This is a genomic window from Luteibacter sp. UNCMF331Sha3.1, from assembly GCF_900109915.1.
GTDB lineage: Bacteria > Pseudomonadota > Gammaproteobacteria > Xanthomonadales > Rhodanobacteraceae > Luteibacter.
On record NZ_FOBU01000005.1, the window covers coordinates 57,672 to 112,542 of the forward strand.

At 67.4% G+C, this 54,871-nt stretch carries 55 protein-coding genes (2 of these 55 only partly in view); 27 read left to right on the forward strand and 28 right to left on the reverse strand.

All coding sequences use genetic code 11. The annotated features are described in order from the left end of the window. The 3 genes from BMX32_RS17670 to secB form a co-directional block, all read right to left on the reverse strand. Window positions 1-2,087 carry the 5' portion of a DEAD/DEAH box helicase gene (locus tag BMX32_RS17670; protein WP_089981361.1) on the reverse strand. The gene continues 925 nt to the left of window position 1, outside the view, so the window shows 2,087 of its 3,012 coding nt (coding positions 1-2,087); the start codon lies at window positions 2,085-2,087; its stop codon lies off the left edge, out of view. A gap of 126 nt (window positions 2,088-2,213) precedes the next feature. Then, complete coding sequence (locus BMX32_RS17675) at window positions 2,214-3,248, reverse strand: NAD(P)H-dependent glycerol-3-phosphate dehydrogenase (RefSeq protein WP_089981363.1); 1,035 nt, start codon at window positions 3,246-3,248, stop codon at window positions 2,214-2,216. A gap of 3 nt (window positions 3,249-3,251) precedes the next feature. After that, window positions 3,252-3,743 carry a protein-export chaperone SecB gene (secB, locus tag BMX32_RS17680; protein WP_089981366.1) on the reverse strand — a complete coding sequence of 164 codons (492 nt, stop codon included), beginning with the start codon at window positions 3,741-3,743 and terminating at the stop codon, window positions 3,252-3,254. A 299-nt stretch (window positions 3,744-4,042) separates the two neighbouring features. Here secB and rpmB point away from each other — a divergent pair, with 299 nt between their 5' ends. Continuing rightward, window positions 4,043-4,279 (forward strand): 50S ribosomal protein L28, encoded by a 237-nt coding sequence (rpmB, locus tag BMX32_RS17685; protein ID WP_089981369.1) that lies wholly within the window; start codon window positions 4,043-4,045, stop codon window positions 4,277-4,279. Between the two features lie 11 nt (window positions 4,280-4,290). Next, window positions 4,291-4,455 (forward strand): 50S ribosomal protein L33, encoded by a 165-nt coding sequence (rpmG, locus tag BMX32_RS17690; RefSeq protein WP_036109728.1) that lies wholly within the window; start codon window positions 4,291-4,293, stop codon window positions 4,453-4,455. 198 nt (window positions 4,456-4,653) lie between these two features. Here the strand turns inward: rpmG and BMX32_RS17695 are convergent, their stop codons facing one another. Next, on the reverse strand, window positions 4,654-5,847 hold the full coding sequence (locus BMX32_RS17695; RefSeq protein WP_089981374.1) for a DesA family fatty acid desaturase: 1,194 nt from the start codon (window positions 5,845-5,847) through the stop codon (window positions 4,654-4,656). Between the two features lie 234 nt (window positions 5,848-6,081). Here BMX32_RS17695 and BMX32_RS17700 point away from each other — a divergent pair, with 234 nt between their 5' ends. From BMX32_RS17700 to BMX32_RS17725, 6 genes are all read left to right on the forward strand, one after another. Next, window positions 6,082-6,813 (forward strand): ABC transporter ATP-binding protein, encoded by a 732-nt coding sequence (locus tag BMX32_RS17700; RefSeq protein WP_089981378.1) that lies wholly within the window; start codon window positions 6,082-6,084, stop codon window positions 6,811-6,813. Next, window positions 6,810-7,565 carry an ABC transporter permease gene (locus BMX32_RS17705; RefSeq protein ID WP_089981381.1) on the forward strand — a complete coding sequence of 252 codons (756 nt, stop codon included), beginning with the start codon at window positions 6,810-6,812 and terminating at the stop codon, window positions 7,563-7,565. Before BMX32_RS17700 ends, BMX32_RS17705 begins: the two co-directional genes overlap by 4 nt. Next, on the forward strand, window positions 7,565-8,911 hold the full coding sequence (locus BMX32_RS17710) for a GldG family protein (RefSeq protein ID WP_089981384.1): 1,347 nt from the start codon (window positions 7,565-7,567) through the stop codon (window positions 8,909-8,911). Before BMX32_RS17705 ends, BMX32_RS17710 begins: the two co-directional genes overlap by 1 nt. After that, on the forward strand, window positions 8,912-9,400 hold the full coding sequence (locus tag BMX32_RS17715; RefSeq protein ID WP_211664254.1) for a hypothetical protein: 489 nt from the start codon (window positions 8,912-8,914) through the stop codon (window positions 9,398-9,400). A gap of 49 nt (window positions 9,401-9,449) precedes the next feature. After that, on the forward strand, window positions 9,450-10,262 hold the full coding sequence (mutM, locus tag BMX32_RS17720; protein WP_089981389.1) for a bifunctional DNA-formamidopyrimidine glycosylase/DNA-(apurinic or apyrimidinic site) lyase: 813 nt from the start codon (window positions 9,450-9,452) through the stop codon (window positions 10,260-10,262). 130 nt (window positions 10,263-10,392) lie between these two features. Next, on the forward strand, window positions 10,393-11,316 hold the full coding sequence (locus BMX32_RS17725) for a PI-PLC domain-containing protein (RefSeq protein ID WP_089981395.1): 924 nt from the start codon (window positions 10,393-10,395) through the stop codon (window positions 11,314-11,316). Window positions 11,317-11,323: 7 nt separating this feature from the next. On the opposite strand, the gene BMX32_RS17730 is transcribed toward BMX32_RS17725, so the two are convergent. Both BMX32_RS17730 and BMX32_RS17735 read right to left on the reverse strand, forming a co-directional pair. Then, entirely contained in the window at window positions 11,324-12,097 is a 774-nt protein-coding gene (locus BMX32_RS17730) for a hypothetical protein (RefSeq protein WP_089981397.1), read from the reverse strand. After that, on the reverse strand, window positions 12,094-12,747 hold the full coding sequence (locus tag BMX32_RS17735; protein ID WP_029213273.1) for a thymidine kinase: 654 nt from the start codon (window positions 12,745-12,747) through the stop codon (window positions 12,094-12,096). The genes BMX32_RS17730 and BMX32_RS17735 overlap by 4 nt, the downstream gene beginning before the upstream one ends. Before the next feature lie 144 nt (window positions 12,748-12,891). On the opposite strand from BMX32_RS17735, the gene BMX32_RS17740 reads away from it, so the two are divergent. After that, window positions 12,892-14,886 (forward strand): UvrD-helicase domain-containing protein, encoded by a 1,995-nt coding sequence (locus BMX32_RS17740; protein ID WP_029213280.1) that lies wholly within the window; start codon window positions 12,892-12,894, stop codon window positions 14,884-14,886. 10 nt (window positions 14,887-14,896) lie between these two features. On the opposite strand, the gene BMX32_RS17745 is transcribed toward BMX32_RS17740, so the two are convergent. Both BMX32_RS17745 and BMX32_RS17750 read right to left on the reverse strand, forming a co-directional pair. Further along, entirely contained in the window at window positions 14,897-15,916 is a 1,020-nt protein-coding gene (locus BMX32_RS17745; protein WP_089981399.1) for an AI-2E family transporter, read from the reverse strand. 68 nt (window positions 15,917-15,984) lie between these two features. Then, window positions 15,985-17,004 (reverse strand): AI-2E family transporter, encoded by a 1,020-nt coding sequence (locus tag BMX32_RS17750; protein ID WP_029213282.1) that lies wholly within the window; start codon window positions 17,002-17,004, stop codon window positions 15,985-15,987. A 144-nt stretch (window positions 17,005-17,148) separates the two neighbouring features. Here BMX32_RS17750 and BMX32_RS17755 point away from each other — a divergent pair, with 144 nt between their 5' ends. From BMX32_RS17755 to BMX32_RS17785, 7 genes are all read left to right on the forward strand, one after another. Further along, the gene (locus BMX32_RS17755) at window positions 17,149-18,054 is read left to right on the forward strand and encodes a 5'-nucleotidase, lipoprotein e(P4) family (RefSeq protein ID WP_029213283.1); all 906 of its coding nucleotides are present in this window, start codon (window positions 17,149-17,151) and stop codon (window positions 18,052-18,054) included. 209 nt (window positions 18,055-18,263) lie between these two features. Further along, the gene (locus tag BMX32_RS17760) at window positions 18,264-19,220 is read left to right on the forward strand and encodes a hypothetical protein (RefSeq protein ID WP_089981401.1); all 957 of its coding nucleotides are present in this window, start codon (window positions 18,264-18,266) and stop codon (window positions 19,218-19,220) included. A gap of 32 nt (window positions 19,221-19,252) precedes the next feature. Then, entirely contained in the window at window positions 19,253-21,850 is a 2,598-nt protein-coding gene (gene plsB, locus BMX32_RS17765; protein WP_089981403.1) for a glycerol-3-phosphate 1-O-acyltransferase PlsB, read from the forward strand. Window positions 21,851-21,988: 138 nt separating this feature from the next. After that, complete coding sequence (locus BMX32_RS17770; protein ID WP_089981406.1) at window positions 21,989-25,213, forward strand: dermonecrotic toxin domain-containing protein; 3,225 nt, start codon at window positions 21,989-21,991, stop codon at window positions 25,211-25,213. Window positions 25,214-25,267: 54 nt separating this feature from the next. Continuing rightward, window positions 25,268-26,017, forward strand: coding sequence for a bifunctional demethylmenaquinone methyltransferase/2-methoxy-6-polyprenyl-1,4-benzoquinol methylase UbiE (gene ubiE, locus BMX32_RS17775; protein ID WP_029213286.1), 750 nt, complete (start codon window positions 25,268-25,270; stop codon window positions 26,015-26,017). 57 nt (window positions 26,018-26,074) lie between these two features. Beyond that, window positions 26,075-27,925, forward strand: a complete 1,851-nt coding sequence (locus tag BMX32_RS17780; protein WP_089981409.1) for a M1 family metallopeptidase — start codon at window positions 26,075-26,077, stop codon at window positions 27,923-27,925. A gap of 82 nt (window positions 27,926-28,007) precedes the next feature. Continuing rightward, window positions 28,008-29,006 carry an alpha/beta fold hydrolase gene (locus BMX32_RS17785; RefSeq protein WP_244511602.1) on the forward strand — a complete coding sequence of 333 codons (999 nt, stop codon included), beginning with the start codon at window positions 28,008-28,010 and terminating at the stop codon, window positions 29,004-29,006. Window positions 29,007-29,052: 46 nt separating this feature from the next. On the opposite strand, the gene BMX32_RS17790 is transcribed toward BMX32_RS17785, so the two are convergent. The 4 genes from BMX32_RS17790 to ttcA form a co-directional block, all read right to left on the reverse strand. Then, window positions 29,053-29,820, reverse strand: a complete 768-nt coding sequence (locus BMX32_RS17790) for a M48 family metallopeptidase (RefSeq protein ID WP_089981412.1) — start codon at window positions 29,818-29,820, stop codon at window positions 29,053-29,055. Between the two features lie 72 nt (window positions 29,821-29,892). Further along, window positions 29,893-30,801: a recombination-associated protein RdgC gene (locus BMX32_RS17795; protein ID WP_029213290.1), complete on the reverse strand. Its 909-nt coding sequence runs from the start codon at window positions 30,799-30,801 to the stop codon at window positions 29,893-29,895. Between the two features lie 76 nt (window positions 30,802-30,877). Further along, window positions 30,878-32,065, reverse strand: coding sequence for an amino acid aminotransferase (locus tag BMX32_RS17800; protein WP_029213291.1), 1,188 nt, complete (start codon window positions 32,063-32,065; stop codon window positions 30,878-30,880). Window positions 32,066-32,099: 34 nt separating this feature from the next. Further along, window positions 32,100-32,972 (reverse strand): tRNA 2-thiocytidine(32) synthetase TtcA, encoded by an 873-nt coding sequence (gene ttcA / locus BMX32_RS17805; RefSeq protein WP_089981415.1) that lies wholly within the window; start codon window positions 32,970-32,972, stop codon window positions 32,100-32,102. A 101-nt stretch (window positions 32,973-33,073) separates the two neighbouring features. On the opposite strand from ttcA, the gene BMX32_RS17810 reads away from it, so the two are divergent. Together BMX32_RS17810 and BMX32_RS17815 are read left to right on the forward strand one after the other, a co-directional pair. Then, window positions 33,074-33,280 carry a YdcH family protein gene (locus BMX32_RS17810; RefSeq protein ID WP_029213293.1) on the forward strand — a complete coding sequence of 69 codons (207 nt, stop codon included), beginning with the start codon at window positions 33,074-33,076 and terminating at the stop codon, window positions 33,278-33,280. Window positions 33,281-33,287: 7 nt separating this feature from the next. Further along, window positions 33,288-33,884: a GNAT family N-acetyltransferase gene (locus BMX32_RS17815; RefSeq protein ID WP_049808595.1), complete on the forward strand. Its 597-nt coding sequence runs from the start codon at window positions 33,288-33,290 to the stop codon at window positions 33,882-33,884. 20 nt (window positions 33,885-33,904) lie between these two features. Here the strand turns inward: BMX32_RS17815 and BMX32_RS17820 are convergent, their stop codons facing one another. The 10 genes from BMX32_RS17820 to BMX32_RS17865 all read right to left on the reverse strand — a co-directional run bounded on the left by BMX32_RS17820 (window position 33,905) and on the right by BMX32_RS17865 (window position 42,366). Beyond that, window positions 33,905-34,924: an HlyD family secretion protein gene (locus BMX32_RS17820; RefSeq protein ID WP_029213295.1), complete on the reverse strand. Its 1,020-nt coding sequence runs from the start codon at window positions 34,922-34,924 to the stop codon at window positions 33,905-33,907. Window positions 34,925-34,935: 11 nt separating this feature from the next. Then, window positions 34,936-35,133 carry a DUF1656 domain-containing protein gene (locus BMX32_RS17825; protein ID WP_029213296.1) on the reverse strand — a complete coding sequence of 66 codons (198 nt, stop codon included), beginning with the start codon at window positions 35,131-35,133 and terminating at the stop codon, window positions 34,936-34,938. Next, entirely contained in the window at window positions 35,123-37,249 is a 2,127-nt protein-coding gene (locus tag BMX32_RS17830; RefSeq protein ID WP_089981419.1) for an FUSC family protein, read from the reverse strand. Before BMX32_RS17830 ends, BMX32_RS17825 begins: the two co-directional genes overlap by 11 nt. Before the next feature lie 11 nt (window positions 37,250-37,260). Further along, window positions 37,261-37,752, reverse strand: a complete 492-nt coding sequence (locus BMX32_RS17835; RefSeq protein ID WP_089981421.1) for a MarR family winged helix-turn-helix transcriptional regulator — start codon at window positions 37,750-37,752, stop codon at window positions 37,261-37,263. 91 nt (window positions 37,753-37,843) lie between these two features. Further along, window positions 37,844-38,611 (reverse strand): alpha/beta hydrolase, encoded by a 768-nt coding sequence (locus BMX32_RS17840; protein WP_170843731.1) that lies wholly within the window; start codon window positions 38,609-38,611, stop codon window positions 37,844-37,846. A 105-nt stretch (window positions 38,612-38,716) separates the two neighbouring features. Further along, on the reverse strand, window positions 38,717-39,247 hold the full coding sequence (locus BMX32_RS17845; protein WP_029213299.1) for a VOC family protein: 531 nt from the start codon (window positions 39,245-39,247) through the stop codon (window positions 38,717-38,719). A gap of 54 nt (window positions 39,248-39,301) precedes the next feature. Further along, window positions 39,302-40,150, reverse strand: a complete 849-nt coding sequence (locus BMX32_RS17850; RefSeq protein WP_089981424.1) for an alpha/beta fold hydrolase — start codon at window positions 40,148-40,150, stop codon at window positions 39,302-39,304. 48 nt (window positions 40,151-40,198) lie between these two features. Then, window positions 40,199-41,023 (reverse strand): oxidoreductase, encoded by an 825-nt coding sequence (locus tag BMX32_RS17855; RefSeq protein ID WP_089981426.1) that lies wholly within the window; start codon window positions 41,021-41,023, stop codon window positions 40,199-40,201. Beyond that, the gene (locus BMX32_RS17860) at window positions 41,020-41,907 is read right to left on the reverse strand and encodes an NAD(P)-dependent oxidoreductase (protein ID WP_089981428.1); all 888 of its coding nucleotides are present in this window, start codon (window positions 41,905-41,907) and stop codon (window positions 41,020-41,022) included. The genes BMX32_RS17855 and BMX32_RS17860 overlap by 4 nt, the downstream gene beginning before the upstream one ends. Before the next feature lie 141 nt (window positions 41,908-42,048). Next, on the reverse strand, window positions 42,049-42,366 hold the full coding sequence (locus tag BMX32_RS17865; RefSeq protein ID WP_089981430.1) for an EthD family reductase: 318 nt from the start codon (window positions 42,364-42,366) through the stop codon (window positions 42,049-42,051). Between the two features lie 243 nt (window positions 42,367-42,609). Here BMX32_RS17865 and BMX32_RS17870 point away from each other — a divergent pair, with 243 nt between their 5' ends. Next, the gene (locus BMX32_RS17870; protein ID WP_089981432.1) at window positions 42,610-43,467 is read left to right on the forward strand and encodes a LysR family transcriptional regulator; all 858 of its coding nucleotides are present in this window, start codon (window positions 42,610-42,612) and stop codon (window positions 43,465-43,467) included. 25 nt (window positions 43,468-43,492) lie between these two features. Here the strand turns inward: BMX32_RS17870 and BMX32_RS17875 are convergent, their stop codons facing one another. Together BMX32_RS17875 and BMX32_RS17880 are read right to left on the reverse strand one after the other, a co-directional pair. Beyond that, window positions 43,493-43,714, reverse strand: coding sequence for a helix-turn-helix domain-containing protein (locus BMX32_RS17875; protein WP_029213305.1), 222 nt, complete (start codon window positions 43,712-43,714; stop codon window positions 43,493-43,495). 8 nt (window positions 43,715-43,722) lie between these two features. After that, window positions 43,723-44,169 carry a DUF2975 domain-containing protein gene (locus BMX32_RS17880; RefSeq protein ID WP_089981435.1) on the reverse strand — a complete coding sequence of 149 codons (447 nt, stop codon included), beginning with the start codon at window positions 44,167-44,169 and terminating at the stop codon, window positions 43,723-43,725. A gap of 226 nt (window positions 44,170-44,395) precedes the next feature. On the opposite strand from BMX32_RS17880, the gene BMX32_RS17885 reads away from it, so the two are divergent. Beyond that, a complete protein-coding gene (locus BMX32_RS17885) occupies window positions 44,396-45,688 on the forward strand; it encodes a retropepsin-like aspartic protease family protein (protein WP_139206786.1) in 1,293 nt (430 codons plus the stop codon). 69 nt (window positions 45,689-45,757) lie between these two features. Here the strand turns inward: BMX32_RS17885 and BMX32_RS17890 are convergent, their stop codons facing one another. Together BMX32_RS17890 and BMX32_RS17895 are read right to left on the reverse strand one after the other, a co-directional pair. Further along, window positions 45,758-46,072: an EthD family reductase gene (locus BMX32_RS17890; protein WP_211664255.1), complete on the reverse strand. Its 315-nt coding sequence runs from the start codon at window positions 46,070-46,072 to the stop codon at window positions 45,758-45,760. Continuing rightward, a complete protein-coding gene (locus BMX32_RS17895) occupies window positions 46,069-46,821 on the reverse strand; it encodes an SDR family oxidoreductase (RefSeq protein WP_029213309.1) in 753 nt (250 codons plus the stop codon). Before BMX32_RS17895 ends, BMX32_RS17890 begins: the two co-directional genes overlap by 4 nt. A gap of 109 nt (window positions 46,822-46,930) precedes the next feature. Here BMX32_RS17895 and BMX32_RS17900 point away from each other — a divergent pair, with 109 nt between their 5' ends. Continuing rightward, window positions 46,931-47,572: a TetR/AcrR family transcriptional regulator gene (locus tag BMX32_RS17900; RefSeq protein ID WP_089981439.1), complete on the forward strand. Its 642-nt coding sequence runs from the start codon at window positions 46,931-46,933 to the stop codon at window positions 47,570-47,572. 33 nt (window positions 47,573-47,605) lie between these two features. On the opposite strand, the gene BMX32_RS17905 is transcribed toward BMX32_RS17900, so the two are convergent. Then, window positions 47,606-48,022 (reverse strand): DUF4156 domain-containing protein, encoded by a 417-nt coding sequence (locus tag BMX32_RS17905; protein ID WP_029213311.1) that lies wholly within the window; start codon window positions 48,020-48,022, stop codon window positions 47,606-47,608. Between the two features lie 87 nt (window positions 48,023-48,109). Then, window positions 48,110-50,989, reverse strand: coding sequence for a M16 family metallopeptidase (locus BMX32_RS17910; protein ID WP_089981441.1), 2,880 nt, complete (start codon window positions 50,987-50,989; stop codon window positions 48,110-48,112). Window positions 50,990-51,165: 176 nt separating this feature from the next. Here BMX32_RS17910 and BMX32_RS18770 point away from each other — a divergent pair, with 176 nt between their 5' ends. The 6 genes in view from BMX32_RS18770 to BMX32_RS17935 are tightly spaced (at most 41 nt apart) and all read left to right on the forward strand, a layout consistent with a single transcriptional unit that may run on beyond the window. Beyond that, window positions 51,166-51,339 carry a hypothetical protein gene (locus BMX32_RS18770; RefSeq protein ID WP_170843732.1) on the forward strand — a complete coding sequence of 58 codons (174 nt, stop codon included), beginning with the start codon at window positions 51,166-51,168 and terminating at the stop codon, window positions 51,337-51,339. A gap of 34 nt (window positions 51,340-51,373) precedes the next feature. Then, window positions 51,374-51,568: a hypothetical protein gene (locus tag BMX32_RS17915; RefSeq protein WP_029213313.1), complete on the forward strand. Its 195-nt coding sequence runs from the start codon at window positions 51,374-51,376 to the stop codon at window positions 51,566-51,568. 7 nt (window positions 51,569-51,575) lie between these two features. Continuing rightward, a complete protein-coding gene (locus tag BMX32_RS17920; protein WP_029213314.1) occupies window positions 51,576-52,043 on the forward strand; it encodes a tRNA (cytidine(34)-2'-O)-methyltransferase in 468 nt (155 codons plus the stop codon). Between the two features lie 41 nt (window positions 52,044-52,084). Then, complete coding sequence (locus BMX32_RS17925; RefSeq protein WP_049808598.1) at window positions 52,085-52,753, forward strand: ubiquinone biosynthesis accessory factor UbiJ; 669 nt, start codon at window positions 52,085-52,087, stop codon at window positions 52,751-52,753. Beyond that, on the forward strand, window positions 52,750-54,393 hold the full coding sequence (gene ubiB / locus BMX32_RS17930) for a ubiquinone biosynthesis regulatory protein kinase UbiB (RefSeq protein ID WP_089981443.1): 1,644 nt from the start codon (window positions 52,750-52,752) through the stop codon (window positions 54,391-54,393). Before BMX32_RS17925 ends, ubiB begins: the two co-directional genes overlap by 4 nt. A 3-nt stretch (window positions 54,394-54,396) precedes the next feature. Then, window positions 54,397-54,871, forward strand: the 5' portion of a protein-coding gene (locus tag BMX32_RS17935; RefSeq protein ID WP_049808599.1) for a pseudouridine synthase. The gene runs 260 nt beyond the window's last position; the window shows 475 of its 735 coding nt (coding positions 1-475); its start codon is at window positions 54,397-54,399; its stop codon lies off the right edge, out of view.

A 54,871-nucleotide genomic window follows, 5' to 3' on the forward strand; every position in this document is an offset into this window, starting at 1 on the left:
TGGTTTTCGAGCGGCGTGCCGGTAAGACAGAGGCAGCGCTGCACCTTCAGCGCGAGCAGCGCACGACGCGCCTGCGTGCGCGGATTCTTCACCTGTTGCGCTTCGTCGAGCACGACCAGCGAGAACGCGTTCTTCTTCAGTGTCTCGACGTCGCGCGGCAGCAGCGCGTAGGTCGTGAGGATCACGTCGTGCTCGGCGATGCGCGCGAACGTCTCGGCGCGCTGCGGCCCGTGCAACGCGAGCAACGTCAGCTCCGGCGCGAACTTCGCCACCTCGGAGATCCAGTTCGGCACGAGGCTGGTCGGCACCACGACGAGCGCCGGCGACGTGAGATTGCCGCTTTCCTTCAGTGCGAGCAGGTGCGTGATCAGCTGCAGCGTCTTGCCGAGACCCATGTCGTCGGCGAGCACGCCACCGGTGCCGGCTTCGGCGAGCGCGTTCATCCAGCGCAGGCCATCGCGCTGGTAACCGCGGAGCTCCGCACGGATGCCTGCGGGCACGGCATCGCTGGCGCGCTCCGCCGCTTCGCGCAGGCGCTTGGTGAAGCCACGCAGACGTTCGGGTGCCTCGAACGAACCGCCGCTGGGCAGCGCCTGCACGAGTTCCTCGAGACGACCGGCCTGCACCCGGGGCAGGTGCAACTGCTGCCGCGGCTTTTCGAGGTATTCGGCCAGCGGCGCGAGCAGACCGCGCAACTCTTTCAGACGCACGGGCACGCGGCGACGATCGTCGACCGGCGCATACCAGACGGAGTCCTCGGCCTCGCCCGGCTGCGGACTGAGGCTGAGCTGATGCTCCGCGAGCGCCTGTGCCACGGCGGGCAGAAGATTCACGCGCTTGCCTTCGACCTCGATACCGATCTCGAGATCGAATGCCCGGTCGGCATCGTCCTCATGCGCTTGCCCGTACCAGCGAACGGGGCCTTCCAGCACTTCGAACGGAAAGCTCGGCGCGTATTCCAGCAGGAACCCATCGGCTTCGAGCCGGGGCCGCAGCGCGAGCCAGCGCGCCGGCGTGTTCACCTCCAGCGCGCCGGCGTAACCCTTGCCGGGAAAGAGCCAGGCGTCCTCGGGAAGGGTGTCGGCCATGTCCCACGGCAGGCCTTCGGTGTCGACAGCGGGGTTGAGGCCCACCGACTCCAGGCTCTCCATCGTCGCCAGTTCTTCGGCACGCCGACGGCAGATCTCCAGCAACGTACCGTTGCGGACGCGACGAACGAGCGGTTCGCCACCGCGACCCGGCAGGCGTTCGCCCGCGTAGTCGAAAGCGAGGCGACCATAAGCGAGCGGCGGCGTACCGGCGGCAAGGCGCGCGTGGCGCGTCAGCGCGTGCAGGACGAGCACCGGGCGCGGCGATACCTCGGCGCGACGCATCGCGCCGAATACCTGGGGATCCGGAAGACGCGGCCCCATGCGCGTCGCATCGCGACCGGCGATGAAGGCCGGCGTGCTTTCGGGCGGCAGCGCCGGCAGATCGAGCCAGGTGGCTTCCTGCGGATCACCCTCGAGGGGGCCGACCTCGGCATGCTCGGCGTCGAGGTACCAGAGCGAGCCGACGCGGAAGAGACGCTGACTCGCGGGCACGTCGGGCAGCAGCTTCTGGCCACCGTCCTTTTCCAGGTTCCAGCGCCAGCTCAGCGGATGCGGCTTGCCTCGCGACAGCTGCAGTCCCGCGACGCCACCGAAGAAGCAAGGTGCGCTGTCGAGCACGTCGGCCAGCAGCTGATCGCCCAGGGCCCCGGAGAAACGCGCGTAGCTGCGGCTCTTGCGCAGCGTCTGCGGCAGGCCGAGAAGGGTCGCGGCCAGGCGCTTCTCGGTCACGGTGAGCGCGGCCTCGGGCAGATGGCGGCTGTCTAGCGGCAGGGGCCGGGAATAGCGCCCGTCCGCACCGAGCGTGAGCAGTACCGGCGCGACGTCCAGGCGGGCGGCCGGTTCGTGGTCGTCGTTGACGCCTTCGACGAAAAACCCGAGAACGACGCGGTCGACGGGGGCCGCGGGGGCCACGCCGTCGAGCGCCCGCTGCCACGCCTGCGGCAGCGAACCCCCCGTATCTTCAGCCCTGCTGCGCTTGTCGTCCGGTTGATGCATCCGTAGCGATCCTGCCCGCGCGACCAAAACAGGAAGCTTAGCAAAGGCCGGATGAGGAACCCGTAGGACTTTTTACCCAGTGGACCGGCCCGGTTCAGCGAACCGGGCGTCGGCCGGACAGCCGCCTCAGCGTCGGTTCGCGAAGAGGTCGACGGGGTACTCGGCTTTCTGCTCGCGCCCCATGAGCGTGCGCAGGCCTTCGGCCGGGGTGACTTCGCCGTGGAGCACGGCGCGGACGGCCGCCGAAATCGGCAGGTCCAGCCCGTGGAAGCCGGCCAGGCGCGCCACTTCGTCGGCGGTGACCACGCTCTCGACCACCTGCCCGATCTGGCGCACGGCCTCGTCGAGAGGGATGCCTTTCCCGAGCGCGAGGCCGAGACGGCGATTGCGGGAGAGATCGCCCGTGCACGTCAGCACGAGATCGCCGAGCCCGGCGAGTCCCATCAGCGTCTCCGCGCGCGCGCCGAGCGCCACGCCAAGGCGAAGCATCTCGTTCATGCCGCGGGTGATGAGGCCGGCGCGGGCGTTGAGACCCAGCTCCATGCCGTCGGCCACACCGGTGGCGACGGCGAGGACGTTCTTCATCGCACCGCCGAGCTCGGCGCCGAGGATGTCGTTGCCGGTATAGGCACGAAAATTCGGCGCATGCAGGAGGACGGCGAGCTCCTTGCCGAACGCCTCGTCGGTCGCGTGCACCGTGACGGCGCTGGGCAGGCCGGCGGTCACCTCCCGCGCGAACGACGGGCCCGTGACGACCGCGGCCGGGCGCCCCGGCAGCTTCTCGTTGACCAGCTCGTGCAGGAACCGACCGGTACCCGTCTCGAAGCCCTTGGTGGCCCAGGAGATCTTCGCCCCGGGCTCGAGGAGCGGAACCACCTGGTCGAGCATGGCCGCGAACGCGTGGCTCGGCACGACCATCAGCACGATATCGGCGCCGCGAAGCACGGCGGCCAGATCGGACTCGTAGGCGAGCTCCGGCGGCAGGTCGAGGTCCGGCAGATAACGAAGGTTGCGACGCGCCGCGGCCATGGCCGCCAGCGCATCGGCATCGCGCCCCCACAGGCGCGTGGGAACGTCGTTACGCGCCAGCAACGCGGCCAGCGCGGTACCCCAGGACCCGGCGCCGAGAACGGCGACGGTGGGTCGGGAAGCGGCGCTCATCGCTCAGCTGTTGAGCGTATGGGCACCTGCGCCTTCGAGCTGCTGGCGCTGCTGCTCGGCGTAGAGGGCGTCGAAGTTGATCGGCTGGAGCAGGAACGGCGGGAAACCACCCTCCTGGACCATCGACGAGACCATCTGGCGGCCGTACGGGAAGAGCAGATTCGGGCAGTAGGAGCCGAGGATGCCGTCGCGGTCCTCGTCGGAGAAACCGGCGATGCCGAAGATGCCCGCCTGGTGCACTTCAGCGAGGTAGGCCGTGCGCTCGCCCAGGTTGCAGGTGAGCGTGAGGCTCAGGACGACTTCGAACAGGTCGTTGCCGAGGTCCACCGCCTTGTGACCCAGGTTCAGCTGGACCTGCGGCTGGGCCTCGGTCTCGCCCATTTCCTGGAACACCGCGGGGGCGTTCGGGGCTTCGAAGGAGGCATCCTTCACGTAGATCTTCTGCAGCACGAGCTGCGGCTGGCCGGCCTGGCCGTTGGCGTTGAACTCTGCCATTGCTTGGTCCTCGAAAAGGCGTCTGTGGATCGGCTGCGTGCCGGGGCACGAAAGCCGGGATTGTTTCATACAACACGGCGCGGCGCACAGTCCGGGTTGCGCCGGCACGGCGGATTCTGAGAGAATGCCCGGCTTCCCTATGCCAGCCCGATACGTCGGGTACGTCCGTTATGCGATGCGGGCCTCACGGCGGAAGCGCTCCACCCTCCAGCCATCGCGTGGCGCCCGTCCAACGGCGCGTTGCTGGGCCGTCGCCGTCCTGGCCAAAGGATGGTCCAACGAATCTAGAGGAGGCCACCATGGCCCGTAGATGCCAAGTCACCAATAAGGGTGTGCAGACCGGTAACAACGTCTCGCACGCGAACAACAAGACCCGTCGCCGCTGGTTGCCGAACCTGCACGAGCGTCGCTTCTGGGTCGCCAGCGAGAATCGCTGGGTGAAGCTGCGCGTTTCCAACCACGCGCTGCGCACCATCGACAAGAACGGCATCGAAGCCGTGCTGGCCGACCTCCGTTCCCGCGGCGAAAAGATCTAAGGAGATCGAACATGGCAAGCAAGCGCGATAAGCACCGCCTGATTTCCACCGCGGGCACCGGTCATTTCTACACGACCACGAAGAACAAGAAGAACACCCCGGAAAAGATGGTCTTCATGAAGTACGACCCCGTCGTCCGGAAGCACGTCGAATACAAGGAAGGCAAGATCAAGTGATCTTGCGAAAAAAGCCGCCGAAAGGCGGCTTTTTTTTGTGCGTAAGCCACGCGTAGGAGCGCACCTGTGCGCGAACCCTCTGCATCGCCAGGAGCGAGGGAGGCCATGCGCGAGTACGAACCTGCTGTCCGTTCTACGAAGCAAAAAAAAAGGCCCGCCATAGGCGGGCCTTTTGCTTGTCGCCAGCAGAACGGAAGGTTACGCGCCCACCGCCGAGTAACCCTTCAGGCGCTGAGCGAACTGCTGGAGCGAGCGGATGCCGCTCTGCTCGGCTTCCACGATCCACTGCTGAAGCGCCTTGAGCGACTTCTCGGCACCACGCTCTTCCATCAGTGCCACCAGGCGGGCGCGGAACTCGCACACCGTCTGCAGGGCGGGACGGTTCGCCAGTGCCGCATGCATGCGCTCGCGGGCATCGTTGTCGAGCCAGCGACCACCGTCGGCCAGCGCCCGGCGCATACGACGCGGAATGGCCTTGATGCTGTCGCCGGCCTGGCCGACTTCTTCGCGCATCGTCGGCAGGATGACGTTGCGGTAGTAGTCGGTGGTGGCCTGGAAGCGCAGCGCCAGCACGCCCTTGAGCGTCTCGGCGTCCGGCAGGTGCACGTTCGGACGGATGTTCAGGGTGGGCGCGACGCGCAGCACCTTGGCAAGGCCCAGGAAACGCAGGCTGCAGATCGCCGCCCAGCCGATGTCGAACTCCCACTTGCGCAGGGCGAACTTGGCCGAGCTCGGGAAGGCGTGGTGATTGTTGTGGAGTTCTTCGCCACCGATCCAGAAGCCCCAGGGCGAGATGTTCGTCGCCGTGTCCGAGCTTTCGAAGTTGCGATAGCCCCACCAGTGGCCGATGCCGTTGACGAAGCCCGCGGCCCAGAACGGAATCCACACCATCTGCACCGCCCACAGCGCCATGCCAACGACGCCGAACAGCGCGACATCGATCAGGGCCATCAGGGTCGGGCCCCAGTAGGGGTGGGCGCCGAACAGATGGCGCTCGAACCAGTCGTCGGGCGTGCCGCGGCCGTACTTCTCCATGTCGGCCTTATTCTCGCTCGCGTCGCGGTAGAGCGACACGCCGTCGAGGAAGACCTTCTTGATGCCGAAGATCTGCGGGCTATGCGGATCTTCCTCGGTCTCGACCTTGGCGTGGTGCTTGCGATGGATCGCAACCCACTCCTTGACGACCATGCCGGTGGTCAGCCAGCCCCAGAAACGGAAGAAACCGTTGAGGGTCCAGTGGAAGTCCACGCCACGATGGGTCGCGCTGCGGTGGTAGTACAGGGTCACCGTGAAAATGGTGAGCTGCGTGACCACGAGCATGAAGATGACGATCTCGCCCCAGCTTGCGCGGGTGAGCCCATTGGCCAGGAAATCGAGCAGGGTGTCGAGCATTCAGTCGGTACCGCGCGGGAAGTGAAGGGGACGTGCCTTGCCAGTCTAACCACCCCGTTCCATACCCACCAGCACGGTTTCCTGCAAATTGTGAAGAGAGCGGTTGTCGGATCGCGAGCCCATTCCGCACAATCGCGGGATGACGCCCTCCCTGCCCGTTCAGCCGACCCCGCCCCCATCGACACGATGGGCGCAAGATTCTGCAAGAAGCGCGGCGATGGGCGACGTACGGGCATGACAATCGGTCCATTGCTGAACGTCGAGGCCATTTCCCGACGCCGCGCGGGACGCGCCGCCGTCTCGGACGTGTCGTTTTCCCTGAACCGCGGCGAAGTCCTCGGCCTTCTGGGGGTCAATGGCGCCGGCAAGTCGACGACCCTCGCCATGCTCGCCGGGGCGCTGCGGCCCGATCGTGGCGGCATACGGCTGGCGGGACACGATTTCGTCGCGGAGCCATACGTCGCGCGGACGCTGATCGGCTGGCTGCCCGAAAGCGCGCCGCTCTGGCCCGAACTGTCCGTGGACGAGCATCTGCTGGCCTTTTGCCGCCTGCGGGGGGCGTCACGAGACGCCGCCCGACGCGCGGCGGACGCGATGACCGAGGGCCTGCAGCTGGGCCCGCTACGGCGCCGCCTCGCCGGCGTGCTCTCCCAGGGACAGCGGCAGCGGCTCGGGCTGGCCTGCGCGCTCGTGCACGACCCGGCACTGGTGATCCTCGACGAGCCCGCCAATGCGCTGGATCCCGTCCAGGTCGGCGAGCTGCGCAAGGTCATTCGCGAACGCGCGGCGGCAGGCGCCGCGGTCATCCTCTCGACCCACGTGCTCGCCGAGGTGGTCGCCGTCTGCGACCGGGTGGCCATCCTGCACGAGGGGACGCTGCGCCACGACGCGCCACTGCACGGCGACGAGGGCAGCAAGGCGCTCGAAGCGACGTTCTTCGGCATCGCCACGGGAGCGGGCGCATGACCGTCTTCGCCGTGGCCCGGCTCGAACTTCGCCGCCTCGCGGTCCGGCCGCTGGCCTGGGCGCTGGCCGCCCTGACCATCGCATGGCTCGCGTGGACGTTCATCCTCGGACTCGGACAGTTCGTCGGGGCCCAGGTGAAACTCGCCGCGGTTGCCGACGCACCCGGTTTCACCGATCTGGTCGCGATTCCGCTGCTCGCAGAGCTTGCCAAGCTGGCGTTCCTCGTCGTGCCGCTGATGACGATGACCCAGCTTGCCGGCGAGCGCCGGGGGGGAACGCTCGCTTTGCTCGCTTCGACGGGGCTGTCGCCGTCGCGCATCGTGCTGGGCAAATACCTGGCGGTGCTCGTCTGGCTCGGCCTGTGGCTACTCGCCACGCTGGCCATGCCGCTCGTCGTCGGGATCGGATCGACCGCGGACTGGGGCAAGCTCGCCGCCGCCACGCTGGGCACCGCCCTTCTGCTCGCCACGCTCGCCGCGATCGGCATCGCGTGCTCGGCGGCGACCGGTTTCGCCGCAATCGCCGCCGCGATGGCACTCATCGTGACGCTCGCGCTGTGGACGATCGACCGCGGCGCCCAGGCGGCCGGCGTCAGTGGCGGATTCCTGGAATGGCTGACCATGGCCACCCATCTGCAGAACCTGCTTCGCGGCCTGGTCTCCACGGCCGACCTGATGTGGTTCGCGCTGGCCATCGCGCTGTCGCTGGTACTCGCCATCCGCCGGCTCGGCGCCGACAGGGAGCGCCAGTGATGCGCCGTCTCGATCGCTGGCTCGTCCTCCTCGCCCTGATCGTCGCCACCGGATGCCTCGGCTTCCTCAGTGCGCGCCACAGCTGGACGTTCGACTGGACGCGCGGCGCGCGCGCCAGCCTCGCGCCGGAAAGTGCCGCGGTGCTGACGAAGCTGCCGGGGAGGGTCGATGTGGTGGGCTATCTCTCGCCGAGCGGCACGCTTCGCGAGCAGATCGCCGCCGTGATGGAACGCTACACGCGCGAGAAGCGCGACATCGTGCTTTCGTTCGTCGACCCCGACCTCGACCCCGCCGCCTCGCGTCAACTGGGCATCGCCGGCGACGGCGCCCTGCTGATCCGCTACCAGGGTCGCGAAGAACGCGTCGAAAGCCCGATCAACGAACGCAACCTGTCGAACGCCTTCGAGCGACTGGCGCGCGGAGGGCAGCGCATCGTGGCCTTCGTGACCGGCGACGGCGAACGCCAGGCCGACGGCCATGCGAACGCCGACCTCGGCACGTTCATGCGGCAGGTGGAACGTCGCGGCATACGCGCCGTGCCGCTCAACTTCAGCCAGACGCGCGGCGTGCCCGAGCACACCGATCTCGTCGTGCTCGCAAGCCCCACGGCCGCCCTGCCCGCCGACAGCGTCGCCGCGCTGGTCGACTACGTGCGCGGTGGCGGCAATCTGCTATGGCTGACCGAGCCTGCGAACGACGACCTCGACACGGGCGCGCTCGCCGACGTGCTCGGCATTCGCGTGCTTCCCGGTGTCCTCGTGGATGCCGCGGGAAGCACGCTGAACATCCACGACCCTCGTCTCGTCGTGCTTGCCGACTATCCGTTCCATGCCATCACGCGCGGCTTTCGCGACACGACGCTGCTGCCGCAGGCATCGGCTCTCGCGCAGGTGTCCGACCACGACTGGGCCGTCGTTCCCTTCCTCCGCTCGGGCGAACGCAGCTGGACGGCGTTCGGCGGTATCGACAACGACAAGGCGTCGACCGTCGCCTTCCATCCCGAGGCCGGCGAACTGAAAGGCCCGCTGGATGTCGGCTTCGCGCTGAATCGCCTGTCGCCGAATCCGCTGAAGAGCGAGCAGCGCGCGGTAGTGATCGGCGACGGCGATTTCCTTTCCAACACCTACGTCGGCAACGGCGGTAACCGGGCTCTCGGCGAACGCGTGCTCGACTGGCTGCTCGGCGACGACGTGCTCGTCGACCTGCCCTCGCGCGGCGCGCCGGATCGGGTGATCTCCCTCTCGCAGGACGGCCTCAACGCCGTGACCTTCGGTTTCCTCGTGCTCCTGCCGCTCGCGTTGCTCGGCCTCGGCATCGGTATCGCCTGGCGCCGGAGGAGGCGCTGAGTGCGGTCGCGCGTCCTTGGCCTCGCCGCGCTTATCGTGCTGATCGGCGCCGTGGTGTGGCAGTGGCACGCCGACGACGCCGATGCCAGGGCCCATCTGCTGACGTCGCTCGACCCTGACGCCGTGTCGCACATCGATGTCGCACTCAAGGGCCTGCCCGCGCAGCGATTCGACCGACGCGACGGACACTGGAGCGATGGCGAGGCCACGGTCGACGAGGGTCGTGCCGGTGAACTCGTCATGCTGGCGGCGACGCCCGTGTCGGCCTGGCGGCCCGTCTCGGACTTCGACCTCGCGAAGATCGGCCTGAGCCCGCCCGTCGCCGTGCTGGTGCTGGACGGCACGCGCATCGAATTCGGCGAGATGGCCGCGCTGCGCAAGCAGCGCTACGCCCGCGTGGGCGACCGCGTCGCGATCGTCCCCGCGCAGGCGCTGCCCCGCGCCCCGCGCACGGCGTCGCTGCCCGCGTCGTCGTCCACCGTGCACTGAGCCAGCGCGCCAGCTTGCCTGCGGGGCCGAAACGCCCCATCTTTCCGGTATGCCTGAACTACCCGAAGTCGAAACCACGCGCCGGGGTATCGCGCCGCACATCGAGGGGCGACGAATCACCGGTGTCGTGCTGCGCCGGCCCGATCTGCGCTGGCCGATCCCGCCCGAGATCGCCTCCCTGCTCCCGGGCCAGGTCGTCGACTCCGTCGAACGACGCGCGAAATACCTGCTGCTGCATACCGCGGCGGGTACGGCGCTGCTGCATCTGGGCATGTCGGGCATGCTCCGCGTGCTCCCCGGCGACACGCCGATCGGCAAGCACGACCATGTGGACTTCGTGCTCGATTCCGATCGCGCGCTGCGCTTCACGGATCCTCGCCGGTTCGGCGCGCTGCTCTGGCAGATGCCCGGCGAAACGCACGAGTTGCTGACGGGCATCGGCCCCGAACCGCTGACCGACGCGTTCGACGGCGACGTCCTGTGGCACCTGTCGCGCGGCCGCTCCGCGTCGGTGAAGACCTTCCTGATGGACAACGCGGTCGTCGTCGGCGTCGGCAACATCTACGCCAGCGAGGCGCTCTTCGCCGCCGGTATCGATCCGCGTCGCGCCGCCGGCAAGGTATCGCGCGAGCGCTACGCGAGGCTCGCCACGGAAGTGAAGCGCATCCTCGCCTATGCGATCGAGCGCGGCGGAACGACGCTACGCGATTTCCTCGCGCCCGACGGCGCGCCCGGGTATTTCTTCCAGGAACTCAACGCGTACGGCCGCGCCGGCGAGGCCTGCAAGGCCTGCGGCACGCCGATACGCGTCGTGACACTCGGACAACGCGCGTCGTTCTATTGCCCGACCTGCCAGCGCTGACCCCCGACTTCCGGGCGCTGTGCCGACGTTCGCGGACGTACCCTTCCGACGCGCACGACAGGAGCAGGACGACAGCGGCGTTCTCGACACGAAACCTAGACTTCTCCGGCACCCATCGGAGAAATCACGCATGTCACGTCGTCGTTCACTACATCTGCCGTGCGTCGTTGCCTTCTGCTGCGCGACGCTCGCTGCCCCCGTCACGCGTGCGGACACGCCGGACGACACGTCGCGAACATTCGATCGCTACAGCTGGGTCACGACGCACAACGCGTTCACCAGCAACGGCGCGTTCCCCAACCAGGACCAGACGATCGACCAGCAGCTGGCCCACGGCGTACGCGCGTTCATGCTCGATCTGCATGCCTACGGCGACCGGGTCGCGCTTTGCCACAACACGTGCACCAGGACACCGGCGCTCTTCGCCGACCTGATCAACCACACCCTGCTGCCGTTCCTGCAGCGCGAACCGGACGCGGTGATCAGTCTGCACCTCGAGGATTTCACCACCGCCAGCGCGCTGACGGCGGAGCTCGACATGGCGCCCGGCCTGGCCGGCGCGACGTTCGATCCCGAGGCGTGGCACACGCCTGGGTGGCCGACGTACCGGGCCATCGTCGAAAGCGGTCAGCGCATCCTGACCTTCACGCTGAACGACGCGAACAGCGGCGCGATCGCGACGAAGGCCGGGCCGGTGCATCTCATGCGCAGCGACGCCTTCACGGTGGAGAACTACTGGAGTCTCGGCCTTCCGGTCGTCGAGCACGACTACAGCTGCGTGAGCCGCTGGGAGGACATCCCGCTCGATACCCGCGACGTCGATGGCAAGCCCGGCTGGCCGCGGCTGTTCACGATGAACCACTTCCACGACGCATCCACACCGGTGACCCGCTGGCACGTGCCGGTGGACAACGCCTTCGACCGCCTGCATTCGCGTTATCTGGAACATTGCGAGCCGGCGGCGAAGCGCAAACCCAATTTCGTCGCCGTGGATTTCCACCAGGACGGCGATACCGCGAAGTTCGTCGAGTGGCTGAACGCCGCGGAGGACTGACGCGAGCTCAGTCCGGCCAGCGCATCGCCGCGTGCGTATTGTTGAACTGCGGGTCTTCCTCGTCGCCCGACAGGGCGACGCCGAGACCGCCCGCGACACCGTCGACCTCGATCACCTGTCCGTCCTCGAACCGCGAGCCGAGGGCGCCGAGTTCGACGAGGCGTTCGGAGAGCGCGCCGGCGCGATCGATCTCGCGGTCGGGCACGTTGGTGAGGCTGATGTCGGGGCGACCGAACTTGCGCATGCCACGCGTACGGATCCACGAGCGACCCTTCGTCTCCTCGGGGCTGCAGAGGATCAGCACGTGGTTGCGCGGCGGTGCGCCGCCTTCGACGAGGTAATGCTCGCGCCATGCCTTGGCGTCGAACAGCGTGAGGATCTGAGGATCGACCACCGCCTTGCCGCCCACGTCGAGCAACGCGGCTACGACGCCCAGTGTGTCGCGCAGGTAGTCGAGGCCTTCGCGGTCGGGGAAGCGCCCGCGAATGGCGACGACGTGCGGTGCCGCCTTCGCGGCGGCGAAAGCGGCGGCATTGTCCTCGCGCAGCAGGTCGCCGAGCGCTCCGGACAGCGGATAGCCTTCCCAGCGCGCCAGCACGGCGTTCTGGAAGCGCTGCAGTTCGACCCCCTCGGGCAGGCCCGGGCTACCGTATTTCGCCGCCGGGATCGCGAGGTCTTCCGGGAAGGCGCCGAACACGAAGAACAGCAAGACGGCCTGCTCGTCGCTCTGCTGCCAGTAGGGGCGCGGCCATTGGGCGGCGTGGGTCGTCGTCTCGGTCACGCGTTCTGTCCTTCTTCGGGGTCGGTTTCGCCGAGCGGCAGCACGGGCTGCTGCAATTCGATACGGCCATCGCCGCCGGTGATGCTCTTGAACTCGGCGCGACTGACGGAGACATAGCGGTCGTTCCCGCCGATCTCAACCTGCGGGCCCTGGGTGACCGCGCGACCGTGCTCGTCCACGCGCACGACCATCGTGGCCTTCCGGCCCGAATGGCAGATCGTCTTGATCTCTTCGAGGTTGTCGGCCCACGCCAGCAGGTAGCGACTGCCTTCGAAGAGCTCGCCGCGGAAATCGGTACGCAGGCCATAGGCCAGCACCGGGATGCCGAGGCGATCCACCACGTCGGACAGCTGCCAGACCTGGGCCTTGCTCATGAACTGGGCCTCGTCGACCAGCACGCAATGAAGCGGCCCGCGGGTCGCGATGTCGCGTTCGACGGTGGCGAGGATGTCGTCGTGCGCGGCGAAGCGCATGGCACGGGCCTGTAGGCCGATCCGCGACGCCACGATGCCCTCGCCGTAACGGTCGTCCAGCGCGGGCGTGAGAATGAGCGTGCGCATGCCGCGCTCGTGGTAGTTGTGCGCGCTCTGCAGCAGCGTGGTGGTCTTGCCGGCATTCATTGCCGAGTAATAGAAGTAGAGCTTGGCCATGGACGTTCCGGTGCAGGACCGGGGAGTTTACCGCCGATGGCCCGGCCGGCGCGCGGGTACGGGCCCGGCGCCAGCGGGGCGGTCCGGGGGGCGGCACCTGCTACCATCGTGACCCTCGTCCGCTCTGCCTCGTGGCCGATCCCGATGCTCAATCCGCAACAACACGCGGCCGTCGAATACTGCGACGGCCCCCTCCTCGTGCTGGCCGGCGCCGGCTCCGGCAAGACCCGTGTCATCACGGAAAAGATTTCGCACCTGATCTCGCGGCGGCACCTGGCGGCGGAGAAGATCGCCGCGATCACGTTCACCAACAAGGCCGCGAAGGAGATGCGCGAGCGTGTCTCGAAGCTGATCTCGGACGACGCCGCGAAAGCGCTCACCGTGTGCACCTTCCACGCTCTCGGCCTGAAATTCCTGCAGATCGAGCACGATCGGGCGCGCCTGCGCCGCGGCTTCTCGGTGCTCGACGCCGACGACAGCGCGAACATGATCAAGGAGCTCTCGCCCAAGGGCGTGAAGCCCGAAGTCATCCAGGGCATCCGCAATCTCGTCGGACGCGCCAAGAACGCCGGACTCACGCCCGAAGAAGCCATGGCCTCGGCGCGCAGCCCGCGCGAGATCGAAGCCGCCACCATCTACGACCTCTATCAGCAGCGCCTGTCGGCCTTCAACGCCGTCGATTTCGACGATCTGATCCGCCTGCCGCTGCGCATCCTGGAAACCGACGACGAGGCACGCGCCATCTGGCAGGAACGCCTGCGCTACCTGCTCGTCGACGAATACCAGGACACCAACGACGCCCAGTACCGCCTGCTCAAGGCCATCGCGGGGCCGAAGGCGCGCTTCACCTGCGTGGGCGACGACGACCAGAGCATCTACGCGTGGCGCGGCGCCAACCCCGAGAACATCGACCAGCTCGGGCGCGACTTCACGAATCTCCGCGTGATCAAGCTGGAGCAGAACTACCGTTGCGCGAAACGCATCCTTCGCGCGGCGAACCAGCTCATCGCCAACAATCCGCACGTGCACGAGAAGAAGCTCTGGAGCGACCACATCGAAGGGCCGCCGATCCGCGTGCTCGAGTGCAAGGACAACGAGCACGAAGCCGAGCGTATCGCCGCCATCGCGTCGAACCTGCACGAAAAGTACAAGGACAAGGGCGTCCGCTGGGACGATTTCTGCATCCTGTACCGCGGCAACTTCCAGGCCCGCGTCATCGAGAAGGCGCTGCGCCTCGCGCGCGTGCCGTATCACCTCAGCGGCGCGCTGTCGTTCCTGGATCGGGCGGAGGTGAAGGACATCCTCTGCTACCTGCGCCTGATCACCAATCCGACCGACGACGCCGCGTTCCTGCGCGTCGTCAACGTCCCCAAGCGCGAGATCGGCGCCACGTCGCTCGAGAAGCTCGGCCAGGTCGCGCAGTCGCGCAACGCGTCGCTGCTCGACGCGGCGCGCAGCGACATGGCGCTGAAATCGATCGCCGCGCGTCCTGCCGGCGCGCTCGCCGGGTTCGCGCGGCTGATGGACGAACTGCGCAGCCACGCGGTGCACGAAAGCGCCGCCGACCTCGTCACCACCGTGATCGAGAAGACCGGCTACGGCGCGCAGATCGCCGCGTCCACGCCGGACGAGGCGCTGCGCGAGCGCCGCCTCGGCAACCTGCGCGAACTGGCCGACTGGTTCCGCGCGATGGGCAAGGACGGCGGCCGCACCGGCGATATCGCCGCGCAGCTCGCCCTGCTCAGTCACGCCGACCGCGACGACCCGGGCAACGCGCTGCGCATGATGACGCTGCATTCCGCGAAAGGCCTCGAATTCCGTTTCGTCTTCATCGTCGGCTGCGAGGACGGGACGCTGCCGCACGAAGGCGCGATCGACGAAGGCCGCCTCGACGAAGAGCGGCGCCTGATGTACGTGGGCATCACCCGGGCGAAGGAACTGCTGACGCTGTCGTTCGCGGCACGCTCGCGCAAGTACGGCGAAGTGCTCACCAACGATCCCAGCCGCTTCCTCGACGAACTGCCGCAGGACGACCTGCACTGGGACGGCAAGGATCCGGAAGCGGATGCCGAGGTGAAGAAGGACACCGCGGAGACGCACATGGCGCGCATCCGGGCGATGCTGGCCGGCGGCGCCTGAGTCGCACGGGTCAGACGAGGCCTTCGGTTTCCAGCTCGCTCTTCAGGTACGCGTAGTAGATTGGCGCGGCCACGAGGCCCGCGAGACCGAAGGCGGCCTCGAACGCCAGCATCGCCACGAGCAGTTCCCATGTGCGCGCGCGGATCTGTCCGCCGACGATGCGCGCGTTGAGGAAATACTCCAGCTTGTGCACGACGATCAGGAATCCCAACGCCGCCACGCCGACCCACAGCCCCACCGACAGCGCGGCGACGGTCACCAGCGTGTTCGAGATCAGGTTACCCACCACGGGCAGCAGGCCCGTGACGAACGTGAGGATCACGAGCGTCTTCGCCAGCGGCACGTGGATCCCGAACAGAGGCAGTGCGATCAGCAGGAAACCAGCCGCCAGCGCGGTATTGATCGCGGAAATCTTCAGCTGCGCGAAGATGATGTTGTGGAAAGCGCGAGCCAGCGTCGCCGCACGTGTCGCGAGTTCGGACGACAGCGGCCGCGATGGCCGGGCGCCGGCACCGTGCGACACCGCGACGATCGCGCCGAGCACCAGCCCGATCAGCACATGGGCGAAGACGCGTGCCGCCGTGGTGCCGACCAGGCGCAGGTCGCCGGAGTGGTCGTGCGCCCAGGCCATGCCCTGCTCACGGAAATCGATGAAGCTGTCCGGCAGGTTCGACGTCAGCCAGGCGGGGAGTTGCTCGTGCGCCTTGGTCAGCAGCGGCAGGAGCTTGGTGTCCCACAGCGCCTGCGGATCGCCGAGATCGCGACGGTAGAAGGTGAGTGCGCCGACCACGATCAGGATGATCGCGCCAACCACGACGACGGTCACCACGCCGACGGCCAGGAGGCGCGCGCGCTCGCCCGGAATCACACGGCGGATCAGCGGCGTGAGCGTCTCCACCACCTCGTACACGAGCAGCCCGGCGAGCAGCGCGGAAATGAGGTGAAGCATGAGGATGCCCCACAACGCCAGCGCCGCCAGCACATAACTGGCGATGCGGATCGTGCGTTGGTCGAATGGCGTGGCCGGCATCTGGGGGTCCTTCGGAAGTGGCGCGATTGGAGCAGTCCCGCGATGAACGCGGGATCAAACCCGGGGCGTCAGATGAGGTGCGACGCCTCCAGCTCGGCCTTGAGGTAGGCGTAGAAGATCGGTGCGGCCACCACGCCGGGCAGGCCGAACGCCGCCTCGAACAGGAGCATCGCGACGAGCAGCTCCCACGCGCGGGCGCGGATCTGGCTGCCGACGATGCGCGCATTGAGGAAGTACTCGAACTTGTGGATCACGATCAGGAAGGCGAGCGCACCGAGGCCCACGTACAGCGACACGGACAAGCCCACGACCGTGATGGCCGTGTTCGAGAGCAGGTTGCCGATCACCGGCAGCAGGCCGACGACGAAGGTGATGACGATCAGCGTCTTGGTCAGCGGCAGGTGCACGCCGAACATCGGCAGCACGGCGAGCAGGTAGATGGCCGTGAACAGCGTGTTGAACAGCGAGATCTTGATCTGGGCGAACACGATGTTGTGGAAGGCGTCGGCGAGGCGCGCGGAACGCAGGCTCAGCTCGGCCGCGAACGGCCCCACCTGATGCGTCGGACGTGTACGGCTCAGCGCGACGATCGCGCCGAGCACGAGGCCGATGAGGATGTGCACGACCACCCTCGCCGCTTCCTTGCCGGCGAGCTGCAGCGTCACGGCGTGCGAGCGTGCCCAGTCCATGGCGGTGATGCGCAGGGCCTCGACGCTGTCGGGAAGGCGATCCACGATCGCCGGGGGCAACTGCTGCCGCGCACGCTCCACCAGCGGCATGAGCCGGTTCTGCCAGAGGTCTTCGGGATTGCCGATCTCACTCCGGAAGAAGCTGATGCCGCCGAAGACGAGCAGTGTCAGCAGCCCCACCACCAGGATGCCGACGAGCGCCACGACGAGCACGCGCGCGCGATCCCCCGAGAGACGCCGGCCCATCAGGGGCGCCGTGGAAACCACCACCTCGTAGACCAGCAGGCCGGCGAGCAGGGCCGGCAGCAGGCGAAGGTAGAGCACGAGGAAAAGGCCCAGTCCGGCGGCGATGTAGCTGGCGATGCGCACGGCGTGCGCTCGCGAGGTGGCAACTTCCATGGACGATTCCGTCGTGGATGGAGGCGCAGTCTGTCAGGACGCGGGGCCATAGCGCCAGAGCCGTGCCTTACGTCGTCACCCTGTCGTAAACTGCGCCGACAATCGCCGCCCCACGGGCGCGGTGCCCGATCAACAGGGGTTGTCATGATGAAGTTCGCTCCGGTCGCGATGGCGGCCGTTCTGTCGCTGGCGGGGTGCGCCCACGCGCCGCAGGCTGTCCGTCCGACGCCGGCACCGGTCGCGGCGCCGGCACCGACCGCTCCCGCCGGCCCCGCCGCGGACGACAACCTCAACGCCGTCGCCTGGGCGCAGGACGCCAGCGAGCACGACTTCATCTACGTGCAGACCTATCGCGACGCCACCGACCGCTTGCTGCGCGCGAAGAACGACGCCGGCTGGGACGCGCTGCCGAAGGCCGACCGCGCGACGCATCCGTCGCTGAAGGGCCTCAAGCCCGCCGTGATCCTCGACATCGACGAGACGGTGCTCGACAACTCGCCTTACCAGGCTCGCCTGATCCGCTCGGGCGGCGAGTTCAACGAGGCCGAGTGGGCCGCATGGTGCAAGGAAGCCATCGCGCGTCCGATGCCCGGCGCGCTCGCCTTCACGAAGTTCGCGGCCGACCACGGTATCGCCGTGTTCTACATCTCCAACCGCGCGAAGGACCTGCAGGACGCGACGCTCGCCAACCTGCGCTCGGCAGGGTTCCCCGTCGCGGGCACGTCGTCGTTCCTCGGCCTGGGCACTTTCGTCGAGGGCTGCGAACAGGTCGGCAGCGAGAAGAGCTGCCGTCGTCAGCGGGTGGCGAAGGATTATCGCGTCCTCATGCAGTTCGGCGACCAGATCAGCGATTTCACCGACGTGCCCGGCAACACGGCCGAAGGCCGCGCGAAGGCCATGGCGCCTTACACCGACTGGATCGGCACGCGCTGGTTCGTCCTGCCGAACCCGACCTACGGCGCATGGGAGAGCGCGCTTTTCGACAACGACTTCAGCCTCCCTCGCGCCGAACGTCGCCAGAAAAAGATCGACGCGCTCAAAGTTAATTAAATCATAGGGTTAATGATGTTAAGCTGACATATTGCTTTAGCAATGTCGGCCAACTATCATTCCTCTCGCCGAAACCTGCGGTGCCCAAAGCAAAGCAGGCGAGGCCATTTCCCTTTCCGGCTTCGGGCTGGATAACCCCGTGAGGCCTCGCGTCTCCGGGGTTTTTTCTTGTTACGCTTCGCGCCCTGCCGTCTCCGAAGCCACGTGCCATGTTCCGCAACCTGTCGAAGCCCTTGGTGCTGGTGCTCGCGATGCTCCTCGTCGCCGCCTGCAACCGGCAGAAGGACGCGCCCGGTACCCCCGGCGGCGGCTCGCCGGAAGATGCCACGCGCGAATCGCTGGCCCTGCTCCGCGACGGCAAGTTCGATCTCTTCTGGCGCCACGCGCTGCCGCCGGCGGATTTCGCGACGCTGCGCGCCGACTGGCCGCGTCGCAACGCCAGCGAAGGTCCGCTGACCGGCGACGATCGCGCGAAGTTCGAAGCGGGCGTGAAACGGCTGACCGAACCCGACGCGGAGAAGAAACTCTTCGCCGACCTGCGTCCCACGCTGGTGCGCTTCGATCGCGACTACAAGGACCAGATGCCGCTGATCTCGGGCATCGGCCAGTCGATGGCGCTCACCGCGATCGAACAGGCGAAAGATCTCACCCTGTCGCAGAAACGGCAGCTTCGCGAAGCCGTCAACATCGTCGGGCCATGGACGCAGACGGTCGCGTGGGGCGACCAGGCGAAGGCGAAAACGGCGATCGCCACGGTGGTCGATACCGCGCGCAAGGCCAACCTTTCCACGGCCGATGCCCTGCATGGGATGACGTTCGAGCAGTCGATGGCGACGTGGTCCACCGCATGGCTGGGGCTGAAGCGACTGCTCGATGTCTACGGCCTGTCCGTCGACCAGACCTTCGATTCCATCAGCATCGACACGCTGGAGAAAAGCGGCGGGTCGGCGCATGTGAAGATCACCTACACCCTGCTGGGCAAGCCGATCCAGACCGACGCGACGCTCGTGATGCTGGACGGCCGATGGTATGACAGCGACCTGCTGCAGCGCGTGCGCGACGAGCACGCCCGCATGAACCCCCCGGCCGCCCCCGGCACCGCGCCGGCGCGCGCGTCCACGGTCGTCGCCCCCGCTGGACCCGTGGCCGACGCCCGGACGCGCTGAGGCCGTACAATCCCACGATGCCAGATATCCCGATGAGTGCGGATCCGCACGTCCATGTCGCCCGTTCGCCCTGGTGGTTCAAACTGCTGGGGCGCCTGCTCGAACCCTGGGTGCGCATCAAGCGCGACCCCGCGGAGCCCGCCGCGCTGCTCAACGGGGGCGCGGCGGTCTGCTATGCCATCGAGCGCGACGGCACGTCCGATGCGCTGATCCTCGAGCGCGCCTGCCGCGAGGCCGGGCTGCCCAGCCCGATGCAGCTGCTCGACCTGCCGGGCCGTCGCCGTCGCTCCGTGTTCTCGCTGAGCCGTCGCCACGGCTGGCTGTTCGGGCGCACCGACGCGCGCGGTCCGAAGGAGCCCATCGGCCAGCTCATCCGCGCGCTCGAGGACGATCCGACGCGCGACATCCAGATCGTGCCCGTGTCGATCTACGTCGGCCGCGCGCCCAATCGCGAAAGCGGCTGGTTCAGCGTGCTCTTCGCGGAGAACTGGCTCGTCGTCGGTCGCTTCCGCCGCATGCTCGCGCTGCTGCTCAACGGTCGCGACACCGTGGTGCATTTTTCGGCGCCCGTGTCGCTGCGCAACGTGCTCGGCGAATCCGGCGGCATCACGCCGGAACGGCTCACGCGCAAGATCGCCCGCGTGTTGCGCACGCACTTCCGTCGCATCCGCGCCGCGGTCATCGGTCCCGACCTCTCGCATCGCCGGACGGTAGTCGACGCGGTGCTGAACACCGAGCCGGTGCGCGACGCGATCGCCGCCACCGCGAGCAAGGAGAACATCCCGCTCGCGAAGGCGGAGCGACGAGCACGCGACTTCGCGCTCGAGATCTCGGCCGACTACTCGCATCCCGTGGTTCGCTCGTCGTCGTTCCTGCTGTCCAATTTCTGGAACAAGCTCTACGACGGCATCGCGATGCATCACTTCGACAAGGCGCGCGCCGCCGCGCCCGGCCACGAAGTGGTCTACGTGCCGTGCCATCGCAGCCATACCGATTACCTCCTGCTCTCGTATCAGCTGCACCACTCGGGCGTGGTGCCGCCGCACATCGCGGCGGGCGTGAACCTCAACCTCCCGGTGGTCGGACCCATCCTGCGCCGCGGCGGCGCGTTCTTCCTGCGCCGCAGCTTCAAGGGCAACGCGCTGTATTCGGTGGTGTTCAACGAGTACCTCGCGCAGCTGGTCGATCGCGGCGTGCCGCTGGAATACTTCATCGAAGGCGGCCGTTCGCGCACGGGGCGCCTGCTCGCCCCGCGCGCGGGCATGCTGGTGATGACGTTGCGCGCGTTCCTGCGCGCCCCGCGGCGTCCGGTGCTCTTCCAGCCCGTTTATATCGGCTACGAGAAGCTCATGGAGGGCAAGTCGTACATCGGTGAGCTGTCCGGCAAGCCGAAGGAGAAGGAATCGCTGCTGGGCCTGATCCGCGGCCTCAAGGTGCTGCGCCAGCGTTATGGCCACGTCACGCTCAACTTCGGCGAGCCGATCCTGCTGACGCCGATGCTCGACGCCGCCGCGCCCGACTGGCGCGACGCGGCCGCCGATCCCGACGTGAAGCCCGACTGGATGAATCGCGTGGTCGACGACCTCGCCGAGCGGATCCAGGTGAACATCAACCGCGCGGCGGACGTCAACCCGATCAACCTGCTGGCGCTCGCCCTGCTGGCGACGCCCAAACACGCGATGGCCGAGAACGACCTGCTCGCGCAGATCGAACTGACCAAGGCCATGCTGCAGGAACTGCCCTACTCCGATCGCGTCACGATCACGCCGATGAATCCGCAGGGCGTCATCGCGTACGGGGAGCAGATGGGCTGGATACGTCGCGTGCGCCATCCGCTGGGCGACGTGCTCGTGACCGAAGGCGAGCAGGCCGTGCTGCTCTCGTACTTCCGCAACAACGTGCTGCATCTCAACGCGGCGGCGGCCTGGGTCGCGGCCTGCTTCCTCAACAACCGCCGCATGTCGCGTTCCTCGGTCATCCGTCTCGGTCGCATCATCTACCCCTTCATCCAGGGCGAGCTGTTCCTGCCATGGGACGAGGACGGATTCGCCGCACAGGTGCAGGACACCATCGAATTCTTCGTGCGTCGCGGCATCCTCGAGGCCAGCGCGGAGGGTCGCGTACTCGAGCGCGGGCCGGGCCAGGACGATGGCGCATACCAGCTGCGCGTGATCGCGCGCAGCATGCTGCAGGCGTTCGAGCGCTACTACATCGCCATCGCGGCACTGGTGAAGAACGGTCCGCACACCATGACGGCGGGCGAACTCGAAACGGCGTGCACGCTCACCGCGCAACGTCTCAGCCTGCTCAATGAGCTTTCGGCGCCGGAGTTCTTCGACAAGGCCCTTTTCCGCGGCTTCATCCAGAAGCTGCGCGAGGCGAAGGTGGTCTGGACCGACGACGCCGGCAAGCTCGATTTCAGCGAGGCACTGGAAGACATGGTGCGCGACGCACGCGTGATCCTGGCGCGCGAAGTCCGCCACTCGATCCTGAAGATCACGCCCGGGGGCGAGAACGATCGCGACCTCGATGCGCGACCGCCGGTGGATCCCGACGATGGATCGGCCGGGCCGTCGCTGCACGAGCGCCACGTCGCCAACGAGCGCGAGCGCCATCACGGCCCGGGATGACGCCGCCGACGCCAGGCGAAACCTGACACGGGGGCGCGGACAATGCAGGCCATAGCAGCGGCATGATCCTAGGGGACGGCGTGAGCGCCGTCCCTAAACTTTGCGGCGAATCAATCACGCAAAGGATCGCTCTTGGACATGCTCCCCCCGCAGGCGCCGCCTGCACACACCCAGGCCATCTACCAGCAAGCCGAACAGGCCTTCGACCGCGTCGTCGCCCTACAGGGCTGGCTCGCCACCGAGCACGCCGCGCTGCCGGGCATGCCCGCCGACGCCTCGCTCACCACGTTCCTCGGCGCACTGGACGGCTACTGGAACGCCGCGCCATCGCAGGTGTCGACCGATCCGTCGCGGCGCCAGGCGGTCGCGACGCGCGTTGCCGCGGCGGCGCGCGATCTCGCGACACTCGCGCATGAGGACGGCACGATGGACACCTCGCTGCGCGACCTCGCGCGTGCGGTGACGGCCCCCGGTGGCACCCTTCCTGCGAGCCTCCGCGTGCACGAAGCGCTGTTCGCCGGCGTTCCCTACGCGGGCGTGCTGCTCGTGCAAGACGCGACGCAGGGCGAGCGCGTGCTCGCTTTCTTCACCGATCACGGCTGGGAGACATTCGACGACCTCGCCGCCGCGCGGCAGGCCCTCGAATCGCGTGCGCGTGCCGCGCTCGTGACGTCGGCCGATCTCCCCGGCATCGCGCGCCAGCACCTGACGAATCTCGACGCGACGCCGTTCGTCGGCACGCGCCCCGTCGACGGCGACGCGTTCGCGACGCTCGTGGATCGCCTCGTGGCGATGCAGAAGGACAAGCTCGCGCAGGCATGGTTCGAAGCCGGCCTCGATAGCGACGCCCGACGCGCCACCGACCGGGCGGACGCGGTCGCCGACATCCTGGCGAGCGACCGCATTTTCGATGCGGCCGCCGCGCTGGCCGCGCGCCAGGAACGGCTGGCGGAGGCGATCAGCGAACAGCGCCTTGCACGGGTGCCGGCGAATGTCGCAGACGACTGGCGTCAGGCGAAGGACGACTACGTGACGTTGCAACAATCCATCGCGCGACGCGCGACGCAAGGCTATGCCGCACCCGTCATGGGTCTCGCGGCGTTCACGCGGCACGTGCTGGACGAACGCCTGCGCGCGCTCGGCGTCACGCAGTCGGCCGCCGACATCGCCATCGACATCGAGAATTACCACCGCTTCCTGCCGCAGGCCGTCGTCGACCTCTTCGCGGACGCGAAGCCACCGTCGATGACCCTCGTCGACCTGGCGTATCGCAACATCGGTACCGACGACCCGGTGCGCCTGACGGCGACCGACACGCAAGGCGGCGTCATCGCCGCGCTCGACGACGCGACATTGCGGCGACTCGTGCGGGAGGCGAACGTGCACGTGCGCTATCCCGCGTACGTCGACCTCGAACTGCGCACCGGATCCAACGCCCCGGACCGTCGCGATCCCGTGTCCGTGCTGCAGCGGGCCCGGATGCGTCTGCTCGCGAACGAGGCACGGCTGTCGTACTACCTCGACGGCGAACCGCGCTCGTTCCGCCGCGAGCGCACGGAGCGCGGCTTCCGCTGGGTCGAGGCCGTGCTGGACGCGCCGACCCTCGCCGCGCGCGCCCGCGTCGAGGGCCACGCCATTCACGTGAGCCAGCTTACCTACCGGGGCGCGCCGCTGCGCGATGTACTACTGATCGGCGCGCGCGATCCGCGAAGCGTGCCGTCCGTCGTGCTCTACACGCCGGACGCGCCCGACGGCATCACGTTCCGCGAATTCAACGACCGGCAGGAGGCCGGCCGGAAGTTTCTCTACGATCCGGCGTTCTCCGACTACCTGCTCGACCGCCTGCCGATGGATCACGCCGTCGTCCGATCCAACGGAACGCGCGCCTTCGCGGGCGATCGCCTCGCGAACTGGGTGCTCGGCTCGGGAGACACCGGCAACTACACCTTTACCGCCGAGCCGTTCGCCGAACGTCATGTGGAGGGCGACGTCTTCGCGACCCTGTATGAGACCGACACCCAACTGGGCCTGTACAACGCCCGCGCCCTCACCACCGGCACGGACGATGCGCAGTCGCGCTGGATCGACGAATACCAGCGCAAGATGGTGGCGAACGTGGCCCGCGTGGTCGTCGACGTCGTGACCGCCCCGATCCACTCGGCGGCAGCGGGCTGGCGCCTTTACGACAGCGTCAAGGCGGGCGATACGACCCAGAGCTTCGTCGACTTCACGCAGTTCTACGTGGCGTCGCTCTGGGCCGCGCCGGGCGTGCACCACTTCGCACGCACCGGCATGGGCCGTGGCCTGGTCGCCGGTCGGTTCCGCGCCGCGGGCACGCTCGTCGACGCACGCGCCGCCGCGCCGCAGAAGGTGGTCTTCGAATCGAAATACGCCGCGCAGGGCGTGCGCAAGGCGGGTCGCGCGAGCGACGAGGGCATCTACACGATCGGCGACGCACGCTACATCGAGCACGACGGAAAGCTCTACGGCGTCCGCTTCGACACCGACTACGGCACGTGGCGCCTGGCACGCCCGCAGAGCGGGCCGGGCGGCTGGGGCCCCGCCATCGAGCGCACGGCGATGGGCCACTGGGCGTTTCACCGCGTCGGCCTGCGCGGCGGTTCGGGGCGCGGCGCGGCGGGTGGCCGCAGCCGCCAGGTCGATACCTTCGACGAATTCGTGGACGAGGCGGAACGTGCGTTCCCGGACCCGGTCGAGCGCGAGCGCGTGATGGGCCAGATGCGCAGGGAGCTCACGGAAAACATCCCGGCGACGATCACCGGCGAGCAGCGCGCCCGCTGGGCCGCGGCCTGCGAGCGTGCGCGGATGCGCGCACCGAATCGCCTTCCGCTGATGGATAGCGTGCCCCGCTCGGTCGGTCAGGACCTCACCACGGCTCCGCTCCCGCCAGGGATCCGGCGCGTTCCGGACGCGGAAGTACCCTCGACGCTGTACTTCTACGACCGCCTGCCGTTCAAGAACAGCCGCCTGATAAGGAGCATCTACCGCCCCAACGAAGGCTACTCCAACAACTCCGGCAGTATCCGGGTCCAGATGATCGCCGATGGCATGCCCGGCGTGCGGGCCACCACGGTGGCGCCCGACGCGCCGGTCGCCCAGATCGAGACCGCCATGGGCTTCGCCCCCCGGTCCGTGGCGCGAAAGCAGAGCTTCTCGGTCGAGTTCCGGACCCGTGAACTCACGCAGACGATGCCCGACCAGACTGCGCCGAAGGTGCACGTCTACGCGCCCACGAACGGGCCGGCCGGCACCTATTACCTGGTGCCGGTGGACGGGAGCGACGAGATCCGTATCAACTTCTTCGACGTGCAGAAGTACCTCCCCGGCGGTGGCGCCCACTGACGGACCGACGTGAGGAAGCTGCGGGCGGGTGGGTTTTGGAGATACCATCCGGGAATGGATTCCCAGAAAACCACCCATTTCGGCTTCCGCGACGTTCCCCTCGCCGACAAGCAGAAGCTCGTCGGCGAGGTCTTCACCTCCGTCGCGCGCAACTACGACCTGATGAACGACCTGATGTCGTTCGGCATCCACCGGCTGTGGAAGCGCCATTTCGTGGCCGTCAGCGGTGTCCGCCGCGGCGACCGCGTCCTCGATCTGGCGGGCGGCACCGGCGATATCGCGGCGCTGCTGAAGCCGGTCGTCGGCGACGAGGGCGAAGTGGTGGTCGGCGACATCAACGCGGCCATGCTCGGCGTCGGCCGCGACCGCCTGACCGACCGCGGCCTCGTGGCGGGCCTGCGCTGGGCCCAGATGAACGCCGAAATGCTGCCCTTCCCGGACAACAGCTTCGACGCCGTCACCATCGCCTTCGGTCTGCGCAACGTCACGGACAAGGACAAGGCGCTGGCGGACATGCACCGCATCCTCAAGCCCGGCGGCCGTGCCCTCGTGCTGGAATTCTCGAAGGTGCAGAGTCCCTTGCTGTCGAAGCTCTACGACGTGCATTCGTTCAAGATCCTGCCCCGCCTCGGCCGCCTGTTCGCCAACGACGCGGACAGCTACCAGTACCTCGCCGAATCGATCCGCAAGCATCCCGACCAGGAAACCCTGAAAGGCATGATGCTCAACGCGGGTTTCGGTCACGTCGAAGTGCGCAACCTAACCAGCGGCATCGTGGCGATCCACCGCGCCTACAAGCTCTGACCCGTCCGGGGTCCCGTCGGTGGCATACTCGGGACTTCTCCCGTACGGAACCTTGCGATGCGTCTGCTTCCCGTCGTTGCCCTGGCCATGGCGTTCCCCGCCGTGGCATTCGCGGCCGATCCGCACTCCTACGCCCAGCCCGACGCGGTGCGCGTCACCCACCTCGACCTCGATCTGAAGCTCGACTTCGCCAGGCGTGAACTCGCGGGCAACGCCACGCTGAAGCTCGACTGGAAGGATGCGAAGGCGAAGGACCTCGTGCTCGATACGCGCGACCTGAAGATCGCCGGCGTCGAGGCCGTGGACGCCGCTGGCAAGGCGTCGCCGCTGCGCTTCGCCCTTGCGCCGCGCGACAAGGAGCTCGGCTCGAAGCTCACGATCCAGGCGCCGGCGCATCCGGCCAGCGTGCGCATCGCGTACACCACCGTGCCCGAAGCCTCGGGCCTGCAGTGGCTGACGCCGGAACAGACGGCCGACAAGAAGCAGCCGTTCATGTTCTCGCAGTCGGAATCGATCCACGCGCGTTCGTGGGTGCCGTTGCAGGATTCGCCCGCCATCCGCTTCACCTACGACGCGCACGTCAGCGCGCCGAAGGACGTCCGCGTCGTGATGAGCGCGATCAACGATGCGAAGCACCCGCTGGACGGCGACTTCCGCTTCGACCAGCCGCACCCGATCCCGTCGTACCTGCTCGCCATCGCGGCGGGCGACATTGCCGTGAAGGAAACCGGTCCGCGCAGCGCGGTGTATGCCGAGCCCAGCGTCGTCGGCAAGGCCGCGAACGAATCCGAAGACACCGAGAAGCTGATCGAGACGACGGAGAAGCTCTACGGTCCGTACGCGTGGGGCCGCTACGACATCCTCGTGCTGCCGCCGTCGTTCCCGTTCGGCGGCATGGAGAATCCGAACATGACGTTCGCGACGCCCACCGTGCTCGTGGGCGACAAGAGCCTCGTATCGCTGGTGTCGCACGAGCTCGCGCACTCGTGGTCGGGCAACCTCGTCACCAGTGCCGCGTGGCGCGACATCTGGTTGAACGAAGGCTTCACCACCTATGTGCAGGGCCGCATCACCGAGGCCGTCTACGGCAAGTCGCTCGCCGACGAGGAAGCCCTCCTCTCCGCGCGTGAGTTGCAGAAGACCATCGGCGACATGTCGCCCAACACGCAGCGCCTGACGCCCGAGGCACGCGGCGTCGGTGCCGACGACTCGCTCTCCTCGGTGGCGTACGACAAGGGTTCTTGGTTCCTTCGCACGCTGGAACAGCGCTTCGGTCGCGAGACGTTCGACGCCTATCTGAAGGGCTATTTCGCGCACTTCGCGTTCCAGAGCATCGACACCGACACGATGTTCGCTTACCTGAAGGCGAATTTGCTCGACAAATATCCGGGCAAGATGAGCGAGGCCGAAGCACGCGCGTGGATCTGGCAGCCGGGCATTCCGAAGGATGCGCCGTTGCCGTCGTCGCCGCGTTTCGACGGCATCGACGCACAGCGGGAGGCCTTCCTCGGCGGCAAGCTCGCCGCGGACAAACTCGACGCGAAGACGTGGAACACGCAGGAGTGGATGTACTTCCTCGACCGACTGCCCGACGCGCCGCCGCTGGCGAAGATGAAGGAGATCGACGCCGCCTGGCATCTCACCGGCACGCCCAACGCCGAGATCGGCATGCGCTGGTACGCGCACGCCATCGCCGCCGGCGACAAGGACGTATGGCCCGCGGCCGCCGAGCACATGACGCGCATCGGCCGCCTCTATCTCACCACGCCCGTGTATCGTGCGTTCGCCCGCACGCCGGAAGGCCTCGCGTTCGCGAAGGCCACCTACGCGAAGGCGAAGAGCGGCTACCACCCGATGACCCAGCAGGCCGTCGAGCGCATCCTCGCCGGCAAGGCCCGCAAGAAGTAACGCCCGGGACATCCCGGGGTTGCAACCCTCCGAGACGCCCCGCATCTTGCGGGGCGTCTACCGTTCGGAAAGCAGCTCAACCATGGCCAAGACCCCTACCCTCGCCTCCTCCGACCTGCGCCCGCTGTGGCAGCGCCTGTTGCTGCGCCGGCTGAAATTCATCGTGGTCGTGGCGCTGGTGCTCGGTCTCGGCGCCGGCCTCGTCTATCTCTTCGCACCCTCGTTGCTGCTCAAGGCGGATGCCGCGCGGCAGGCCATGAGCGCGCATCTGGAAAAGAAGACGATCGTCGCCGGCGACACGACGTGGTCGTATTACGAGGGCGGCAGCGGCCCCACGATCGTGCTGTTGCACGGCTTCGCCGCGAACAAGGAAACATGGCTCGAAACGGCCAAGGCGCTGGGCGAGCATTTCCACCTGATCATTCCCGACCTGCCGGGCTGGGGCGATTCGTCGCGTAGCGATCGCGGCGATTACGGCATCCCGCAGCAGGCCGCGCGTCTCGAAGCGTTCGCGGCGGCGGTCGGCGCGCAGCGTTTCCTGCTCGTCGGCCAGTCGATGGGTGGCGCCATCGCCGGCGTGTACGCGGGACAGCATCCCGAACGCGTCGCCAGCCTGGTATTGATGAGCTCGCTCGGGCTCACGTTCAAGGACAACGACTTCACCCGCGACGTGAAGGCCGGCAGGAATCCGTTCCTGCTCGACGATCGCAAGGATCTCGAGGCGTTGCTGGCGCGCATCTTCGTCACGCCGCCGCATCTTCCGGGCCGCATCGAGGATGCACTCGTCGCGCGCAATCGCAAGGACCACGCCTTCATCGCGCGCACGTTCGACGAACTGAAACAGCCTGCACAGGCCTACGCGCTCGACCCGGTCATCGGCACCCTGCCGATGCCTGTGCTCGGCCTGTGGTGCCGCGAGGACAAGATCATCGACGTGTCCGCGCTCGACACGCTGCGCGCGGGGCTGAAGAGCTCGCCGTCGATCGGCGCGACCGTACTCAACGGCTGCAACCACATGCCGATGCTGGAAAAGCCGGAGGACACGGCGCGCATCATCACGGGCTTCGCACTGGCGCATTGAACGCTCGAGCAGGAGCCGCCGTAGCGGCTCCTGCCGTGGCCGCGTTTCAGTCCGCCACGTCGGCGATCAGTCGATCCAGCTGCAGCTTCAGGCCGCTTCCGTTGGCGCGCAACCACCGACGCTGTTCCTTGTAGTCCGGGAACACGGCTTCCACCCAGTGCCAGAACTTCGGCGAGTGGTTGCGCACCTTGAGATGGCAAAGCTCGTGCACGAGCACGTAACGCAACGCCGCGGGCGGTGCCAGCGCAAGCGCGAGGTCGAGGTTGATCCTGTCGCGCGTATCCAGGCTACCCCACAGGCTCTTGAGCGGGCGGATGCGCAGCGCCGTCGGTGCCGCGTTGATCTGCGGAATGTACGCCGGCAGCCAGCGCGACACGTCGCGACGGATCTGCGCTTCGAAATGCGTGGCGAGCAGGCCCCGCGCGACGAGCAACGCACGCGTGTGCGGGCGCGGGATGCTGAGCACCAGCTGGCCGGGCTCGTGGTTGACGCGCGGATAAGCCCCCTCTTCCCAGTCGAGGGTGACCTCCTCGCCGCGGAAAGGGAACGTGGTGGGCACCCCTACGCGCAAGGGCGGCAGCGGTTCGGCGTCGAGGTGGAATTCGCCGAGCTTCTGCTCGAGCCAGTCGGCGTGATGACGCAGGAACGCCGTCATCTGCGCGACGTGCGTGCCGTTGGGATAGGTGAGTCGCGCGCCTTTCGGCGTCACCGTGAGCCGAAGACGGCGCGCACGCGGGTGCGCCGCCTTCAGTACACGGATCGTGGCGCCCGTGGGGGTCGCCAGTTCCAGCCAGTTGCCTTCGTCCGATGCCATGTGCCGAGTCTCGTGTCGATCCCGACGACCATCCCACCAAGCCGTGTCAGGCACTGCGACGCCGGACCGGGATCACTCCGGGCGGGGCAGCGTGAACCATTCGGCGAGCTTGCCGAGAAGGCGCTCGTATTCGAGCGCCATCAGGGCGAAGTTCGCGTCCATTTCCGCAGCGGCCGATTCGGGGCTATCCGCCTGTTCGTCGAGCACGACGTCGGTGAACTTGATTTTACGCAGGATCAGGTCTTCGCCAAGTACGAACGATATGCGGTCGTCGAACACCAGACCCAACTGGAAGACCTGCTTGCCGGTTCGCAGATGCTCCCGAATCTCATCGGTGTCGAGATCCTGCCGCCGGCACCGCGCGATGGCGCCGGAGGCCGTCGCCGGGTCTCTCAGCTCGCACTCGTCGCCCAGCGCCAGCCCCGCGGGCAGCTCGCCGGAGGCGACCCAGTGGGTCATGAGGATCCGGGGCGACTCCTCCGGGGCCAGAGGCACCGCCGGGAAGCTGCCGAGGGCCTCGCGGAGCTGGCTCAGGGTGTTCTCGGCCGACTTGCGACTGGAGGTGTCCAGCACCAGCCAGCCGTTCTTCTTGTCGACGTAGGCCTTCATCCGCGAGCTACGCACGAAAGCGCGCGGCAGCAGCTCGTTCATGACGTCGTCCTTGATCTTCTTGCGCTCGCGGCCGCCGACCTTACGGCCTTCTTCCTCCGCGATCTTCTCCACGCGGTTGGCGAGTTCGTCGTTGACGACGGACGTCGGCAGGAGCTTATCCTCGCTGCCCACCGTGACCATCGTGTTGCGGCCGACGGAGTGCGTGAGGCTCTCTTCGTTGCGACCGAGCGGCGAGACGAAACCGCGCGTCGACAGCTCCATCGGCCCCACGGGGCGCAGACGGTGTTCGGGCAGCGCATCGTCGAGGCGATCGAGATCGGTGGCGACAGGGTCGGAAAAACGGAACAGCGTCAGGTTTCGAAAGAACATCGATCGGTTGTCTCATGCGAAGTGTGGCCAGGACGGACGCCAGGGCGCCCGCCGGCGAAGGGCGATGTCGGTCGGGTTACACCACGCGGGCGATGGCGTCGGCCACGCGCTCGATGTTGCCGCCGTTGAGCGCGGCCACGCAGATGCGGCCGGTGCCGACCGCATAGATGCCGAACTCGGCGCGAAGCCGCTCGACCTGCGCGGCCGAAAGGCCCGAGTACGAGAACATGCCGCGCTGGCGCTCGATGAAGGCGAAATCGCCCGCGGTCGACAGGCGCCGCGTGAGTTCGCGACGCATCGTGCGGATGCGGTCGCGCATCTCGCCGAGCTCGGTTTCCCACATCGCGCGCAGGTCGGTGTGGTTGAGCACGGCCGACACCACCGCGGCGCCATGGGTCGGCGGATTGGAATAATTGGTGCGGATCACGCGCTTCACTTGCGACTGCACGCGCAGCGCTTCGTCGTGCGAGGCGGTGACGATCGAGAGGGCGCCGACGCGCTCGCCATACAGCGAGAACGACTTCGAGAACGAACTGGCGACGAAGAAAGGCAGGTCGGTATCGGCGAACAGCCGCACCGCCACCGCGTCGGCTTCGATGCCGTCGCCGAACCCCTGGTAGGCGATGTCGAGGAACGGCACGAGGCCCTTGTCGCGTACCGTGGCGATGACGCGCTTCCAGTCGTCCGTACCGAGGTCGACGCCCGTCGGGTTGTGGCAGCAGGCATGCAGTACCACGATCGCACCCTTCGGCAGCTTCGCCAGGCCGTCGAGCATCGCATCGACGTCGACGCCATGCGTGGCGGCGTCGTAGTACGGGTATTCGACGACGTCGAATCCCGCGCTCTCGAACAGTGCGCGATGGTTTTCCCAGCTCGGATTGCTGATGGCGACCGGCACCGACGGATCGAGGCGCTTCAGGAAATCCGCACCGACCTTGAGCGCGCCCGTGCCACCGAGGGCCTGCGCGGTGACCACGCGGCGATCGGCGAGCAACGCGGAATCGGCGCCGAACAGCAGCTTCTGCACGGCGCTGTCGTAGAGCGCGATGCCGTCGATGGGCAGGTAGCCGCGCGGCAGCTGCGCCTCGATGCGCGCTTTCTCGGCCTCGCGCACGGCGCGCAGGAGCGGTACATGGCCGTTTTCGTCGTAGTACACGCCGACGCCGAGGTTGACCTTGTCGCTGCGCGGATCGGCGCCGAAGGCTTCGTTGAGGCCGAGGATCGGATCGCGCGGCGCGAGTTCGACGGAAGAGAACAGGGTCATGATCGATGGACCTGGAAGAGGTGATGGGAAAGGATCAGTCGGAATCGTCGTTGGCGTCGCCACCCGCGAGCCACGCGCGTGCGTCGGGTCGCGACGCGTCGTCGCGTGCGCCGAGCGAGGCGAAGTCGAAGAGGTGGCGATCGGTGAGCTGCGACGGTGCGATGTTGCCCATCGCACGGAAGATGGTTTCGCTGCGCCCGGGGTGCGCCTTTTCCCAGTCGGCCAGCATGCGCTTCACGACCTTGCGCTGCATGTTTTCCTGCGAACCGCATAGGTTGCACGGAATGATCGGGAACGCGCGCGATTCGGCATAGGCGGCGATGTCGTCCTCGCGGCAGTAGGCCAGCGGGCGGATCACCACGTGGCGGCCGTCGTCGGACAGCAGCTTGGGCGGCATCGCCTTCAGGCTGCCCTGGTAGAACATGTTGAGGAAGAAGGTACCCAGGATGTCGTCGCGGTGATGACCCAGCGCGATGCGCGTGATGCCGTTGTCCGCCGCCCACTGGTAGAGCGCGCCGCGACGCATGCGCGAGCAGAGGCTGCACATCGTCTTGCCCTGCGGAATCACGCGGGTGACGACGCTGTAGGTGTCCTGCTCGATCACGTGGTACGGCACGCCACGTTCCGCCAGGTACGCCGGCAGGACGTGGGCCGGGAAGTCGGGCTGCTTCTGGTCGAGGTTGACCGCGATGAGCTCGAACGACACCGGCGCTTTCGCCTGCAGCGAAAGCAGCATGTCGAGCATCGTGTAGGAGTCCTTGCCGCCGGAAAGGCAGACCATCACCTTGTCGCCGTCTTCGATCATCCCGTAGTCGGCGATGGCCTGACCGACCTGGCGGCGCAGGCGCTTGGCCAGCTTGCCGGCTTCGAAGGTCTGCTTGCGGGTGGCATCGGGGGAGGCGGACATGCTGCGGATAGTCTTGAGACGGGCGAGTCGCCTATTGTAGCCGCTGCGGGCACCCCCGCCGGGAGTTACAATCGGGCCTTTCCCACGACCGGCCGACTGCCATGCAGGTCCAGGACCCGATGCAGCTTTCCCAGCGTCTCGCCGAACTGAAGGTGGAGCATCGCGACCTCGACGCCGCGATCGACCATCTCGCGGCCGCGATCGGCCGGGACGAGCTCCAGCTGACACGCCTGAAGAAGCGCAAGTTGCTGCTGAAAGACACGATATCGCGGCTCGAAAGCCGCCTGATCCCCGATCTCGACGCCTGAGGCGGCCATGGCACCGGATCGGCTGGAAAGCGCCTGGGTCACGCTCGAGCCCCTCGCCCTCGGCCACATCGCCCCGCTGGAGCGCGCCGCGGCGGATGGCCAGCTGTGGGACCTCTGGTTCACCTCGGTGCCGGGGCCGGGCAGGATGGCCGATTACGTGGAGGCCGCGCTGCGCGGGCAGGAAGAAGGCCGCATGGCGCCCTGGGTCGTCCGCGAGAACGGCAGCGGCGAAATCGTGGGGTCGACGCGCTATTACGACATCGTCGCCGACCCGTCGCGTGTCGCGATCGGTTACACCTGGTATGCCCGGCGCTGGCAGCGGAGCCACGTCAACACGGCCTGCAAGCACCTGCTGCTATCCAACGCGTTCCAGAACGTGGGCGCCGTGGCCGTCGAGTTCCATACCGACGCCTACAACCTCGACTCCCAGCGCGCCATCGAGAAGCTCGGCGCGAAACGCGAGGGCGTGCTCCGCGCGCATAAACGGCGCAACGACGGCTCGCTGCGCGACACGGTCTGCTACAGCATCCTCGCCACCGAGTGGCCGGACGTCGACCGCTGGCTGCAGCTGAGGCTGCGGCGCCTCGCGCCGCACGAGGCCTGACCGCCCGTCACCGGAAGCGCTCAGCGCGCCGCCACCGCCTGCGCATGCGACGGCCGCACTACCAGCGTCGCCGTCATGCCGGCAGCCAGCACGGTGCCGGCCGGCAGATGCGCGGTGTCGATCTTCACCCGCACAGGTACGCGCTGCGCGAGACGCACCCAGTTGAACGTGGGATTGACGTCGGCGAGCAGGTCGTTGCCCGTGGGGTTGTCGGCATCCGTGATACCGCGCGCGATGCTCTCCACGCGCCCCTCCAGTCGCACGCCGCCGCTCATCAGGCGGATATCGACCGGATCGCCCACGCGCAGCCCGGGGAGCTTGGTTTCCTCGAAGTAGCCGTAGATCCAGTACGAACCGCTATCGATCAGCGCGAGACGCGCGGTGCCCGCGCTGGCGTAATCGCCGACGCGCACGTCGAGATTGGTCACGTAACCGTCGACCGGTGCGCGCACCTCCGTGCGGTCGAGGTTGAGCTGTGCGGACGCCAGTTCGACCTGCGCCTGCGCGACGGCGGCGAGCGACTGCTGCTGCGACGCGCTGGCCTGCTTCGTGCTCGCCTGCGCCTGCTGCCAGCCGGCGCGTGCCGCGTTGGCGGCGGCCACCGCGTTGGCCTTGTCCTCCGCGGAGATCACGTTGTTGACGAGCTTCTGCCGGCGTTCGGACTGCGCCTCGTACATCTCGTAGTTGGACCGGCTCTGCTGCGCGCCCGCGTAGGCGGCATTGATCGTCGCACCGGCGGCGCGCGCGGCCGCCTCGGCGGCGTTGAGGTTCGCCTTCGCCTGCGCCACGGCGTTCTCGTAACGGGCGCGATCCACCACGAAGAGCAGATCGCCCTTCTTTACCGTCTGGTTATCGATCACGCGGACGTCGGTGACGAGACCGGAAACGTCGGGAGCGATGCGCACGATTTCGGCGCGCACGCGACCGTCGCGCGTCCACGGGGAATACATGTAGTGCTTCCACAACGACATCCCGACGATGGCCGCGACGATGACGACGAGGGCGGTGATGGTGAAGCGGACGAGGCTGGCGAGTTTCATGACGGCATCACTCAGTTCAGGAACAGCGCGAACGCGCCGAAGACACAGACGAAGACGGCGACGCGGAACAGCGGCGGATGCCAAACGAACCGGTACAGGCCGAAGCGGCCGGCGAGCGAGTCGACGACCCAGATCGCCAGCAGCGCAAGGATGAAGACGACGAGCAGCCCCGGCACGAGGGCGTCGCCCAGAGCGATCTCACGAGGCATGGACGATCTCCTTGCTCAGGGGTGCGTCCGGCATGTACGCGGCGAGGATGGATTCGCCGTCGAGAAGCGCCATGCGGACGAGGTGGAGGTGCTCGACCAGGTGCCCGCTGTCGCCGTGCTCGCCGACACCCGCGATCGCGGTGGCGACGGCATCGCGCGCCAGGAGATACCCGGCCGCGTCGGGCCTTTCATAGAACCGCGCGAGGTCGCGCAGCGCGCCTTCGAGATACGGCCGCAGCGTCGACGGCACGCCGCTGCGCGCCATGTCGTGGCGCAGCTCGATCAGCGCGCGGCCGGTTTCGTGCACGGCCAGCGCCCAGGCGAACAGCGCGCGCGAGTCCGCGCTACCGGGCGTGGTCTGCGCGGCGACCTGACTGATGAGGTCATGGTTCACGCTCTCGAAGCGATGACGCAGTCCGGGCAGCGGCGCCTCCGCCGCGAGCGCCACCTGCGCGCGCAGGCGTGCCAGCTGGCGACGACGCAGCCACGGGCTGCCGATCGCAGGCGGAATGACGAGGAACGATACCGCGGCGGCGAGCAGACCGACGATCTGCGCGATCGCGTCGTTGATGAAGTGCGCCGGGTCGTACACCTGCACGTTCTTGAACGCGAGGATGTAGACCAGCCCGAGCGCCCAGCCGAGCCCCAGCCCCGCCCAGCGCGGGCTGGCCATGAGCGCCACGCCCGTGACGAGGAACGGAACCGTGCCGGCCACGAGCAGCCCGTAGCCTTCGAGTTGCGTAAGCACGAAGAAGTTGCAGAAAAAGCCGAGCACCATGCCGATGAAGTAACCCCACGTCAGATCCCACGTGGCACGCGCCGGATTCGGGATGGTGGCGAAGAGGCCCGCGAAGATCGTCGCGTTGAGCATGGCCCCCGACCCCTGCGGCCACGCGCTCTCGATCCAGTACGCGCCCAGCGCGAGCATGGTGAGAGTCGTTCGCAGCGTCGCGATGCCCGCGCCGAGGAAGTCGTTGCCACGATCGAAACGCACGCGTTCGACGGACCCTGCGATCACGCGCGGCGTCTGCAGCGAAGCGGCGGTCTCGATGTAGTCGTGCAGTTCGTCGACGAACCGACGCAACAGCGCCGCGCCCGTGTCGAAGTCGCGCAGATCCTGCACGTCGTCGAGCGCGGAGCGCAACATCGCGCGCGAGGCGTCCATCGCGTCCCTCGCCCGGGCCAGGCGCGGCAGCATCACGCGTGCCGCGGCCCCCGCGTCGATCGGCGTGTCGAGCGCCTCGCCCACCGGACGATAGAAGCGGACGAGCGTGTCGGCGGCGCGATCGCGACGCGCGCGCTTCAGGCGGTTGATGAGGTGATGCAGCGACTGGAACGTCGTCGACGCCGCCATGAAGCGCTGATTGAACAGGCGCAGGTGATTGCTGCGCGCCCTGGCGTCGGCATCGGCGAAGATGACGGAACTGCGCAGGTCTTCCAGCGTGACGGCGTCCCGAACGAACCGCAGGTGCGCGTTTTCCATCGCGTCGCGCGGCACGGCGCCCGCGAAGCTCGCACGGATGAAATCGGTGAAGTGCGCGAACTGGTCGCGTGCCGTCCGGCGCAGGACGTCGCGCATGCGCGTCGGAAATACCACGTCGCTGACCACGCCACTGACGAGCACGCCAAGCAGCACCTCGCTAAGGCGTGCGACGGCGGAGTCGAAGACACCCGGGGGGTTGTCGATCACCGGCAACGCCACGATCGCGGCCGTGTAGCCCGCGAGCACGAACGCGTACGCCTTGAAGTTGCGGTACAGCGTGGCGCCACCGGCACACAAGCCGATCCACAGCGATAGCGCGACGAGGAACAGGTCGCGCTGCTGGGGGAACGTGGCGACGATGGCGATCGCACCCGCCGCACCCGCGAACGTGCCGATGCCGCGATAGAAGCTCTTGGCGAGCACGAGCCCCGACTGCCGGTTGGCGACGATCAGCGTCGTGATCATCGCCGTGGACGGCGACGGCAGGTCGACGCGCATCGCGATCCAGCCCGCGACGAAGAGCGCGATCAGCGTCTTCGCCACGAAGAGCCAGATGGACGCCTCTTCGCGCATCGTATCGGCGAGCGCCTGACGCGTGATCGGCACCCTGGTGAAAAGGCCTGCGGTGGACATGGCGGCGCCGGTTACCCTCCGAATCCGCCGAGCATCTTCTTCAGCAGCCCCTCGAGCTGGCGCTGTTCGTCCAGGTCGAGGTACCGGGTCTGCCGGTGAAGAAGCGCGACGATGTCGGGCAGGAACGCCTCGATGGCGGCAAGCCCTGCCGGCGTGAGCGTGAGGGTCACCTTGCGGCGATCGGCCTCGCTGCCGGCGCGGGCGATGTAGCCCTTCTCGCAGAGCTGGCTGGTCAGACGCGTGACGTTGGCCGACTTCTCGCCAGCGGCGTCGGCGAGCTCGGAGGGATGGAGGCTGTTGTCGCGCGTGCCGTACAACATCATGAGGATGTTGTACTCAGGGTGATTGAGACCGTATGGGCGCATCACCCCGTTCGCCTCGTCGGAAATCTCCTTGAAGAGATGCTTCACGAGGCGCATCAGGATCGTCGCCTCGCGCGGCAGCGCCGGATATTTCTCACGGGTTATATCGACCCGGGATTCGGTAATGGCGAAATCGCGCATGACGAGGAGACCTGTCGTTGGTTACCTCATAAGTATATAGTTCATTTGTGTATATTCAATAGATGTAGGTCGCTCGTCGGCCAGCGTGACGTCACGGGGTCGGGCAAGCCGACCGGGGCGACCGAGGCTCCCGCGCGGCCATCGCGAAGGCCTGCCGCGCCAGCGGCGTCCAGGAACGCCAGGCGTGCACCCCGTCGCCGGCGACGACGTGGCTGGGCGGCACCGCCGGAAGCAGCAGCGGCATATTGGGTGCGAACTTGTCGTCGGCGCCCCAGGCCAGCCAGACGCGCGGATCGCCGCCCCCGGACGCCCACACCTTGGCACGGCGCCACAGTTGCCCCTGCCAGTTGCCGGCATCGGGCGTGGCAGCGGGCGGTGCCTGCCATCGCGCGAGACCCCCGGCGTCGCGAATCTGCCGAAGCGTCGCGTCTTCACCGAGGTACGGCGCGAGCAACACGATCCCGTCCACCTCGCAGGGATAGGCGGCGTCGTAGAGCAGCGCACCCATGCCGCCCAGCGACGCACCGACCAGCCATACCTCGGCGTGTCGACCGCTCTCCTCCGCCACCAGGGCGTGCAGATCGGGCATCGCTCGCCCGTCCTTGTAGTAACCGATGGTCAGTTCGACGAGAACGACGTCCGCGTCGGGCCACGCTGCCCGGATCGCGTCGCCGATGCCGCCCGCCTGCAGGGAGTCGAGGTTGTCTCCGATGCCCGGCAGCACGAGGACGGCTCGCCGCGGCGCCTGTTCCGCCGCAAGGCGGCGCAGCGCCGGGGCTTTCGAGGTGTCGCGTATCGGATAGCAGGCGCTGGCGGCCACGCACGCCAGCATGAGGAGGATCCAGCGACGAACGTGCATGAGGGACTCCGGCGTCGATACGTTGAAATGCATACGCATCGACGTCGCCCATGGATGCACCCAGACCGCCGCCGTGTGCGCGGGGGTCGTGCAGGCTGGTGCGCCTCAGCCCTCGTCCTGCCAGCGCCGCAGTTCGGTCTGATCGTGGTAAGGCATGCGATCCGGCGTGGTGATGAATTCCATCGTCGTGCCCCAGGGCATCTGGCCATAGCAGACCTTGTTGCCCGGCCCCTTTTCGGTCGCATAGGGGATGGCACGCGGCGCCGTCAGGGCCTTGCCGCCCGCTTTCTCGAAGCGCGCGACGGAGGCGTCGATGTCGTCGGTGTAGAGCGCGAAGTGCGTGATGCCGAAGTCGCTGGCACGGATGGGCTGTGCCTGCTCCGGTCCGTGCATCTCGAACAGTTCGATGTCGGGACCGGTGCCGATCTTCACCATCGCCTGCGCGCGCACCACGGTGCCGGGAAAGGCCCCTACGGCGCGCTCGAACTCGGGGCCCTGTCGCGGCGGATCCTGCGGGCCGAAGGATTGATACAGGAGCTGGCCCCCGAAGGCCTCGATGAGAAACGCTTTCGCTGCCTCGATGTCCGGGACAGTGATGCCGACATGATTGACGCCGCGGATTTCAGGTGCGGACATGGTGGTCTCCTTTTTCGGTTCTGATGTTCGGGATGAATGCGCGTGGCGCGAGCGTCATGCGGCTCGAAGAAAGCCGATCAGTGCCTCGGCGACCTCGTGCGGTCGCTCGTCCGCGACGTAGTGACCGCACCGGTCGATGGAGCCGCCGGAAACGTCGCTCGCGAACTCACGCAGCATCGGCACCATGCGCGGGCCGAAGCGCCGGTCTCCGCCCATGGCGAGGACCGGTATGGCGAGGGGTTTTTTCTTGTACGCCAGCGCCGCCGCGTGATCGTCGGCGAGCGTTCGGTACCACTCCATGCCACCGCGCGTGCGCCCGGGTAGCGACATGGCTCTGGCGAAGATCTCGACGTCCGCCGGATCGAAGGTGCTGTGATCGTAGAAGCGCTCCGCCATGAAGGCGGACACATAATCGTATTCGCGACCATGGATCATCCGTTCCGGCAGATCGCGATTCATGTGGAACGCGAAATGCCATAGCTTCGCGATGGTCGCCTCCCACTCGCTCCAGCCCGGAAGCGGCACGTCGAGTACCGCGAGATGACTGACCGCGTTCCGGAACAGTGCCGCTTGCGGCAGCGCGACCATGCCGCCGATATCGTGGCCACACACCGCGTAGCGATCATGGCCGAGCGAGCGCATGACCTCGTGTGCGTCGCGCGCCATGGTGGCCTTGTCGTAACCGTCGCGTGGACAGTCCGAAAAACCGGCACCTCGCAGATCGATGGCGACCACGCTGAAATGCGGTGCGAGGCGTGGCATGACGCGATGCCATTCCCACCAGGTTTCGGGCCAGCCATGGAGCAGGAGGAGGGGCGGACCTTTTCCGCCCGTCACGGCATGGATCCTGATGCCGTTCACTGGAATCAGTTGTTGGCTGAAGCCATCTAATGTTGAAGACATGTCGCACTCCATCGAGAGCATGGCGTCGGAAATGATCGGGAACCGCGCTTACGGCCGACCGAAATCGGTATCGATCGAAACGTCGCGCCATGTGTCGATGTCCTTGCGGAACGCGGCCAGTTTCCGCTCGGCGATCCCGTGCGCGACGGGACCAAGCGGAAGATGTAGCGGCGGCTCCTTGGCATCGACGGCGCGCAGGATCACCGCCACCGCCTTGTCGGGATCGCCGGCCTGATGACCGTTGTTCGTTTCGCGATAACGACGCCGCGAACTCGCGGCGTATACCGGCATTTCGTTCGCCGCGAGGGTGATCGAACGACCCAGGAACTCGGTCCGGAACGGTCCCGGCTCGGCCAGGATCACCCGGACACCGAAGGGTGCGAGCTCGCCGGACAGTGCTTCCGACAACCCTTCGACGGCGAACTTGGTGGCGTTGTAGTACCCGCCTCCGCCGCTACCCGCGATGCCGGCGCCGGAGGACATGTTCACGATCGTGCCGCCCCGACGCCTCAGGACCGGCAGCACGGCTCTCGTCGTTTCGATCAGGCCGAAGACGTTCACCTCGAACAGCGGACGGTATTCCTCGGGCGTGCCCTCTTCGATCGCGCCGAACAATCCGTAGCCAGCATTGTTGACGAGAACATCGATGTCGCCGAAAGCCTCCATGGCCGCTTCGACCGCCGCGCGAATCGACGCCGCGTCGGTCACCTCCAGTGGCAGCGCGAGCATGCGGCCGTCGAAAGGGCGGGCCATGTCCCGGAGGGCTTCGACCTTTCGGGCCGTGGCGACGACGCGATCGCCGCGCCGTGCCGCGGCGAGCGCGAGACGCTGGCCGAATCCGCTCGAACAGCCCGTGATGAGCCACGTCTTCATGCGTCACGCCCGGACAGCGACGGTACGTCGCCCATACGACCGTCGACATCGGCGATGATCGACCAATCCTTTTCGCCGAGTCCCGCCGACACGGCGTGGGTCAGTCGCTCCCTGACGACGTCGAGCATGGGCAGTGCACGGCCAGCTTCCTTGCTCAGCTCGCTCGCGAGCCGCATGTCCTTCAGTGCCAGCTTCGCTTTGAAGCCCGGCTCGAACGATCGCTGCGCGATCTGGGCGCTGTAGCTTTCATACGCGCGGCCAGCGAAGAGTGTGCCCAGGATGAGCTCGAAGAAGTCGGCGCGATCGAGACCCACGCTTTCGGTCAGCGCGACGCCTTCGACCATCGCTTCGATCGCCATGGCGATCATCATGTTGGCCGCGAGTTTCGCCGCGTTGGCCTGAGCCGGGGCGTCGCCCAGCTTCCACACTTTCTTGCCGAGCGCAGCGAGCACGGGCTCGATCGCGGCCACGGTGGCCGCCTTGCCTGCGACCAGAATGTTGAGTTGCCCGCTCGCCGCGACGTTCGGTCGTCCGAGCACCGGTGCCGACACGTAGCCGAGGCCCGCGTCCTCGTGCAGCCTTGCCAGTTCTCTCGCGAAGGCGACCGAGATCGTGGAGGTGACGACGTGGATCAGTCCCTGGCGTGCACCGCGCAGCAGGTCGGCGTCGAGCACGACCTCCCGGATCGCCGCGTCGTCCGACAACATGGTGAAGACGACTTCCGCATGAAACGCCTCCCGAGCACTGTCGAGGAGCGTCACTCCGGGCATCGTGTCGGGATCGACGTGGCTACGATTCCAGGCAAGCACCTCGTGTCCGACGGCCACCAGGTTGCGAGCCATGGCCGAACCCATGCTGCCAAGACCGATGAATCCGAGCTGCATATCTGTCTCCGTGGAATGTTTTCGAAGAAGGAACCGGCCGCAGCCGGAAGCGTCCGGTCGCTGGCTCGTCGGGCGGTTGGCGCTGCTTCATGGACATGCCCGAGCTCCGTGACGATGCTCAAGGCGCGGCGGAAGCCATCGTCAGAGCGGTGCCGCTCGAACGCGCACCGGGGACAGGTTCGTAAACAACGGCACGTCCGCCATGACGGCGGCGCATTCCGGCGAAGCGAATGCCGTGTCGAGCGCGGTCTCGTCACGAAAGACGCACTCGCATATGACGAGCGTTCCGCTGTGATCGATCGAAGGGAAGAACGCCGATGCGCTCAGCAGGCCGTATTTTTCCCATGCACGCATCACGAGCGGAAGATGGGTCGTCTCGTAATAGGACCGATCGAAGCGATCGCTCGCGTCGCCTTCGTAGGTCACGTAGATCGACACACGGGTATCGTTATCGGACATCGGTAGACCTCCATGCCATGCCGGTAAGAACGAGCGGCCATGACGGATATCGGATCGGGGACATGCCGTCATGATGTGCCTTCCCTTGCGACCTGAGGACTGCCATTCCTGAAAATTCGTCTTGCATTTATGTAAGCGCCAGCAGCGCGTCCGACGTGACGCGCGTACGAATCGGTACCGTCGTGCTTGCCGGCCGCGTTCGGCTGCTGCATATTTCCCGGACTTCCCGACCAAGGCACATTCATGGAATGGAGCGACGTCCGGATCTTCCTCTCGGTGCTGAGGAGTGGGTCCTACGGTGAAGCGGCGCGTCGCCTTGGCGTAAGCCACCCGACCATCGGTCGGCGTATCAAGGTGCTCGAAGAGGAAGCGGGTCAGGCGCTGTTTCGGCGAACGTCCGACGGACTCGTGCTGACCGATGCCGGCGATGGGATCGTGCGTGCCGCAGAGGCGATGGAGCAGTCCGCGCTGTCGATGGAGCGTCGGCTCCTGGGAAATCACGAGCGCCTGGAGGGCGTCCTGCGCATCGGATGCGCCGAGTGGTTCGCCAGCCACGTGCTCGCGCCGGTTTTCACGGAGCTGATGAGCCAGCATCCCGGTGTCGTGCCCGAGGTGATCGCGGGATACCGTCTGTCGGACCTCGCTCGTCGCGACGTGGACATCGCGTTCCGCATCGTGCCGTTTACCGAGCCGGATGTCGTCCAGCGCCGTCTGCTTACCATGCGCTACGGACTCTACGGCTCGCCCGCCACGGTGCAGCGAATGGCCGACGATCCCGCGTCCGTGGGTCTCATCTTCATGAACGAAGCACAGTCGCATTTTCCCGACGTCGCATGGCTGCAAGAGCGATTTCCCGAGGCTCGTCCGACGTTTTCCAGCACCAGCCGGACCGTGCAGTCGCAGATGTGCGTTCGGGGTGCGGGTCTGGCGGTGCTGCCGCGCCCGTTGGGCGACGCGACGGCGGGCCTGCTCCGTATCGAGGGCGACGAATCGCCACCCAGCCGGGACGTTTGGGTGGGATACCACCAGGACCTCAAGCGGATGGACCGGCTGCGCGCGTTGATCGAGCTCGCCGACGCCATGCTGTCGACCACCGACTGAGGCCCGCGGATCGCGCCTGATCCGTCTACGGTTCGTCGGGCACGTCCGGGTCGTAGACCAGGATGTCGCCGGGCTGGCAGTTCAGGTATTCGCAGATCGCCGCGAGCGTGGCGAAGCGGATGCCGCGCACCTTTCCGGACTTCAGCAGCGACAGGTTGCTCTCCGTGATCCCCACGTGCGCCGCGAGATCGCGTGATCGCACCTTGCGCAGGGCCAGCATCAGATCGAGGCGGACGACGATTCCCACGCGCGACCTCAGACGATGCCGCGGCTGTCTTCTTCAAGGCGCTGAGCCTCGTCGAACAGACGCGCGATGAAGAACAGAAGTGCCGCGACGGCCAGGGAAAGCACACGCGCATTGTCGACGCCGACCGAGACCAGGCCATGCCCGCCATTCGCGAACAGCAATCCCAGTTGCACCATCGGGGGAAGCAGCAGGTCCGCGAGGATGGACAGCAGGTACAGAAGCGCGAAGCGATGGAAGCTTCGCGTCATCGGCCTTGCGAACACATCGCCTGCGCCTATCGCGCGGAGCATCGCCGCCAGAGACACGAGGCTAAGGACGGCAAGCGTCACCACGATCGCACTGGTGACGATGTTCCAGACGTAGGGCAGCCCCTCCCCGGTCACCCGGATGACGCCGTTGCCCGGAAGGGCGATGCCGCCCAGCACCATCAGCGCGAGCAAGGCGCCGGCCGACAACGTCGCCCACCGTAACCGCCGGGCGTGCTGCTGCAAGAGATGAGTTTTCATTGTGGGATGGCTATTGTTTTCTGTAAAACAGAAAGTACTATCTGGTTCGCGAATAGTAGTCGATAGCTGGCTCACGAGGCAACCGGTGGCTCGCCGTGCCCGCCTTTGCGCGGACGCCATCGGCGATTGGCCGCCGTTCGTGCTGCCCTCCCCCACATCGCAGAAGGCCCCCACCTTGAAGACACTTTTTTTCCCGCACGCACTGGCGATGCTCGCCTATGCGACGATACCCGGGGCCATGGCAGGCCAGACCGATGCCGTCGCCCAGACCGTGGCGGCACTCGACGCCTGGCGCATGGATGAAGTGAGCGCGCTGTTGCCGACGCTGCCCGATACGGCCGAGAGCGACTATGTGCGAGGCCTCGTCGCCAACCGCCTGAACGACGTCGAGGGGTCGAAGCGCGCCCTTCGGCGAGCCCTGCCCGAACTGGAGCGCCGCCACTCGCCGCTCGCGGCCAATGCGCTGCTGACCCTTTCCGACGACTACCAGAAGACCTCGTCCTACGCGGATCAGGCACATGCCCTGCGCGAAGCCCTGGAGCACCACGCGAACGACATCGCTCCCGACGCCGCGCAAGGCGTCAAGGACGTGCTGTCCCTGGCGAGCGCGCTCAGCGGAGCGCCGGCCCAGACGGTGAGCTTTTCGGGCGCGTCGCGGTTGTCCATCACCCGCAACCCCCTCGGCACCCTGGACGTCGACGCCGTGGCGAACGGCATCGATGGATCGTGGATGCTGGACCTGGGTGCCAATTATTCGGTGGTCAGCGAAAGCTTCGCCCGGCGCCTCGGCCTCTTGGTCAAGGGGGCGGGCGGGGGCATCGCCTCGAGCACCGGCGTCACGGTGCAGAGCAAGGTGGCGATCGTGAAGGAAATCCGTCTGGGTAGCGCCACGCTCCACAATGTGGCCGTTCTGGTGGCTCGCGATGAACTCCTCCACATCAGACTGCCCGGCAAGGAGCACCAGATCTCAGCCGCCCTGGGCTACCCCGTGTTCCAGGCACTCGGCCAGGTTAGCTTCGACGGCGACAAGGCCATCTCGATCAGATCGGCATCCGGCCCCGTCGTGGATGGCGTGCCAATCTATATGGACGGCCTCACACCTGTCGTCATGGTCGAAACGGAAGGCGCCACGGTGCCCCTGACACTCGACACGGGCGCGAGCGCCACCGGCCTGTCTTCCGCCTACTGGACGACGGTCAAGGATCGCGCGGATGCGTGGCCACGTTCGCGACAGCCTTCGGCAGGCATCGGCGGTGCGCTGGATTTCGACACGGTGACCCAGCCCGAATGGACGTTCAGGCTCGGCAAGGATGAACTGACCCTCCGGAACGTTCGCATCCAGACGGAAAGCCGACCCGGGCCGGGAGGGCCGCCGATGTTCGGCATACTCGGACAGGACCTCTGGGCCAACGCGGCAGGCTTCACGCTGGATTTCCGATCGATGCGTTTTCGCATCGACCGGCACTGACCAGTCCGTGGCGGGGCGACCGGTGAGCACGCCTTCCGGTCGTCCCGTTCGTCTGCTTCGGCCGTTCCCTCAGAACGCGGTGAACAGACTGCGCAGGACCACGATCGCGTCGGTGAAGTTCTTCACGTCGTCCATCACCTGCTGCGTTTTCGGGCTCGCCAGTGCGTCATGCATTCCTTGCTCCGACGAGAACGTATAGACGCCCATCGATAGCCAACCGCCGCCCTCGGCATACGGGAAGAACGCTTCGGCCGATTGCAGCCCATGCGCCTCCCAGCACGCCCTGGCCAGCGCGAAATGCTCGTTTGCGTAGTAATCCCGATCGAATCGCACGCCGGGGCCGCCCGTGCAAACCACCAGCATCGTCGTCATGTCATGCGTCATGCGTTGATGCCGCCATCGACGAGCATGCCGGAACCCGTGACATACGCGGCGCCAGGCCCCGCGAGGAACGCGACGGCCTCGGCGACTTCACGCGTTTTTCCGTAGCGGGGAATCGAGAGACTCGGAAGGATGGACGCCGCGAGCGGACCATCCGCGGGGTTCATGTCCGTGTCGATGGGACCCGGCCGAACCAGGTTGACGGTAATGGCGCGCGGCCCCAGCTCCCGGGCGAGCCCGCGCGTGAAGCTCTCCATCGCCGATTTGGTAGCGGCATACACCGCAATGCCGGCGAACGGGACGGCGAGGCCTGCGTTGCTGCCGATGGTGACGATGCGCCCACCGTCCGGGATGTACTTCAGCGCCGCCTGGGTGGTCACGAAGACCCCACGCACATTGACGTTCAACTGCAGATCCATGTCTTCCAACGACAGTTCGCCGAAGGGCCCCGCGACGAGGACGCCCGCGTTGTTGACCAGGATGTCGAGCCCGCCCAGATCGGCGGCGGCAAGCTCGACTGCCGCGACCGAGGCGACTGGGCTTGCCGCATCGGCCTGGATGGCGATGGCGTTCCGCCCGAGCGCGCGGATGCGGGACGCGAGTGCCTCCGCCTGCACGGACGACTTCTCGTAGGTGATCGCGACATCGGCGCCGTCTTCGGCCAGTTTCAGCGCGATGGCGGCGCCGATGCCGCGAGCGGCGCCGGTAACGAGGGCGCGTTTACCGGCCAGAGGTGGGGACGGATGGTTCATAAAGGCTTCCCGGAGTGAATTATGTGTCGTTCGACACAGAAAGCCTACCGAGCCGATTTGATGGGCGCAAGCAATTTATGTAATGATCGACAAATAAATGGAGTCTCCCATGTCGCGCCCATCCACACCGCCCCCATCGAAGCGGGGCCGCCCTGTCGGTTTCGATCGAACCGAGGTGCTCGACCGGGCGATGCGCGTCTTCTGGGAAAAGGGCTTTGCCGCCACATCGATGCAGGACCTGATCGCCGCCATGGGCATCGCTTCGCCGAGCCTCTATGCGGCTTTCGGCTCCAAGGCCAACCTGTATCGGGCAGCGGTCGAGCACTACGTGGCCCTGCACGAGGACCTCGTGCTGCGTGCCATCGCGATGCCCACGGCACGGGAGAGCGTCGAAGCCCTGCTGCGCAATGCCGTCACCGTCTTCGCCCGCACCGACTTCCCGAGCGGGTGCATGGTCGAACAAACGGCGAGCGAGGCCGGCGACATGGCTCCCGACGTGATGACACGCCTCCACGACATGCGCGCGGCGAATCATGACAATTTTTCGATGCGACTGCGCAAGGGCCTGGAGGACGGCGACGTGCCCGAGGGCGCCGATATCGAGGCCGTCGCTTCGTTCTACGCCACCATCCACAAGGGCCTGAGTCTCAGTGCGCGGGGCGGGACCGGAACAGGCGAACTGAGTTCGGTGGTCACCTCGGCGATGGCAGCCTGGCCGGTGCTCACGCGTCCTCGTGAGCCTCGGCGCTGACCCGGTCCGGGTCGATCCCGTTCTTTCGACAGATCAGTTCTTGAGCGGCACGGTCTCGAAACCACCCTGCGCCGGCGGATTCGACGGCGCCGGTGTCGACGGTGCCGTGGTGCCGCGGGCGGCAGGCAGCGTACGGCTTCCGCACGTGTAGGCGGCCCAGTCCTGCGACCCTTCGCGCGGCTCGCTGACCGGCTTGATCGTATCGGCGCCCATCTTCGCGGCCTCGTTGCGCGCCAGCACTTCGAGTTCGTCGCGCACCTTCAGGTCGCTGCGATCGACCGGGCCGACGCGGTTCATGACCGACACCGTGACCTTGCCCTGCTCGCGGCAGCTGCCGACGTCGCCGTTCCACGCCGTGCGAACGTTGCGCGCGCTGTCGTCGAGCTTGATACCCCAATTGCAGGCCGAGAGGGCGAGCGGGAGGACGAGAAAAACGAGGGACTTGCGCATGGAAGCTCCGGGGGAAGAACGGTCGGTGGCAATGCTAGCGGGAAGAAGGTGATGGCGCGATGCTTCGCTCGCGCCATCACCGCGTGCTCACTTCTTAGCGGCGGGACTAGCGGCCGGTTTGGCCGCATGCTTGACCGCGTTGCCGTCGGCGTCGATGACCTGCACCTCGCCGAGGTTCAGCGCACGCACCGGCGCCTCGATCTTGCGCAGGTCGCCGACGATCACCCACGTCATCGCGCCCGGCTGGATCACGGCGGCCAGTGCGCTCTCCGCCGCCTTGCGATCCACCGCTTCGATGCGCGGCTTCAGGGTCTGCACGTAGTCGTCCGGACGGTCGTAGACGACGATGCCCGACATCGCACCGAGGACCGCGCTGATCGTCTCGTAACTACCCGGCAGTGCACGAACGCGCTGCGCACGGATCTTCTCGATCTCGTCGTCGGTCAGCGGCTTCGCGCCGATGACGTCCTTCGCTTCCTTGAGGATTTCCGCAGCGGACTCGGCGGTCTTGTCGGTCTGGACCGGGGCGTAGAAGAGCATCGGACGCTGACCCTTCGCATCCGAGAGCATGCTGCCCGCACCATAGGCCCAACGCTTCTCCTCGCGTAGATTCATGTTCAGGCGCGAGGTGAACGTACCGCCGAACGCACCATTGGCGATGCCGAGATCGAGCGCGTTCGGCGCCTTCGTCGACGGTGCCAGCAGGCCGGCAAGGATCAGCGACTGCGGCGCGTCGGTGCGATTGATCAGGAACACGCGCGGCTTCGCCTGGATCGCGACCTGCCCGATGTTCTTCTTGGGCACGGCGCTCGTCGGCGGGGTCCAGTCGCCGAACACCGCGTCCAGCTGCGGGAGGATCGCCGTCAGCGTCGTGTCACCGGCCACGAGGATGCGCACGTTGTCCGGTCGCAGGTAATCGCGCTGGAAGGCGACGAGATCGTCGGCTTTCAGCGAAGCGATCGCCGCTTCGGTACCGCTGCCGGTGAACGGAATGCCGTACGCATGACCCTTTCCGTAGAGCAGCGGCGGTAGCGTGCGCAGCGCGAGACCCGTCGGCTCGGTCTTTTCCTGCGCGATGCCTGCGAGCCATTGCCCACGGATGCGCTCGATGTCCTCCGCCTTGAAGGCGGGATGACGCACGATGTCCGCGAAGAGTTCGAGCGACGGCTTCAGCTCCGTATTGAGCGCGTTGAGGCCGACGCCGCAGGTGTCCAGCGAGCAGCTCGCATTGACGAACGCTCCGAGGCGTTCCTTGCGGCGAGCGACTTCGACCGAATCGAGCGTCTTCGTGCTCTCTTCGAGCAGCGCCGAGGTGAAGCTCGCCGTGCCGAGCTTGCGGCCCTGGTCGGCGGCGTAGCCCGCGTCGAACAGCAGCTGCACCTGAGTGATGGGCACGGTGTGACGCTCGGCGAGAACGACCTCGATGCCGTTCTTCAGGCGGCCACGCTGGAGCGCCGGGAAGACGAGGTCGGGGAAGCTGTCGACCGAGGGCACGCCCTTGCTGCGGTCCACGGCCGACGGCGCGACGGTGAAGTCCTGCGGCTTGGGCATGACGGCGGCCGGACGCTTGTCCGACGGCCCGAGACCCTTCACCGCCTTGTCTTCCGCGACCGGATCGAAGCCCGGGGCGGCGGGAAGGACGGTGAGCGTGTAATCACCCTTGCCTAGCCATGCCTTCGACGCGGACAGCACCGAAGCGACGGTGGCGCTTTGCGCGCGGGCGAGGTCCTTCTTGTAGGCGGCCGGATCGTTCCGGTAGACCTGTCCTTCCGCGAGGATCGACGCCTTGCCGGAGCCGCCGACCTTCTCGAGGCCGCGTACGAAGCCCGCGCGGTTGACGACCTTCGCGCGATCGAGTTCGTCGGCCGTCGGGCCCGTGGCGAGGTAGTCCTTCCAGACTTCGGCGATCGCGGCCTCCACCTTCGCGGGATCGACGCCGTTACGCACGTCGACGCTCAGCTGCACCTGGCTGGCGAGCGCGAACGGCGAGATGCCCATGCTGACGTCGTCGGCCAGCTTGTCCTTGTACACGAGGCGCTGGTAAAGGCGGGACGTCTTGCCACCACCGAGGACGGTGGTGGCGAGGTCGAGCTGGATGGAGGCATCGCTGCCCAACTCGGGCACGACCCACGTGCGCACGATGCGCGTCTGCGCGACCTGGTCGTGCTGCGTGCCGCGCGTTGACGTCTGCAACGGCGTGATCCACGGCTGCTGGCGCGGCACCGGCGGGCCGGCCGGAATGTCGCCGAAGTACTTCTCGGCCTTCGCCTTCGCCTGCGCGACGGTGATGTCGCCGGCGAGCACCAGCGTGGTGTTCGCCGCGCCGTAGTAATCGTTGAACCACTTCTTGACGTCGGCGAGCGACGCGGCGTCCAGGTCGGCCATCGAGCCGATGGTGTCGTGCTGGTACGGGTGGTTGCCCGGGTACGTGTTGAGCAGGATGTTCTCGTCCACGCGGCCGTAGGGACGGTTCTCGCCCTGGCGTTTCTCGTTCTGCACGACGCCGCGCTGGGTGTCGAGCTCTTTCTGGCCGATGGCGCCGAGAAGGTGGCCCATGCGGTCCGACTCCATCCACAGCGCCATGTCGAGCGCGGTGGTGGGCACGGTTTCGAAGTAGTTCGTACGGTCGAACCACGTGGTGCCGTTCATGTCGGTGGCGCCGGCGACTTCGAAGGGCTGAAAGTAGGTGCCCTTGCGGTTTTCCGAGCCCGAGAACATGAGGTGCTCGAACAGGTGGGCGAAGCCGGTCTTGCCGGCGGGCTCGTCCGCGGAGCCGACGTGGTACCAGATGCTGACCGCGACCACGGGGGCCTTGTGGTCTTCGTGGACGATCACCGTGAGCCCGTTGGGCAGCTGGAAACGCTGATAGGGAATGTCGGGAATGGCGTCGGCCGACGTGGGCGCGGCCGAGGCGTTACCGACCAGGGACATCAGCCCGGCGGCCAGCAGGGCATAGCGTTTCTTCATGGACGACTCCTCTAGGGCCTTCGTGGCCCGGACCCCGTCGAGGCTAGCCCGCCGCGTCCTCAGGAAGCAATGAGCGTCCGGCACGGGTGCGGACGGTGTCCGCCGATACGCGGTCAGTGTCCGCGGACAGCGATGCACGCGGAAGCCGCCTGACAAACCTCATGCGAATCAGTTGATTGCGAGCCCTTAAAGGCTGGCACGGCGTTTGCGTTACTAAGCCTGCCAAGCCGGTCGGCCTTCGCCCGGCATCCGATGAGGAGAACGCCATGAAGTACGAAATGCTGATGCTGCGCAGCCTGCTCGTCACCTCGATGCTGATCTGCGGACTCACCCTCGGCCAGATGTTCTGACCCTCGAAACCTCACGATCAAAGGAACCGACACCATGAAACACGAACTTCTCATGCTGCGCAGCCTGCTCGTCGCCTCGCTGCTGGTCTGCGGCCTGATCCTCGGCAACATGCTCACGTACACGGGCGAGCCGATCCAGCTGGCGGGCATCGTCCAGGCGGGCAACCTCACCGCGACGAACTGCGCCCTGCCGCCCGATGGCATCGTGTGCCCGCGCTCGGCCTCATAATGGGGGCATGCCCCACGTCATCCTCTTCCGTCCCGAAATACCGCCCAACACGGGCAACGTGATCCGCCTGTGCGCCAATACCGGCGCGGCTTTGCACCTGGTACGACCGCTTGGATTCGAGCTGGACGACACCCGCCTGCGCCGCGCCGGACTGGATTACCACGAGTTCGCCCGTGTCGCCGTGCACGACGACCTCGACGCCTGCCTCGACGCGATCGGCCATCCGCGCGTGTTCGCCTTCTCGACCCGAGGCCGACGCCTGCACACCGATCCGACATACGCCGACAACGACGCCTTCCTGTTCGGCTGCGAGACGGCGGGCTTGCCCGACGACGTGATCGACGCCCTGCCCCACGACCAGCGCATCCGCCTGCCGATGCGGCCCGACAACCGCAGCCTCAACCTCTCCAACGCGGTGGCGGTGGCGGTGTTCGAGGCCTGGCGCCAGGTGGGCTTCGAGGGTGCGGCACCGTAGGCGACGCCTCGCGCACGGGTCGCCAAGCTACAATCGCGGCCATGACCTCCGATCGCCCGAAGGCCGACAGCGGCCCCAAGTCCTTTCTGCCTCGCCCCTTGCGCGTCCTCGCCGGCCGCGCGATGGAGGCCGCGCTCAACCGGGCCGTGGATCTCGACCCCGATACGCGCGCCCGCCTGGACGCACTCGACGGGCGCAGCGTGCAGGTGTTCCTTAGCGGCCCCGAGCTCGCCATCCGCGTTTCCGTCGAAAAAGGCCGCCTGCGTGTCGGCCCTGCGGAAGAAGGCGGCAGCCTGCGGGTGACCGCGTCGCCCGGCAGCCTGCTCGCCATGGCCCTGCGCCGCGACGACGACAGCGTCGCGCCCGGCAAGGTGGACATCGCGGGCGACGCCGAACTCGCGCGACGACTCGAACGCCTGGCACGGCAGTACGCGCCGGACGTCGAAGAGGCTTTCGCGAAGACCTTTGGCGACGTGATCGGCGTTCCGCTCGCGAAAGCGTTCCGCGATGCGCTCGGCCATGCCCGCGAGACGGCGAGCCATCTCACCGGCGACGCCGCCGACTGGCTCCGCGACGAAGGCCGCGTGGCGGTGGCGCCCGGCGAAATGGACGTGTTCCTCGACGGCGTGGACGCGCTGCGCGAACGTACGGAACGCGCGGAGGCGCGCCTGGCCCGTCTCGAGCGCACGCTCAGGGGAGGCGGCGCATGACGCCGCTGCGCCTGGCGCCGCGCCTCCTGCGTGTCGCCGCCGTGCTGCTGAAGTACCAGCTCGACGAGCTCGTCGACGGAGCTCATCTGTTCCGGCCGCTGAAGCTCGTGCGTCCGCTGTTTCCGAAGTCCGACGTGCGCGGCCTGTCGCGAGGCGCGCGCCTGCGCCTCGCGCTGACCGAACTCGGCCCCATCTTCGTCAAGGCGGGACAGGTACTCTCCACCCGCCGCGACCTCGTGCCCGCCGATGTCGCCGACGAGCTCGCGTTGCTGCAGGACCAGGTGCCGCCGTTCCCCGGCACCGAGGCGCGCGCGATCGTCGAGCGCGAACTGCGGGCGCCGGTCACCACGCTCTATGCGGCCTTCGACGAGGTCGCCCTCGCGTCGGCCTCCATCGCGCAGGTGCATGCGGCCACGCTCCACGATGGCCGCGAGGTCGTCGTCAAGGTGCTGCGTCCGGGCATCGACACGCGCATCGCGCGCGACATCGACCTGCTGCACGCGCTGGGCACGCTCGCCCAGCGCTGGCACCCCAACGCCGACAAGATCCGCCCGCTCGAAGTCGTGGCGGAGGTCGAGAAGATGCTCTCGAACGAGCTCGATCTGCAGCGCGAGGGTGCGAGCGCCAGTCTGCTCCGTCGCAACTTCGCGAGCGGCATCGATCTCTACGTGCCCGAAGTCCACTGGGACTTCAGCACGGAGCGCGTGCTCACGCTAGAACGCGTGCGCGGCGTGAGCGCCGACGACATCGCCGCGATCGACGCGGCCGGTCTCGACCGCAAGCGCCTTGCCGAGAAGGGTGTGCGACTGTTCTACGAACAGGTGTTCCGCGACAATTTCTTCCACGCCGACGCGCATCCCGGCAACATCTGGGTCGATACCTCGCGCATCGACGAACCGCGCTTCATCGCCCTGGACTTCGGCATCATGGGCTCGCTGCCCGAGGCCGATCAGTACTGGCTCGCGGAAAACTTCATCGCCCTTTTCGAGCGCGACTACGCGCGCATCGCCCAGTTGCACGTCGCCGCAGGCTGGATGCCATCGACGATCCGCCTCGACGAACTCGAAGCCGCGGTGCGCACCGTATGCGAGCCGTATTTCACGCGTCCGCTGTCGCAGATTTCCATCGCCGAACTCGTGGTCAAGCTGTTCCAGACCGCGCGCCGGTTCGAACTGACGCTCCAGCCGCAGCTGATCCTGCTGCAGAAGACGCTGCTCAACATCGAAGGCGTCGGCCGGATGCTCGATCCGGACATCGACATCTGGGCGGTGGCGCATCCGGTGCTTCGCCGCATCCTGCGCGAGCGCTACAGCGTGCGCGCCACGCTGCGCGACGTGCGCCGACGCCTGCCGGAGTGGATCCAGTCCGCGCCTCGCATGCCGGAGCTCGTGCGCGACGCGCTGCGGCAGGTCGCTCGCGGCGAGCATCGGCAGATAGCCGATCCCGTCGCCATCACGCTCGCGCGCGACGACGCGCGCCGCATGCGACGGCTCGTCGCCTGCGGTCTGCTCGGCGCGTCGCTGCTGGTCTGCGCCGCACTGGTCGGCACGCTCGCGCCGCGCGGCATGTGGCCCGCCGTCGCCATGGCTGTCGCGGGCCTCGTCGCGTTCGTCGCCGGATGGCCCCGACGCGCGCCCTGACCGATGCTGGACATCCTCTACGAAGACGGCGACATCCTCGCCGTCAACAAGCCGGCGAATCTCGCCGTCCATCGTTCGAAGTTCGTCGGCCCCGACGACGCCTTCCTGATCGACCTGCTCCGCGAGCAGGTCGAGGGACCGCTGCATCTCGCGCATCGCCTCGACCGCGCGACGTCGGGCGTGCTGCTGGTGGCGCGCTCGCCGGAGATCGCCGGTCGCCTTGGCGAGCAGTTCATGGGCCGCAGCGTGCGGAAGCGGTACGCGGCCGTCGTGCGCGGCTGGCCGGACCCCACCGAAGGCACCATCGACTACGCCCTGCCCGGCTCGCGGGACACCGGACCGCGACGCGACGCGACGACGGACTACCGGCGCCTCGGCACCATCGAAGTCGACATTCCGCTCGGCCGGTACGAGAAGCAGCGCTACGCGCTGATGGCCGCCGAACCGCGCACGGGGCGATTCCGCCAGATCCGCAAGC

What these genes read in the sequence shown, in the direction of transcription:
- BMX32_RS17675 (WP_089981363.1), bottom strand. Translation starts at nt 3,248, where the DNA reads ATGAGCGCCGCTTCCCGACCCACCGTCGCCGTTCTCGGCGCCGGGTCC.
- secB (WP_089981366.1), bottom strand. Translation starts at nt 3,743, where the DNA reads ATGGCAGAGTTCAACGCCAACGGCCAGGCCGGCCAGCCGCAGCTCGTG.
- rpmB (WP_089981369.1), top strand. Translation starts at nt 4,043, where the DNA reads ATGGCCCGTAGATGCCAAGTCACCAATAAGGGTGTGCAGACCGGTAAC.
- rpmG (WP_036109728.1), top strand. Translation starts at nt 4,291, where the DNA reads ATGGCAAGCAAGCGCGATAAGCACCGCCTGATTTCCACCGCGGGCACC.
- BMX32_RS17695 (WP_089981374.1), bottom strand. Translation starts at nt 5,847, where the DNA reads ATGCTCGACACCCTGCTCGATTTCCTGGCCAATGGGCTCACCCGCGCA.
- BMX32_RS17700 (WP_089981378.1), top strand. Translation starts at nt 6,082, where the DNA reads ATGACAATCGGTCCATTGCTGAACGTCGAGGCCATTTCCCGACGCCGC.
- BMX32_RS17705 (WP_089981381.1), top strand. Translation starts at nt 6,810, where the DNA reads ATGACCGTCTTCGCCGTGGCCCGGCTCGAACTTCGCCGCCTCGCGGTC.
- BMX32_RS17710 (WP_089981384.1), top strand. Translation starts at nt 7,565, where the DNA reads ATGCGCCGTCTCGATCGCTGGCTCGTCCTCCTCGCCCTGATCGTCGCC.
- mutM (WP_089981389.1), top strand. Translation starts at nt 9,450, where the DNA reads ATGCCTGAACTACCCGAAGTCGAAACCACGCGCCGGGGTATCGCGCCG.
- BMX32_RS17725 (WP_089981395.1), top strand. Translation starts at nt 10,393, where the DNA reads ATGTCACGTCGTCGTTCACTACATCTGCCGTGCGTCGTTGCCTTCTGC.
- BMX32_RS17735 (WP_029213273.1), bottom strand. Translation starts at nt 12,747, where the DNA reads ATGGCCAAGCTCTACTTCTATTACTCGGCAATGAATGCCGGCAAGACC.
- BMX32_RS17740 (WP_029213280.1), top strand. Translation starts at nt 12,892, where the DNA reads ATGCTCAATCCGCAACAACACGCGGCCGTCGAATACTGCGACGGCCCC.
- BMX32_RS17745 (WP_089981399.1), bottom strand. Translation starts at nt 15,916, where the DNA reads ATGCCGGCCACGCCATTCGACCAACGCACGATCCGCATCGCCAGTTAT.
- BMX32_RS17750 (WP_029213282.1), bottom strand. Translation starts at nt 17,004, where the DNA reads ATGGAAGTTGCCACCTCGCGAGCGCACGCCGTGCGCATCGCCAGCTAC.
- BMX32_RS17755 (WP_029213283.1), top strand. Translation starts at nt 17,149, where the DNA reads ATGATGAAGTTCGCTCCGGTCGCGATGGCGGCCGTTCTGTCGCTGGCG.
- BMX32_RS17760 (WP_089981401.1), top strand. Translation starts at nt 18,264, where the DNA reads ATGTTCCGCAACCTGTCGAAGCCCTTGGTGCTGGTGCTCGCGATGCTC.
- plsB (WP_089981403.1), top strand. Translation starts at nt 19,253, where the DNA reads ATGAGTGCGGATCCGCACGTCCATGTCGCCCGTTCGCCCTGGTGGTTC.
- BMX32_RS17770 (WP_089981406.1), top strand. Translation starts at nt 21,989, where the DNA reads ATGCTCCCCCCGCAGGCGCCGCCTGCACACACCCAGGCCATCTACCAG.
- ubiE (WP_029213286.1), top strand. Translation starts at nt 25,268, where the DNA reads ATGGATTCCCAGAAAACCACCCATTTCGGCTTCCGCGACGTTCCCCTC.
- BMX32_RS17780 (WP_089981409.1), top strand. Translation starts at nt 26,075, where the DNA reads ATGCGTCTGCTTCCCGTCGTTGCCCTGGCCATGGCGTTCCCCGCCGTG.
- BMX32_RS17785 (WP_244511602.1), top strand. Translation starts at nt 28,008, where the DNA reads ATGGCCAAGACCCCTACCCTCGCCTCCTCCGACCTGCGCCCGCTGTGG.
- BMX32_RS17790 (WP_089981412.1), bottom strand. Translation starts at nt 29,820, where the DNA reads ATGGCATCGGACGAAGGCAACTGGCTGGAACTGGCGACCCCCACGGGC.
- BMX32_RS17795 (WP_029213290.1), bottom strand. Translation starts at nt 30,801, where the DNA reads ATGTTCTTTCGAAACCTGACGCTGTTCCGTTTTTCCGACCCTGTCGCC.
- BMX32_RS17800 (WP_029213291.1), bottom strand. Translation starts at nt 32,065, where the DNA reads ATGACCCTGTTCTCTTCCGTCGAACTCGCGCCGCGCGATCCGATCCTC.
- ttcA (WP_089981415.1), bottom strand. Translation starts at nt 32,972, where the DNA reads ATGTCCGCCTCCCCCGATGCCACCCGCAAGCAGACCTTCGAAGCCGGC.
- BMX32_RS17810 (WP_029213293.1), top strand. Translation starts at nt 33,074, where the DNA reads ATGCAGGTCCAGGACCCGATGCAGCTTTCCCAGCGTCTCGCCGAACTG.
- BMX32_RS17815 (WP_049808595.1), top strand. Translation starts at nt 33,288, where the DNA reads ATGGCACCGGATCGGCTGGAAAGCGCCTGGGTCACGCTCGAGCCCCTC.
- BMX32_RS17820 (WP_029213295.1), bottom strand. Translation starts at nt 34,924, where the DNA reads ATGAAACTCGCCAGCCTCGTCCGCTTCACCATCACCGCCCTCGTCGTC.
- BMX32_RS17825 (WP_029213296.1), bottom strand. Translation starts at nt 35,133, where the DNA reads ATGCCTCGTGAGATCGCTCTGGGCGACGCCCTCGTGCCGGGGCTGCTC.
- BMX32_RS17830 (WP_089981419.1), bottom strand. Translation starts at nt 37,249, where the DNA reads ATGTCCACCGCAGGCCTTTTCACCAGGGTGCCGATCACGCGTCAGGCG.
- BMX32_RS17835 (WP_089981421.1), bottom strand. Translation starts at nt 37,752, where the DNA reads ATGCGCGATTTCGCCATTACCGAATCCCGGGTCGATATAACCCGTGAG.
- BMX32_RS17840 (WP_170843731.1), bottom strand. Translation starts at nt 38,611, where the DNA reads ATGCACGTTCGTCGCTGGATCCTCCTCATGCTGGCGTGCGTGGCCGCC.
- BMX32_RS17845 (WP_029213299.1), bottom strand. Translation starts at nt 39,247, where the DNA reads ATGTCCGCACCTGAAATCCGCGGCGTCAATCATGTCGGCATCACTGTC.
- BMX32_RS17850 (WP_089981424.1), bottom strand. Translation starts at nt 40,150, where the DNA reads ATGTCTTCAACATTAGATGGCTTCAGCCAACAACTGATTCCAGTGAAC.
- BMX32_RS17855 (WP_089981426.1), bottom strand. Translation starts at nt 41,023, where the DNA reads ATGAAGACGTGGCTCATCACGGGCTGTTCGAGCGGATTCGGCCAGCGT.
- BMX32_RS17860 (WP_089981428.1), bottom strand. Translation starts at nt 41,907, where the DNA reads ATGCAGCTCGGATTCATCGGTCTTGGCAGCATGGGTTCGGCCATGGCT.
- BMX32_RS17865 (WP_089981430.1), bottom strand. Translation starts at nt 42,366, where the DNA reads ATGTCCGATAACGATACCCGTGTGTCGATCTACGTGACCTACGAAGGC.
- BMX32_RS17870 (WP_089981432.1), top strand. Translation starts at nt 42,610, where the DNA reads ATGGAATGGAGCGACGTCCGGATCTTCCTCTCGGTGCTGAGGAGTGGG.
- BMX32_RS17890 (WP_211664255.1), bottom strand. Translation starts at nt 46,072, where the DNA reads ATGACGCATGACATGACGACGATGCTGGTGGTTTGCACGGGCGGCCCC.
- BMX32_RS17895 (WP_029213309.1), bottom strand. Translation starts at nt 46,821, where the DNA reads ATGAACCATCCGTCCCCACCTCTGGCCGGTAAACGCGCCCTCGTTACC.
- BMX32_RS17900 (WP_089981439.1), top strand. Translation starts at nt 46,931, where the DNA reads ATGTCGCGCCCATCCACACCGCCCCCATCGAAGCGGGGCCGCCCTGTC.
- BMX32_RS17905 (WP_029213311.1), bottom strand. Translation starts at nt 48,022, where the DNA reads ATGCGCAAGTCCCTCGTTTTTCTCGTCCTCCCGCTCGCCCTCTCGGCC.
- BMX32_RS17910 (WP_089981441.1), bottom strand. Translation starts at nt 50,989, where the DNA reads ATGAAGAAACGCTATGCCCTGCTGGCCGCCGGGCTGATGTCCCTGGTC.
- BMX32_RS17915 (WP_029213313.1), top strand. Translation starts at nt 51,374, where the DNA reads ATGAAACACGAACTTCTCATGCTGCGCAGCCTGCTCGTCGCCTCGCTG.
- BMX32_RS17920 (WP_029213314.1), top strand. Translation starts at nt 51,576, where the DNA reads ATGCCCCACGTCATCCTCTTCCGTCCCGAAATACCGCCCAACACGGGC.
- BMX32_RS17925 (WP_049808598.1), top strand. Translation starts at nt 52,085, where the DNA reads ATGACCTCCGATCGCCCGAAGGCCGACAGCGGCCCCAAGTCCTTTCTG.
- ubiB (WP_089981443.1), top strand. Translation starts at nt 52,750, where the DNA reads ATGACGCCGCTGCGCCTGGCGCCGCGCCTCCTGCGTGTCGCCGCCGTG.